Annotated in this window: 34 protein-coding genes and 1 pseudogene; 12 read left to right on the plus strand and 23 right to left on the minus strand. The window is 38.7% G+C overall.

All coding sequences use genetic code 11. The annotated features are described in order from the left end of the window. Nucleotides 1–652: 652 nt before the first annotated feature. Nucleotides 653–3,631 (minus strand): DUF3857 domain-containing transglutaminase family protein, encoded by a 2,979-nt coding sequence (locus GQR39_RS18740; RefSeq protein WP_165736332.1) that lies wholly within the window; start codon nucleotides 3,629–3,631, stop codon nucleotides 653–655. A 296-nt stretch (nucleotides 3,632–3,927) separates the two neighbouring features. Between GQR39_RS18740 and GQR39_RS20350 the strand changes: the two are divergent. Continuing rightward, a pseudogene (locus GQR39_RS20350) lies at nucleotides 3,928–4,079 on the plus strand (two-component system response regulator); the annotation flags it as partial. A 206-nt stretch (nucleotides 4,080–4,285) separates the two neighbouring features. Then, nucleotides 4,286–6,370, plus strand: coding sequence for an elongation factor G (fusA, locus tag GQR39_RS18750; RefSeq protein WP_010554859.1), 2,085 nt, complete (start codon nucleotides 4,286–4,288; stop codon nucleotides 6,368–6,370). A gap of 854 nt (nucleotides 6,371–7,224) precedes the next feature. On the opposite strand, the gene mdoH is transcribed toward fusA, so the two are convergent. The 14 genes from mdoH to GQR39_RS18820 form a co-directional block, all read right to left on the minus strand. Then, complete coding sequence (gene mdoH / locus GQR39_RS18755; protein WP_024593824.1) at nucleotides 7,225–9,186, minus strand: glucans biosynthesis glucosyltransferase MdoH; 1,962 nt, start codon at nucleotides 9,184–9,186, stop codon at nucleotides 7,225–7,227. After that, complete coding sequence (locus GQR39_RS18760; RefSeq protein WP_165736333.1) at nucleotides 9,158–10,777, minus strand: glucan biosynthesis protein G; 1,620 nt, start codon at nucleotides 10,775–10,777, stop codon at nucleotides 9,158–9,160. The genes mdoH and GQR39_RS18760 overlap by 29 nt, the downstream gene beginning before the upstream one ends. 329 nt (nucleotides 10,778–11,106) lie before the next feature. Beyond that, nucleotides 11,107–13,839, minus strand: coding sequence for an ExeM/NucH family extracellular endonuclease (locus GQR39_RS18765; protein ID WP_165736334.1), 2,733 nt, complete (start codon nucleotides 13,837–13,839; stop codon nucleotides 11,107–11,109). Between the two features lie 128 nt (nucleotides 13,840–13,967). After that, nucleotides 13,968–14,978 carry a porphobilinogen synthase gene (gene hemB, locus GQR39_RS18770; protein WP_007579839.1) on the minus strand — a complete coding sequence of 337 codons (1,011 nt, stop codon included), beginning with the start codon at nucleotides 14,976–14,978 and terminating at the stop codon, nucleotides 13,968–13,970. Nucleotides 14,979–14,990: 12 nt separating this feature from the next. Beyond that, nucleotides 14,991–16,844 (minus strand): diguanylate cyclase, encoded by a 1,854-nt coding sequence (locus tag GQR39_RS18775; protein WP_165736335.1) that lies wholly within the window; start codon nucleotides 16,842–16,844, stop codon nucleotides 14,991–14,993. After that, nucleotides 16,844–17,629 (minus strand): TatD family hydrolase, encoded by a 786-nt coding sequence (locus tag GQR39_RS18780; protein ID WP_024593821.1) that lies wholly within the window; start codon nucleotides 17,627–17,629, stop codon nucleotides 16,844–16,846. Before GQR39_RS18780 ends, GQR39_RS18775 begins: the two co-directional genes overlap by 1 nt. Next, nucleotides 17,629–18,144 carry a hypothetical protein gene (locus GQR39_RS18785; RefSeq protein WP_165722835.1) on the minus strand — a complete coding sequence of 172 codons (516 nt, stop codon included), beginning with the start codon at nucleotides 18,142–18,144 and terminating at the stop codon, nucleotides 17,629–17,631. The genes GQR39_RS18780 and GQR39_RS18785 overlap by 1 nt, the downstream gene beginning before the upstream one ends. A gap of 1 nt (nucleotide 18,145) precedes the next feature. Beyond that, nucleotides 18,146–18,886: a twin-arginine translocase subunit TatC gene (gene tatC / locus GQR39_RS18790; protein ID WP_121953986.1), complete on the minus strand. Its 741-nt coding sequence runs from the start codon at nucleotides 18,884–18,886 to the stop codon at nucleotides 18,146–18,148. Nucleotides 18,887–18,934: 48 nt separating this feature from the next. Then, complete coding sequence (gene tatB, locus GQR39_RS18795; protein WP_007579851.1) at nucleotides 18,935–19,267, minus strand: Sec-independent protein translocase protein TatB; 333 nt, start codon at nucleotides 19,265–19,267, stop codon at nucleotides 18,935–18,937. A gap of 5 nt (nucleotides 19,268–19,272) precedes the next feature. Beyond that, nucleotides 19,273–19,521: a Sec-independent protein translocase subunit TatA gene (tatA, locus tag GQR39_RS18800; protein ID WP_007579853.1), complete on the minus strand. Its 249-nt coding sequence runs from the start codon at nucleotides 19,519–19,521 to the stop codon at nucleotides 19,273–19,275. 80 nt (nucleotides 19,522–19,601) lie between these two features. Further along, entirely contained in the window at nucleotides 19,602–21,206 is a 1,605-nt protein-coding gene (gene ubiB, locus GQR39_RS18805; RefSeq protein ID WP_165736336.1) for a ubiquinone biosynthesis regulatory protein kinase UbiB, read from the minus strand. A gap of 9 nt (nucleotides 21,207–21,215) precedes the next feature. After that, nucleotides 21,216–21,899, minus strand: coding sequence for an SCP2 sterol-binding domain-containing protein (locus GQR39_RS18810; protein ID WP_165736337.1), 684 nt, complete (start codon nucleotides 21,897–21,899; stop codon nucleotides 21,216–21,218). Between the two features lie 11 nt (nucleotides 21,900–21,910). Continuing rightward, nucleotides 21,911–22,666, minus strand: a complete 756-nt coding sequence (gene ubiE, locus GQR39_RS18815; RefSeq protein WP_024589468.1) for a bifunctional demethylmenaquinone methyltransferase/2-methoxy-6-polyprenyl-1,4-benzoquinol methylase UbiE — start codon at nucleotides 22,664–22,666, stop codon at nucleotides 21,911–21,913. 83 nt (nucleotides 22,667–22,749) lie between these two features. Further along, nucleotides 22,750–23,736: a GGDEF domain-containing protein gene (locus GQR39_RS18820; RefSeq protein ID WP_007579862.1), complete on the minus strand. Its 987-nt coding sequence runs from the start codon at nucleotides 23,734–23,736 to the stop codon at nucleotides 22,750–22,752. 358 nt (nucleotides 23,737–24,094) lie between these two features. Between GQR39_RS18820 and GQR39_RS18825 the strand changes: the two genes are divergently transcribed. Then, a complete protein-coding gene (locus GQR39_RS18825; protein WP_165736338.1) occupies nucleotides 24,095–25,873 on the plus strand; it encodes a DUF885 domain-containing protein in 1,779 nt (592 codons plus the stop codon). Between the two features lie 112 nt (nucleotides 25,874–25,985). Beyond that, nucleotides 25,986–27,452, plus strand: coding sequence for an FMN-binding glutamate synthase family protein (locus tag GQR39_RS18830; RefSeq protein WP_198551148.1), 1,467 nt, complete (start codon nucleotides 25,986–25,988; stop codon nucleotides 27,450–27,452). A gap of 49 nt (nucleotides 27,453–27,501) precedes the next feature. Here the strand turns inward: GQR39_RS18830 and mtnK are convergent, their stop codons facing one another. After that, nucleotides 27,502–28,719, minus strand: coding sequence for an S-methyl-5-thioribose kinase (mtnK, locus tag GQR39_RS18835; RefSeq protein ID WP_165736339.1), 1,218 nt, complete (start codon nucleotides 28,717–28,719; stop codon nucleotides 27,502–27,504). A 129-nt stretch (nucleotides 28,720–28,848) separates the two neighbouring features. Here mtnK and mtnA point away from each other — a divergent pair, with 129 nt between their 5' ends. Continuing rightward, nucleotides 28,849–29,874: an S-methyl-5-thioribose-1-phosphate isomerase gene (mtnA, locus tag GQR39_RS18840; RefSeq protein ID WP_165736340.1), complete on the plus strand. Its 1,026-nt coding sequence runs from the start codon at nucleotides 28,849–28,851 to the stop codon at nucleotides 29,872–29,874. 63 nt (nucleotides 29,875–29,937) lie between these two features. Here the strand turns inward: mtnA and GQR39_RS18845 are convergent, their stop codons facing one another. The 3 genes from GQR39_RS18845 to GQR39_RS18855 are packed head-to-tail and all read right to left on the minus strand — an operon-like array spanning nucleotide 29,938 to nucleotide 31,789. Beyond that, the gene (locus GQR39_RS18845) at nucleotides 29,938–30,480 is read right to left on the minus strand and encodes an acireductone dioxygenase (RefSeq protein ID WP_165736341.1); all 543 of its coding nucleotides are present in this window, start codon (nucleotides 30,478–30,480) and stop codon (nucleotides 29,938–29,940) included. Next, the gene (gene mtnC / locus GQR39_RS18850; protein ID WP_165736342.1) at nucleotides 30,477–31,163 is read right to left on the minus strand and encodes an acireductone synthase; all 687 of its coding nucleotides are present in this window, start codon (nucleotides 31,161–31,163) and stop codon (nucleotides 30,477–30,479) included. Before mtnC ends, GQR39_RS18845 begins: the two co-directional genes overlap by 4 nt. After that, a complete protein-coding gene (locus GQR39_RS18855; protein ID WP_165736343.1) occupies nucleotides 31,160–31,789 on the minus strand; it encodes a methylthioribulose 1-phosphate dehydratase in 630 nt (209 codons plus the stop codon). The genes mtnC and GQR39_RS18855 overlap by 4 nt, the downstream gene beginning before the upstream one ends. A gap of 108 nt (nucleotides 31,790–31,897) precedes the next feature. Between GQR39_RS18855 and GQR39_RS18860 the strand changes: the two genes are divergently transcribed. The 3 genes from GQR39_RS18860 to GQR39_RS18870 all read left to right on the plus strand — a co-directional run bounded on the left by GQR39_RS18860 (nucleotide 31,898) and on the right by GQR39_RS18870 (nucleotide 35,292). Beyond that, nucleotides 31,898–33,040 (plus strand): methionine aminotransferase, encoded by a 1,143-nt coding sequence (locus GQR39_RS18860; protein ID WP_165736344.1) that lies wholly within the window; start codon nucleotides 31,898–31,900, stop codon nucleotides 33,038–33,040. Beyond that, entirely contained in the window at nucleotides 33,028–33,801 is a 774-nt protein-coding gene (locus GQR39_RS18865) for an amidohydrolase (protein WP_165736345.1), read from the plus strand. Before GQR39_RS18860 ends, GQR39_RS18865 begins: the two co-directional genes overlap by 13 nt. Nucleotides 33,802–33,876: 75 nt before the next feature. Continuing rightward, nucleotides 33,877–35,292: a mannose-1-phosphate guanylyltransferase/mannose-6-phosphate isomerase gene (locus tag GQR39_RS18870; protein WP_165736346.1), complete on the plus strand. Its 1,416-nt coding sequence runs from the start codon at nucleotides 33,877–33,879 to the stop codon at nucleotides 35,290–35,292. A 29-nt stretch (nucleotides 35,293–35,321) separates the two neighbouring features. On the opposite strand, the gene GQR39_RS18875 is transcribed toward GQR39_RS18870, so the two are convergent. From GQR39_RS18875 to GQR39_RS18885, 3 genes are all read right to left on the minus strand, one after another. Beyond that, the gene (locus tag GQR39_RS18875; RefSeq protein WP_165736347.1) at nucleotides 35,322–37,478 is read right to left on the minus strand and encodes a response regulator; all 2,157 of its coding nucleotides are present in this window, start codon (nucleotides 37,476–37,478) and stop codon (nucleotides 35,322–35,324) included. Nucleotides 37,479–37,644: 166 nt separating this feature from the next. Beyond that, nucleotides 37,645–38,301 (minus strand): response regulator transcription factor, encoded by a 657-nt coding sequence (locus tag GQR39_RS18880; protein WP_004334929.1) that lies wholly within the window; start codon nucleotides 38,299–38,301, stop codon nucleotides 37,645–37,647. A 220-nt stretch (nucleotides 38,302–38,521) separates the two neighbouring features. Continuing rightward, nucleotides 38,522–38,890, minus strand: a complete 369-nt coding sequence (locus tag GQR39_RS18885; protein WP_007579887.1) for a histidine triad nucleotide-binding protein — start codon at nucleotides 38,888–38,890, stop codon at nucleotides 38,522–38,524. 92 nt (nucleotides 38,891–38,982) lie between these two features. Between GQR39_RS18885 and GQR39_RS18890 the strand changes: the two genes are divergently transcribed. Beyond that, entirely contained in the window at nucleotides 38,983–39,582 is a 600-nt protein-coding gene (locus GQR39_RS18890) for a DUF2057 domain-containing protein (RefSeq protein ID WP_165736348.1), read from the plus strand. 59 nt (nucleotides 39,583–39,641) lie between these two features. Here GQR39_RS18890 and GQR39_RS18895 read toward each other — a convergent pair whose 3' ends face one another. Beyond that, nucleotides 39,642–41,483 (minus strand): M1 family metallopeptidase, encoded by a 1,842-nt coding sequence (locus GQR39_RS18895; RefSeq protein WP_121955041.1) that lies wholly within the window; start codon nucleotides 41,481–41,483, stop codon nucleotides 39,642–39,644. A 143-nt stretch (nucleotides 41,484–41,626) separates the two neighbouring features. Between GQR39_RS18895 and murB the strand changes: the two genes are divergently transcribed. Genes murB through GQR39_RS18910 form a run of 3 tightly spaced genes read left to right on the plus strand, consistent with a single transcriptional unit; the run spans nucleotide 41,627 to nucleotide 44,333 of the window. Then, nucleotides 41,627–42,637: a UDP-N-acetylmuramate dehydrogenase gene (gene murB / locus GQR39_RS18900; RefSeq protein ID WP_165736349.1), complete on the plus strand. Its 1,011-nt coding sequence runs from the start codon at nucleotides 41,627–41,629 to the stop codon at nucleotides 42,635–42,637. Then, nucleotides 42,634–43,626, plus strand: coding sequence for a bifunctional biotin--[acetyl-CoA-carboxylase] ligase/biotin operon repressor BirA (gene birA / locus GQR39_RS18905; RefSeq protein WP_165736350.1), 993 nt, complete (start codon nucleotides 42,634–42,636; stop codon nucleotides 43,624–43,626). Before murB ends, birA begins: the two co-directional genes overlap by 4 nt. After that, nucleotides 43,623–44,333 (plus strand): type III pantothenate kinase, encoded by a 711-nt coding sequence (locus tag GQR39_RS18910; protein WP_165723033.1) that lies wholly within the window; start codon nucleotides 43,623–43,625, stop codon nucleotides 44,331–44,333. Before birA ends, GQR39_RS18910 begins: the two co-directional genes overlap by 4 nt. The last annotated feature ends 145 nt before the right edge of the window (nucleotides 44,334–44,478 follow it).

The raw sequence follows: 44,478 nt of genomic DNA on the forward strand, positions 1-44,478 counted from the left end.
ACCATTACATCAGGTTATTTAATTAAAGAGATTTAGTTTTACTAAATTACAGACATAAAAAAAGCCCGTAAGGGCTTTTTTAGTTTCATATCTACCGTCACCGATATGAGCAATGTAGCAAGTAAAATAGTAGGGCGGTTACTCATCATCAACATCAAGGGGCGTTGCGGTTCATAACAAGTAACCATAGCTGTTTACGTGCGCCACACGTTGTTTCAGGGTCGAGAAACAAATCAATTCATTCCTTAACAAGTGGTATGCAATCCGTCTTGTTGATATTGATTATCAGTTAGATCTAACTATCTGTCAATACCTAAATGCAAATAATTCTTATTATTGTGGCGCTTGTTTTTTATTCATATATAAATCGGCTAGTTAGCACTGCCATTTCATAAAAATGCTTATCTTGGTTAAACAATTAAGAATAGATGTTTAATGCTTATTGAATAATTTGATATGAATTTTTATTATAAAAGTATTAATCTTTCGAAGTTAAAATAAATTCAAGCTAGGAATGATTTTATCGCCTTCCAAGACAGCGACTGCTTTGATATCAAATAAAATAGTCTCTTATAAAATCTTAACCCCCAAAGATCAACAGCCTTTAATTAGTGGCTAAAAATATTCGTACTTAATTGGATATTTTAAGCCACTAACGCACTTTATTTGCTGTTATACGTAAATTAATCTGCTCCACTAGTACTTTATCCTGCTTGTTTAGACGCCCTACAATGAGCAAGAAATCACTACCGTCAGTTTTTATTACTTTAATGCTTGTGTTATCAAGTTTGGTTTTACCGTAGGTGGTTTCTATTTTTTCTATGTCTTTAAAGTGACTAAGATCCGATTCAAGCCTGCCGTCATCGTTTTTGTAGTAACTAAAAATATAGTTCTCGGTTATTCCGTTACCGTCTTCTCGGTAATCAAATACTGCATCGCTATAAAAATAAAGTATTTCTTCGTTTTCAGGTGTTAGGCGATTACGTTTTAAAAAGTGTACTTGGTAAGACCATAAACTATCGCCTTTTATAATTGCGGCATTGGGTAAAATATTTACTTCTTGAAGTACGCCTAAAAATAATAGAGGTGCAAACGCAAGCGAGATTAAATACTGTCTAATTCGCCAGTACGAGTTGTAATGTAGGGCTTCTTTACTTGTATCGGTTTGTTCAATGTAACTAACTAGAGGCAACCATAAAAATGGCATTATACAAATCACTATGGTTGCGTATTCGTCCATACGATAAGCAAAGACGCTGGCGAGTACCATTAGCCAGAGTGTTAAGGCAGTCCAGTTAGGCATTACTCTATTTTTGTTTAACTGTTGTTGGCTGTGCTCTGCAAGTGCGAGATACAAAGGGTAATACCATAAAAGTGCAAATATACCTCGAGCAATAGGCATAATACTTGAGTTATCGCGCTCTTTAATGGCTTTAAAGTTACGATAACTCCAGTAGTTAACAAATACGCCTAAACTTAAAATACTGTAAATAATAAACTTACTTACAGATACTGCATAAAATGGACTATCTTCAAATTTCACTTTTTTTGCTGACTCTAATCGCCAATCGGCAAAAAAGAATATGAGTACTAAAATATAGCCAGCCAACACATATTTAAGCCAGCTATAACCAAAGCTATCTAGCACATCAGCTGTTGTTTGAGGTGTTTCGGTCGTTTCCGCGTATTTTAGAATAGGGTAATGGGTTGCTGATATTAACTTTTTACGCTGTGCTAAATAATCATCTATTTGAGCGGCTTTAATATGATCTTGTTTTGCGTAATAGTCATAACTCAGTGTTAAAACGTTATCATTAAATTCAGTAGTTGTTTTTAGATTGAAGTAGTCGTTATCAATTTCTTGTTGATCGCTATCAAATCCCCAACCTTTTTCTGCAAAATGTAGTTTTATTGTGGTGTTAATTATATTGGGGTAGCCAAAGTAGAGTGGGTCGGTGCGATTTACCTGCTTTGGTTCGTAAACGCTATTTTGTATTTCATTCGCGTAAAAACTAGCTTCGTAGCCTTCGTCTGTTTTTTCCCAAAATTCACTAATTAAATACGATTCTTTGGTTATTAGTTTACCCTTTTTTTCTTGTTCACTAATAGTCATTGCTTCATTGATTGATAGACCATTTAAAAAGCCTTGGTAATACTCGAAGTAAGATTTAGCAACGCTATTTAGACCACTGCTGGCTATATTGCTTCTTCGGTTAATAGCTTCAAATTCAGCATAAGTGTACTGGGTTTCAAAACGTGATGGCTCAGATACTTTTTCAGCAATAAAAAAGTTATCTTCTACAGATACATTTGTATGTACAGGTTTTTGCGCCATTGAAGTTAAAGTGGTTTCACCTTTATCAATAATTAGGGCATAGCCATAATCAGGCTGTGCTAAATATTCGAGAGTACCTCGTTGGTAGCTAACCGTAGGATCGAGCCAGTAGCGTTTTCCGTTTTGTTTAAGCGTAACAATTACGTGATTAAATACACTTGCAGAAGGTGGAAGTTCTTTTAAACGTTTGGTTTCCTCTGTATCAACTAGCGCAGGGAAGGCCTCTATATCCATCGCTTTTAATAACGAAATAAGCAGTACTGTTTTATCTTTACAATCGCCGTATCGTAGCGAAAGCGTTTCTGAAGCTGACGTTGGTTGATGCGAGTTAGTGCCCATTTCAAGCCCTAAATATCGAACTTCGTCTTGGCTAAAGCGCAGTGCTGCTGCAATTTTGTCTGATGTTTTTGTGTGTTTTGCTTTTATTTCTTCAGCTACATCCAAAATGCTGTTTGGGGTTTCTATGGCTGATTGATAAAGTGGATATGCCCAGTTAACTACCTGACCCCAATCGTCAAACTCAGAAAAGTAAACTTGTGTATATGGGTCGTACCATGTTGGGGTTTGAGAATTTTGCTCGAGTAAGGGTTCTTCAAAAAGAGTTATAGAATAATCTTTGCCATATTTGTTAAGCGTTTCTTGAATATCTGCTGTGCCGTTTATTGTATTAATATGTAAAGGCGTTTGTTTACCCCAAAGTACACGCATATTTTGTTGCACTACAGGTACCGACCAGTTAAGCGTGCGTCTTGTACTAAATTTATTAGCATATATAGGGTTGCTACCTGTCACTGTGTAGCTGTAATCGAGTGTGTCGCCACTGCGCATATCATCAATAATAATATTGAGTGATAAGCTACCATTATAAATACGATCAGCTAATTCAGATTCACCTTGTATAACCGTCATTCTCGCGCTACCAAGCTTATCAATACGCTCATTATTTCTAATAATAGTTAAGCTATTTAGTGTTAGCGACTCATAACTTGGATCAAAATCAAGATTAAGCTGGCTTATATAATCAACACCACTTTGATTTAAAGCTTTCATAACCAAACGCGTATAGCGTTGCTGTTTTTGTCTGCTCGGTATATAGGATTGGTTATCGAGTAACAAATAAAGTGTGCCGTCACGTACTTTGGTTATGTCTGAATGCTTGGGTTGCTCAATAATATGTGTATTAACCCAATTAGCTGGTTTATCTATTTTATATTGCTGCGCAAAAATATTATGAGAGAAAATTAATAAGGTAAGTGCAATTAGCCAAGAGCTGAGTCGAAGGAAGTTCCATTTCATTGTAGGGTCTTATAGTTGTTTTTATAAATACTATTGAAGGAATAATGTACCAAATTTAGGCTTTTTTGACAATGAGATGTTAATTGAATCCATCCACATATTTATATCTATAATTATGATAATGAATAAGTTCAGCTCAATTTAGCTTATTATTTATATGCATAGGTTATAAATACAATGAAAGCATAAAGGTATTTAATTATCTCTAAAAATGGCTTTGCTGTTTGTCTTATTGCTCGGCACACATTTTACTTTGCAAAATACACTATGCTTTTATAAAGCACGCAACCACCGCATTTACCGCTCAGCAAATGGGTGACTTGGTCGGTGTTAGTCGCTCTACAGCACGCCGTTACTCGGAGTATTTGCTTGAATCAGTAAGTTAACAGCGGATCAAAGTTATGGCAGTATTGGCCGCCCTGAACGTTGCTATAAAATAGCGAAGTAACTTTGTGTACCTGATGCTAAAATATTAAATGCTATTTATTTCAGTGCCTTACATTTTTTTTGTTATGTTTGATATTTAATAGATACTGACGATAAAAAAAATATGTTGAATTGATTGCATTTTAAGCGGCTTGTATGGTGATGTTCGCTTTAAGTGATGTTATACTCCTGCGGAATAATTTATCGACTTTATTAAGAGCAAAATTAATGGCAGATTTATCGAAGTACAGAAACATTGGTATTTTCGCGCACGTTGATGCGGGTAAGACCACGACTACTGAGCGTATCCTAAAGCTTACTGGTCAAATCCATAAAACTGGTGAGGTTCATGATGGTGAATCTACTACTGACTTCATGGAACAAGAAGCTGAGCGCGGTATTACTATTCAGTCTGCGGCTGTAAGCTGTTTCTGGAAAGATCACCGTTTTAACGTTATCGATACTCCTGGACACGTTGACTTCACAGTTGAAGTTTACCGTTCACTTAAAGTACTAGATGGCGGCATCGGTGTGTTCTGTGGTTCTGGTGGTGTTGAACCACAATCAGAAACTAACTGGCGTTATGCTAATGATTCAGAAGTTGCACGTATTATCTTCGTAAATAAATTAGACCGTATGGGTGCTGATTTTTACCGTGTAACTGAGCAAGTACGTAAAGTACTTGGCGCAACTCCACTAATCATGACTTTACCAATTGGTATTGAAGATGAGTTTGTTGGTGTTGTAGATGTTTTAACTAAAAAAGCATACGTTTGGGATGACACTGGTCTTCCTGAAAACTACGAAATCACAGACATTCCTGCAGACATGGTAGATAAAACTGACGAGTATTATGAAATGCTTGTTGAAACTGCCCTTGAGCAAGACGATGCACTACTTGAAGCTTACATGGAAGGTGAAGCACCTTCTTTAGAAGACATCAAACGTTGTATCCGTAAAGGTACTCGTGACCTTGCTTTCTTCCCAACATACTGTGGTTCTGCGTTTAAGAACAAAGGTATGCAGCTTATTCTTGACGCTGTTGTTGATTACTTACCATGTCCTACAGAAGTTGATCCTCAACCTCTTATGGATGAAGAAGGTAACGAAAATGGCGAGTTCGCAGTAGTATCTACTGACGAACCTTTCAAAGCGTTAGCATTCAAAATAATGGATGACCGTTTTGGTGCATTAACATTCGTACGTATTTACTCAGGTAAACTAAACAAGGGTGACACTATCCTTAACTCGTTTACTGGTAAAACTGAGCGTGTTGGCCGTATGGTTGAGATGCAAGCAGATGATCGTAACGAATTAACTAGCGCACAAGCTGGTGACATCATTGCTATCGTAGGTATGAAAAACGTGCAAACTGGTCACACTCTATGTGATCCTAAGCACCCAGTAACACTTGAGCCAATGGTATTCCCAACTCCAGTAATCTCGATTGCTGTACAGCCTAAAGATAAAGGCGGTAATGAGAAAATGGGTGTTGCTATCGGTAAAATGGTTGCAGAAGATCCATCTTTCCAAGTTGAGACTGATGAAGATTCAGGCGAGACTATCCTTAAAGGTATGGGTGAGCTTCACTTAGATATCAAAGTAGATATTCTTAAGCGTACTTACGGCGTAGACCTTATTGTTGGTCAACCACAAGTTGCTTACCGTGAAACTATCACTAAAGAAATTGAAGATAGCTACACGCATAAGAAACAATCTGGTGGTTCTGGTCAGTTCGGTAAAATCGACTACCGCATCAAGCCAGGCGAAGTTGCTTCAGGTTTCACGTTTAAATCATCAGTTGTTGGTGGTAACGTACCTAAAGAATTCTGGCCTGCAGTTGAGAAAGGCTTCAAGTCAATGATGGGTACTGGTGTTCTAGCTGGCTTCCCTGTACTTGACGTTGAAATTGAACTTTTCGACGGTGGTTTCCATGCCGTGGATTCATCTGCAATCGCGTTCGAAATCGCTGCTAAAGGCGCTTTCCGTCAATCGATCCCTAAAGCGGGCGCACAACTTCTTGAGCCAATCATGAATGTTGACGTGTTCACTCCAGAAGATCACGTTGGTGACGTAATCGGTGACCTTAACCGTCGTCGTGGCATGATGAAAGACCAAGAAGCTGGTTTAACAGGCAGCCGTATTAAAGCTGACGTACCGTTATCAGAAATGTTCGGTTACATCGGTACACTACGTACAATGACATCTGGTCGTGGTCAGTTCTCTATGGAGTTCTCACACTACGCTGCATGTCCGCAAAACGTTGCTGATACAGTAATCGCTGCAGAAAAAGAGAAAAAAGCTGCTAAGTAATTAGCTCTTTAACTCTTTAAAAAAACCCGCACATGTTGCGGGTTTTTTATTGCCTATAATTTGGTTTTATTTTTTTAGTTGTTTATAACTACTTTTTATTATTAATTAGTCCTATGTTACTAATTAATAAAAAGGTACTAGAGAGCAATTTATTTACCTCAATCACTTAATTGGTTGGTTTATAAGAGGTTAATTGTAAAGTAAATGTAACTGTATGAATTTTAAGAACTTCTATTGATGCATCTATATACGTAATGTAGAATACTAGCACTTTTAGACTAGAGCTCTAAAGTCAGATAAGGAAGTCTCCGCAGCAGAGACGTTTGCTATTAATTCTATATAAGACGTAACAATCATGAAATCTATTAAATTAGCACCAAACTGGTGGCTACAATTTACAAAATGCGTTTTAGCATTCAGCTTAATATTTTTAATTCATATTATATTTTCTGTGAACCTAAAAATTGTTTTTCTCACTGTAATGCCAGCTCTACTGATTATTACTACTTTTAATATTCTTCATCTTCGTTTTTTACATTGTTATAAAGCAGGCATTTGTTATACGCGTTTATGCACAAAGCGTTATATCAATAGCGAGGAAATTAGTTGCGTATCATTTAGTTCGTTTTTTCTTTTCACCATTTTTAAGGTGGAGTTAGATAATGGTAAAACGTTCCATTTTTATAACTGGGAACTTGATGATGAAACGCAATCAGCTATTTCTAAAATGTACTGCAATAAGTTAGCTAACAAAATTGAAAATATTAGCGATAAATGCAATGCTTGATCTTTAATTTAGATAGCAAAAAGGAGCGATTAATCGCTCCTTTTTTGTTTTTGTATTTTATAACGCGCTAATTAAACTTTTTTATAGCCTTAGCTTTTAGCGCTTTCATCTTTAGCCTGCGTGGCTTCTTAAAAGACTGGATAGGCATTGTTACCAACTGCTCTTGTGGTAGTGCCGGTATTGTTTGTGGATAAGCACCTTCCTTTGGTACCGAAATTTCTTTTAGATGTATTTTAAGTGCTTCTAGAGTTGAGTCGTTATCAACTTCACTAGGGCAAATAAATATACCTAACTTTCTTAGTTGTACACCGAGTTTAATGCTACTGGTATAACGGATAATCGGAGCGCCTAATACTAAGCCCAGCAATATAGGTGATAACCACCAAAAGAATACTGGCGTGAAGTAGTAAGCCGTACAACCCCATGCAATAGCCACAATAGTTGAGAATAACGTATAACCAAACGCCTCTTTCCACGGAACCATACGACCTTCGCGCGGTTGTGCATCCCACTTCACTTTTTTACCTAAAAACACACAAAGTACAAAGTAAGCATGAAATACCATCATTAATGGGGCAACAATAATAGCGAATACGGTTTCAATGATTGAACCTAGTATGAGCTTAATTGAACCACCAAAGCGTTTGTTTCTATGTATTAAGGTGACTATTATGCCCATTAGTTTAGGCATTAATAAAATAACAATAGTTAAATACAAGAGTGAATCAATCAGATCGGTTTTAGCTATTTGCCATGTAGGGAATAATTGATAAACACGGTTAAAGTACACATCACTATTTAATGCGCGCGTTACTGCATCAATAGTACTTAGCGCTAGCATTGAGAGCCAAATTAGTGATGAAATATAGGCTGTCGCACCAAGTAAAAAGTGTAGCTTACTCATTAATTTTAATTTGGATGACGATAGTAAACCTAAGTGCTGAATATTACCTTGCACCCAGCGTCTATCGCGTACAGCGTAGTCTAGAATGTTACTTGGTACTTCTTCATAGCTACCTTCAATATCTGATAGCAACAATACATCCCAACCAGCACTGTGAAGTAGTGAAGCTTCTACAAAGTCATGACTTAAAATTTCGCCGCCAAAAGGTGCATTACCTTTTAGTGTTGGCAAGCCACAGCACGTTATAAATGCTTCAACTCTAATGATTGCATTATGACCCCAGTAGTTGGCTTTATCAGTTTGCCAAAAAGCTGAGCCAGTAGCGAGCATTGGGCTATATAGCACTGACGCAAACTGTAAAAAGCGGCCAAAAAAGGTATCTTGACGAACAGGGATCGGAATAGTTTGGATCAGGCCTGCTTGTGGGTTGTTGAGCATACTTGTAGTAAGCTCTAACATACATTTCCCGGTCATTACGCTATCTGCATCAAGCACAATCATATGGTCGTACTGGCTGCCCCAGCGCTCACAAAAGTCGGTTAGGTTACCTACTTTACGGTGTTTGTTATCTTCGCGACGACGATAAAAAACGTTTTTAGCCGTATCACCTAAACGTTCACACAATGCATGCCATGCACTTAGCTCGTTTTTAGCTATTTCTGGGTCTTGCGTGTCGCTTAATAGATAAAAATCGAAGTTTGCAAGTTGACCTGTTTCTTTTAACGATTGCAGACTAACTTCAAAGCCCGCGATAACACGGTGGGTGTCTTCGTTGTAAATAGGCATTACAACGGCGGTTTTTTGGGCGTTAATTGCCTCACTATTGAACTCAATTGGTTTAATACGCTTTAGCGTAAGTGGGTCAATTCGTAATAGCTGTAATACAAAGCCGATTGTCCCACTACAAAATGCCGTTACAATCCAGGCAAAAGTGATTGAGAATAATACTAAAAGAGCATACTCAAGTAATGTCATACCGTTTGAGCTTAAAATCTCAAACATAATAGATATGCCGTAGCCAGATGTGCCAAGCGCTGCAATAGCAAATAGCCAAACTCTTAATGTTTTGAATGGCATTGGAGTGCCCTTACCTTTATTACTTGATGTCATTTGGGTACCAAACATAACTCCATACCTCGCTAATTTCTTTATCACGTAGTTTTAACGATAAACGCATATCAACGGGTTGATCGTCCTGTGGTGCAATTTTAAAGGCTACACGCCATCCTCGTGAATCAGGCAGTTTTTGTACATTCACGTCGGTTACTTCGCCTGTTGTAAGTTGAATGTCGGCATCTAGCTTTAACTGTTCAGAGAGTTGATTTATTTCTGACCCAGTAAAATCAACAGTAAATTGGCGATGGCTTTTTGGTGGAGGGTTGTCCTCACCAGGTAAAGCAGCACTACCGATTCTTGTGCGCAGTACTCTCGCTTGTTCGTGCTGAGTTAAAGCTGCATTAAAGGTCGTCATTTTGTAGCTTAGCTTTAACGAATCACCGGCTTTCATTGGCTTTTCTGGTACCCAGTAACTTACGATATTGTCGTTAGTTTCTGTGTCAGTAGGTATCTCTACAAGCTCTACACGGCCATTTCCCCATTCACCTTGTGGTTCAATCCATAGGCTAGGGCGGTTGTGGTAATGTGCTTCTGTGTCCAGATAGTTATTAAAATCTCGATCTCGTTGAGCTAACCCAAAACCTTTTGGATTATTGTATGAAAACGAAGTTACACTTAGCTGTGAAGGGTTGTTAAGAGGGCGCCATACCCATTTATCATCAGCAGATTGAGTTAATAGGCCATCCGAGTCATGAACTTCAGGGCGATAGTCATCAAAAAATTTGGTACTGTTTTCACCGTGGTAAAACATACTCGTTAATGGAGCTACGCCGAGCTTTTTAATGTCTTTACGTGCAAATATCTGCATATCAACATCAACTAGCATATTAGTTGTAGGGTCAACACTAAACTTGTATGCACCCGATATAGATGGGCTATCTAATAATGCAAAAATGGTAATTTGTGTTTGGTCGGCCTTTGGTTTAACTAACCAAAACTCTTTGAACATTGGAAATTCTTCACCTGAATTTTCTGCAGTATCAATGGCAAGGCCTCTAGCTGATAATCCATAAACTTGCTGAGGGCCAACAACTCTAAAATACGATGCTCCCTGAAATACCATTACTTCGTCTTTATACTCGTTAGTATTTAACGGGTAATGCACACGAAATCCAGCATGGCCTAGTTGAGTATCCGCAACACTTTTAGCTATTTCTTCTTGTAGTGGTGCAGCAGTGCCATCGTATTGGTAAAAGTCAGTACTGAAAGGTAAGCGACTGCGTTTAGAGTCGCTATCAACGGTATTTATTGTCACAGGTGTTTTATATAAAAAACCAGGATGGAATAATTGCAGCTCGTACAGGCCTTCATCTTTCCATACTGCTTTGTCTTTTTTAAATCGAATTGAACGGTAATCTTGATAATCAATATTGTTAAGTGCTTCAAGCTCAATGTTTTTAGGCGCCACGTATTCTTCGCTTGCTAACTTTTTAGCGCGGGCGCTAATTACGTCAAATAAGCTACTTTGTGGGATTGCTACATCAACGGTTGCAGCAATCGCTTGGTTGCTATTGCCCCAAGTCGAAAAAATAATAAGTAGACCCAGTAGTGGTGCTGACTTCTTTTGCCATTTAGGCAGATTTTGGGTTAGTTGTTTCATTCTCATTCCTTTATAAAAACACGACTTATTTTTACGTTTAGGGTAAATATTGATTTTATTTTGTAAGTATCTTCTAAATAACTTAGAGCAAAATTTAAACCTTAATAAAAGTTCATATTTTTCAATAGGTAATATTTATATACATAATTCACTGAGGTTTTTTTGTGTAAAATTCACTCAAATGTATGTAGTTGTTACTGATTAATTACTAGAAGATTCACAGATCGTCTGAACATATTACGGGGGGTTTAATGAAGCTTGTCTGAATTACATTTGTATAAAATAAAAAAGCCGCAAGAGCGGCTTTTAAATGTTTAGATTTAACGTAGTTATTTCTTTTTAAATCGACGCACTATTGATAGTGGTGCTAAAAGAAGTGATAACCATAATAATGAACCTGCATCATTATCATCATCTGAGCGTAAGTTATTTACTTTCACGGCTACTTTTTCAACGTTAGATAAGTTACCCACGCTATCCTGAGCTTGCACTGTTAAAGTAATACGATTTTCAAATTCGTAATCAATCTCTCCAGCAACAATTAGCTGCCCCTGATTGTTAATAGAAACGCTGTCATTATCAGATGTAATAAATTTAACAACTGGTGATTCATCGGCATTTGGATCACTAAAATCGAGTGTGCCGATAATTGTTCCAATTGCGCTGTTTTCATCGACTGCAAAAACTTGATCAGCTTTAATAACTGGCGTTTGCTCTTCAGGTGTTAAAGTGATTTCAGATTTAATATCAATAATTACAGGGTCGTGATCTGATGCGCGGTATGCACTTTCAGAGTACAAACTAGATTGTTGACCTTCGCTTTTAAACTCTACATTGTAATCAAGAGAAATAGGTTCATCTGCGTTGATGTGCCAATCTGTTGCTGCGACAATTTTGCTAAGTAGTGATTGGGTAGCTACTGCATGATCTAAACTACCAGCGCGACCAGAAAAGCTGTAAGAATAACCAAGCGTATCACCATCAATTTCTGCAACTACATTTTTGTAGCCTTTATCAGCAAATGCACGTATAGGATCTTCCATTGCGTAAGCATTCATATCGCCGACTAAAATAGTATCTTCGTCGTCAACACCGGTTGGTTTGCTATCAAGCCAATTTGCGAATGCATTAGCACCTTCTGTGCGTATTTCATTCCAACAGCCTTGTCCATCACCTGAATCTGCATTGTTTCCAGAAGCACTACCACAGCTTTTAGATTTAAGGTGTGACACAGCAACAGTAAATACTTCATCAGTTTCTAATGATTTAAAGCTTTGTGCAATTGGAGCACGGTTACTAAAATCAAATGGAGCCTCAGTCGTAATAGCAGCAGTACCTACTTCTTCTACTTTGTTAGCACGATAGATAAGTGCGGTAGTAATTGCATCGGTACCAATTTGATCTACGTTAAAATCAACAAATGCATAGTTGTTAGCACTATCAGCGTCATTTAATGCATCTACTAAGCTTGCAATTGCACTAAATTCGCCAAAACCATCATTTTCAATTTCCATTAAACCAACAACATCGGCCTGGATAGCGCTAATGGCACTTACAATTTTAGCTTCTTGGCGAGTAAATTCAGCTTCTGAATCTGCACCTCGGGCTGTAGGGAACCCTCCGCCTTGGCCATCACCATTAAAGTAATTAAGTACGTTAAAGCTAGCTACACGTAAATCTGCTTCAGCATTAAGTTCAGGCGCATTTTCACGTGCATTTGTTGCAATAAACGAAGGTGCTACAGTTGGGTGGATTCTGTAAAGGCTAAAGCTATAAGCAAGTGCCCCCGTAACAGTATTAACTGTATCGCCAGTACGTAATGTATTTTCTGCTGATAAGCCTGGAGTTGGGTAGGCTGTAGGGTCTAAGTTTTGTACTGTAGAGCCATCATCTAGTAAAATCTTTTTAAGTAGATTTTCAGTTTCAACTGCATTAGCTGCATCTCCAGGTAATGCAACTTGGGTACCTTGATACAAGCGTTCTGTTGCTAATTCAACTTCACCATATCGACCAAGGCCAAAGTTATTAGTTACTACTAATGGTTGTTCTAATGTAACTAACATACCTTCAAAAGCTTCTAAATCAGTTGTATCAGCTAAAGGTAAAGTGATTTTTGTAGCTGCTGCAGCTAAACCAGTGCCACATATGGCAACTTGGCTAACACTGCCGATTTGTGTTGCATCAAAATATTCTTCTACAGTACCTTGTACACGTACATGGTCGCCTACGTTTACGTCAATATCTGCAAAATAAACAAATACACCTTCAGAGGTGAGAGGATTTGCATCTATGTCAGCAGCAAGTGAGCTAACAAAAAAGCCTTTTAATTGATCATCATCTTGGAAGTCTGCGGTTACAATCCCCTCAAACTCTACTAAAGTATCAACAAGCGGGCTTGCAGAGCTATCGCCTTGTATAGCGTTAATTAGTACTTTTTCTGCGCCACAAACAAGTGGTTCAAGTGGTTCTGGTTCTGGAATTGGTTCAGGTGTTGTTCCACCATTACCTGCATGTGAACCTAAACCATCAAAGTCATCTTGGTCAAACTGTACCCATTCTTCACTCGGGTTAAACTCTGCGTCAGGTGTTGTTCTACCTGCGGTAATACTATCTTTTCTACGAAGTGTTTTATTTTGTGTTTGTACTGCGCCCTCAGACCAAAACGAACCGGGATCTACACCGCGCTGGCCAAAGCTATCGACTACAGTGCTACCTTGCATTAGAACTAACGCATCATCACCATTAAAGTTAGCAACACCATGTTCTAAATCGGCTTTTTCTTTTAGTGCATCATTTGAACTTGAATTAACAACAACAAAGGTACTGTTAGCTGCCAAAGTACCAGACAAATCAAGAGTTGATTGAATTGTAGTTTTGCCATTTACATACAAACTTAGTGAGTACTGATCAAGAGTTAGTGGAGATGACGAGTTATTATAAAGCTCAATTGCTTTATTATTACTGCTTCCCTCTATGTATTCTGAAATGATTAGATCTGCGGAGGCTGGCGCACTGAGACTTGCTATAACAAGTGCGAGTGGTGTTATTTTTGTTTTAAACATTTTTTTATTATTCCCGTGTATTAATCCCAAAATGGGACACCAGTTTAGAGAATAAATATGACGAAAATAATACAAAAATGTAAACGAATGTAAATAAAAGGCGGTTTAATCGCCTTTTTATAAAAACCTTACTTTTTAGCTAGGTATTGTGCGGCTTGCTTAGCAAAATAGGTCAATATTCCATCAGCGCCTGCACGCTTAAATGCAAGTAAAGACTCCATTATAGTAGCTTCCTCACTTAACCAACCGTTATCAATAGCTGCTTTGTGCATTGCATACTCGCCACTTACCTGATATGCGAAAGTAGGTACACCAAACTCGTCTTTAACACGACGTACAATATCTAAATAAGGCATGCCAGGCTTAACCATGACCATATCAGCGCCTTCTTGTAAGTCTAATGCGACTTCACGTATTGCTTCATCAGAGTTTGCTGGGTCCATTTGGTAGGTTTTTTTATCGGCACCTTTTAAGTTTCCAGCAGAACCTATTGCATCTCTGAATGGGCCGTAGTAGCTAGATGCGTACTTAGCTGAGTAGGCCATAATACGGGTATGCACAAACCCATCAGCTTCAAGTGCTTCACGAATTGCAGCAATACGGCCATCCATCATGTCCGAAGGGGCAATTACATCAGCGCCCGCTTCTGCATGCGAGAGTGCTTGTTTAACTAAAATTTCGGTGGTTACGTCGTTTATTACATAGCCTGTGTCATCAATAATGCCGTCTTGACCGTGCGTCGTGAATGGATCAAGTGCACCATCAGTAATTACACCCAACTCAGGAAAGGCTTCTTTTAAAGCGCGAACAGTGCGTTGCACTAAGCCATCGTCATTATATGCTTCTTCGGCAAATAGTGATTTTTTGTCCGCAGGGGTTACCGGAAAAATAGCAACGGCAGGTACGCCAAGCTCAACAAGTTCTTTTGCCTCAAGTAATAGTAAATCTATCGATAGACGTTCAATACCAGGCATTGATTCAATTGCTTCGCGACGATTTTTACCTTCTAGTACAAATACAGGGTAAATTAAATCGTTTACGCTAAGTTGGTTTTCGGCCATTAAGCGGCGAGAAAAGTCGCTGCGGCGCATTCTGCGCATGCGAGTATACGGGAAAAGGTCTAATCCTGATTGGGCCATATTAATATGCTCCTACTGTGGTAATGGAAAAGTGATTACTTGATTACGGCCATGTTGCTTTGCGTAATAAAGTGCTTTGTCGGCGCACTCAGTAAAAATTTGAGGGTTGCTAACATCATCAGCAATGCTGGTGTATACACCAGCGCTAATTGTAAATTGAATATCATTATTGGCAACCGTTACTGTACTGGCTGAGATAGCTGCTCGTATTTTTTCAGCTATGTCTTGTGCACCTTCGCTGGGGGTATTAGGTAATAGCACCACAAACTCTTCACCGCCATAACGAGCAACTTCATCTAGTGGTCGCTTTAAATGATCTTTTATAAGGTCAGATACTGCTTTAATAACTTGATCGCCAATTATGTGTCCGTATGTATCGTTAATGCTTTTGAATCGGTCTATATCAAGCATAACAATACTAAGCGGCGTTTGTTCTCGGCGAGACCGACGAATCTCCATTATTAGCTTTTTATCAAAAAAGCGTCTGTTTTTTATTCCGGTTAAAGCGTCTTCGGTATTGAGTAACTCAAGTGAGCGGTTTTTTTCTTCAAGTTCTCTGAGTGTAACTTGTAATTCAAAGGTGCGTTCGTCGACTTGTGATTCGAGTTCTTGGCGTGTTTTTTCTTGTAACTTTAAGCGCTCTTTAAGTAGCGTATCTTGAGCTGCATTTTCAGCAATCAAGGTTTGCTGAGCAATTACTTCTTCATCACGTTGCAAAATAAATAACTTCATTACACTGTAGCATAGACAAAATATGCAGCTAAAAAAGCATGTAAATACAAATGCTAATGTACTTCTGTCAAAGGCGTATAGCCCTATTACTGCAACAATAAAATAAAGCATTACCACCAAGAAAAAAACTAATACGAGCAGTAGCGCTTTATTAGGTTTAGAAGGTGATAAACGTATGCACATAAGTGTAGTTGCAATATAAAAGCCTAAAACGATTGGGATAGTAGTTAAGCAAAATAGTGTCACTATATGGTTTGGAAATAGCCAAATAAACAATAACGAGACACCTAATGCGTTAACTATCACTTTTTGAACCGTTAGTAAAAAAGAGGGCTTTGGATGGCAAATTTGCTTTTGTAAAGGCAAAAACATTAAAGCAATCAGCATAAGTAATACAGGGATCATAACTTGCTGTAACGCTGGCAAATTAGGGTGAATATATTTTAGGCCAAAGCCACAAATGTAGGCTAATAAACTACCTAATGTGAGGGTCATTAAACCAGCATAAACAAAATAACGTTTACGTGAAAAACTATATAAAACTAAGCAACTCACGCCTAAAGAAAATATAAAACCAATCAATAAGCCATAGAGTAAATTAAGTTTACCTTTATGTGCCAAATAAGCTTCTGGTTGCCACAGCGTTAAAGGGACTCGCAAGCCGGAGCTATTCGTCACTCTCATAATAATAATGGTTTCGCTATTTGCAGGGCTAATTAGTTTAACTAATAAAGATTCACTCTTAATCGCACGTTTATTAAGGGGGTATCCATCGCCAATTTGGGTGTGAGAAATTAATTGCGAGTTATGTAACTGATATACTTGAACGTCGTTTAGCAGAGGGTTGTTTAGTGACAACAGTTGTTCGGTATTATAACTAAGCGTGTTTTTTATTTTAAATTTCATCCATACAGAACGCTGCTCAAGACCTAGGTTAAGAGGTTTACCTGTGTTTTTTTGCCACTGTATACGGCTACTTTGTTGTGCATCTAATAGCGAAGTTGGTTCAAAAGAGTAATGCAGGTTATTAATGTTTTGGGAGTTAAAATCATGTTTTATTATTACAGGGCTTGCGAAAGAGCAAAAAGTGCAAAGAAGCATCAATAGACTTAGTAATGCTTTTGCGCACGCCATTAGCAGCTCTTTAAACCAAAAACATTGTAAAAGTTTTCTGTAGTTTTGCGGGCCACAACTTCTTCATCTATTTGATAAAGTTGCGCAACTGTTTGGCAAATATAAGGAAGCAGAGCCGGTTCATTTTTACGCGATTTAGGTTTTGGCTTAACTGTTCGTGGAATTAAAAATGGTGCATCAGTTTCTATTAATAATCGATCTAGAGGAATGCTAGGCACTAGTTGTTGTAAATCTTTACCACGCCTTTCATCACATACCCAACCCGTTATACCAATATACAGACCTAAATCTAAATATTGCTTTAGAGCTGCTGAGTTACCCGTAAAGCAGTGGAGTACACCGCGAATATTAAACTCTTTTAAAATACTTAGCATGTCGTCACTTGCATCACGTTCATGTAAGTAAACAGGTAAATCTAATTTTTCGGCAAGTGCTAGGTGGCGTCTAAAAACACTACGCTGTACATCGCGAGGCGAAAAGTCACGGTTATAATCAAGGCCGCATTCACCAATCGCTATGACTTGCTTATTGTTTGCAAGTGCAGTTAATTGTGCTTCTAATTCATTCGTCGCCGATTTAGCATCATGTGGGTGGACACCCGCCGTAGAATATTGGAGATGTTTTATCGCAAGTTCAAGTGATTGCTGACTACTCGCAATATCACAACCTATAATAAGCATATTTGTAACACCGGCTTCGCTTGCACGGGTAATTACATCATAATGCTGGTCATCAAATTGATGATTAGTTAAGTTAACTCCAGCATCAATTAACGTATATGACATTACTTAGTACGTTTAACGCGAATAGAGCGGTTTTTACCGTCTTGTTTCAGTAAAAAGGAGTTGAATGCACCACGGCTGATTACAATTGTATCGTTTTCTTTTAAACGCATGCTGTCAGAGCCAATTTGACGCCATTGTTGGCCGTTATCTAGCGAAATAATTAACTCGCCATAAGCTGCTTCTTTCACTGAAGTAACCATAGCTTTAATTTCAGTCTCTTTTTCTACCTGTGATTCTTTGTGCTCTAAGCCAAAATCGTCAGCTTTTGCCTTTGCTTGAATTGGTGCAGCAACTACGACTTGAGGTACATTGTTAGCCGTTGGTGGAGTGAGCGTTTTTGTTATTGTTGGCTTTGTTAGTGATTTACCAGCAATTGTATTGTCATAGCAAAGTAATCGGTTAAAGTCATTTTCAATAAAGCTACATGCCTGTAACGCTTGAGTATTAAATTCAGTTTGCGCAGCAAAAGTAGGCGCACTTAATAAAACCAATAGTGAGAGTAGTTGTTTTTTCATTTTATTCCTCAGATTCTTTTTGTGGTTTGGCGGTATAAAATTTTGCTAAAATTAAACCTAGTTCAAACAAAAGAAGCATCGGAAATGCTAATAATGTTTGTGATAAAACATCAGGCGGTGTTAAAAACATCGCGACTACAAAAACACCCACGACGATATAAGGGCGCTTTTCTTTTAAACTTTTTGTTGTTGTTGCGCCACTCCAGCATAGCAGCATAATAGCTACTGGAATTTCGAAAGCGATACCGAATGCAAAAAATAGTTTTAATACAAACCCTAAATAGCTACTTATGTCGGGCGCAAGGGTCATCATTTCGGGGCCGGTACTTGTAAAAAAGCCTAAAATAATTGGCAGAACTACAAAATAACAAAAAGCTATGCCGCCATAAAATAATATTATACTTGAGGCGAGAATGGGCATGAGCATTTTTTTTTCGTGCTGATATAACCCCGGTGCTATAAAGCCCCAAATTTGATGCAATATCCACGGAATCGACGCAAATAAAGCGACAAATAAAGTAAGTTTGAAAGGTGCAAAAAAGGGGGCTGTTACATCGGTTGCAATCATAGTCGCAGTACTTGGCAAATGCGAAACTAACGGCTGTGCAACAAAGGCGTAAATATCATTCGCAAAATATACTATGGCAATGAAAATAACTAAAATGCTCAATAGTGCTTTTATTAGCCGATCACGTAACTCAATTAAATGCGCTACAAACCCCGATTTTACTTCCTCAGCCATTATTTTTTATACCATGTAGTAAGTTGACCACAAAGTGAGAAATAAATTTCACTTTTTCTCATCAAGTTGTTGGTTATTTGATGTATCAGATTGTGTTTTTTTGTAGCTGTGAGTAACTGATTCAGCCGCTTTTTGTAGCTCTGTTAATGAACTTTGTAGCTCAGGGCTTAAGTCTTTTAGTTCTTGTTGTTCTGCTTTTTTAAGGTTTTCGTGAAGTTCATGAATACGCAGTTCTTCACTTACTTCGGCTTTTACCGAGTTGGCAAGTGATTTAGCGGTTTTAACCCATTTACTCACTGTTCTAATAGCAACAGGTAAGCGCTCAGGACCGAGCACCACTAAGCCAACAATAAAAATAACAACAAGCTCCCACATCCCCATACTAATTAAACCTTATTGCTATCTTTGTTTTTTTCAGTATTGGTTGAGTCGTCAACGGTGCTTTTTTCTGATTGTTGAATTTGCTCTGATTTTTCTTGCTCACTCGCTGTGTCGTCCGACATTGCTTTTTTGAAGCCTTTAACAGCGCCTCCAATATCACCACCCATACCGCGTAGTTTTTTTGTGCCGAAAAGTAAAACTATGATCGCTAAAACAATTAATAATTGCCAAATACTAATACCACCAAAACCCATGGTTTTCTCCAATATATAAAACGGTTAAATGTATATTTTAAATACTAATTATACGCCCAATAGCGCAAATAGCACTCAGTTTATGCGTTGCGCCATGCTGCAATAAAGCTAATAGCGGATAAGGCTATTGCAATGCTTGCAGCTACTAAATCGTGCTGTAAATAACAAAGTGTTGCCATAATCATTGTAGCACTACCAAATAAACTCAATATTAAAGGTTTATGAGATACCTTTTGTTCTTGAGGTTGATGAGCGTGTGGTGCACGCTTTAAATTTTGGTAAATTAGATCAGGTAGTTCAGGCATTTTTTCAGCCCAAAATGGCAAGTTAGCATACATTTGCTTCAGTACTGATAGCGGTCCAACTTGCTGCTTCACCCAATCTTCTAAAAAGGGTTTGGCTGTTTTCCATAAGTCGAGTTGCGGGTAAAGCTGACGCCCTAATCCTTCAACGTATAATAAGGTTTTTTGTAGCAATACTAATTGCGGTTGTACCTGCATGTTAAAACGACGTGCAGTATTAAATAGATTTACGAGCACGTGACCAAATGAAATTTCAGCCAAAGGTTTATTAAATATAGGCTCACAAACTGTGCGAATTGCAAATTCAAATTCTTCAATGCTAGTATCTGGTGGTACCCAACCTGAATCAACGTGTAGCTGTGCAACTAGGCGATAATCACGATTAAAAAAGGCGATAAAGTTTTCAGCTAAATAGCGTTTATCTTCTTTGCTTAACGTACCAACTATACCGCAATCAATACCGATATACATTGGATTTTCAGGATGCTCGCGAGAGACGAATATATTACCAGGGTGCATGTCGGCATGAAAAAAGCTGTCTCTAAACACCTGCGTAAAAAACACTTCTACGCCGCGCTCAGCAAGTAATTTCATATTAGTGTTTTGCGCCAGCAATGCATCCGTATCAGACACTGGTATACCGTAAATACGCTCCATTACCAGCACATTGCTACGGCTGTAATCACTGTAAACTGCAGGTATATATAATGAATCAGAGCCTTCAAAATTGCGTTTTAGTTGAATGCCATTGGCACCTTCTCGCATTAAATCGAGCTCGTCTAGGAGTGTTTTTTTGTATTCTTTAACCACTTCAACGGGGCGTAGACGTTTTGATTCGTTATGGACTTTTGCAAGTACCTTAGCGAGCTTTTCCATTAACGCTAAGTCGGCATTAATTTGCTCGTAAATATTGGGTCTAATAACCTTAATTACTACATCTTGCTCAATGCTTTGCTCATCAATAAGCTTTGCTGTATGTACTTGCGCTATAGATGCTGAGGCCAGTGGAGTTTGTGAAAACTCACTAAATAATTCACTTATGTCGTTAATTTCTAGCGCTTTTTCTATGATTTTTTGTGCAAGTGTGCCTTCAAATGGCTGAACTTGATCTTGTAAAAACGCAAGCTCTAAAGCGATATCATGAGGGAGTAAGTCACGACGAGTTGAGAGCATTTGGCCAAACTTAATCCAAACAGGACCAAGCTCTTGTAGTGCCAAACGTAAGCGTAGCCCTGCAGGTTTTTCTTTGTGCTGATTACGCAGCCAAAACAAACTGCCACGAGCTACTTTACCAAACCAAGGGATCTTATGTTTTGGAATTAGCTCGTCTAACCCATAGCTAAGTAATGTTTTGGTGATGTTATACAAACGTGCAGTCGACACAAAAAATCCTTAGCGGGTGTTTGAAGGTGAAAAAGAGTTTAACAAGGTATTTATACGCTGCTCAACAGCAGCGACTTGGCCTTTGAGTTCTCTATTTTTTTGTTTAAATTGCTCAAGCTCTAATGGGTGAATAGTAATTGCGAGCTCATCTTGGCATAAACTTGTAAGCATTGTACTTATTTTAGTGTTGGTTTTGCTGCTCTTTTGTTTTAGTTTTTTTAAGTGCAGATATAACTGCTGAGCGGGGGTATCGCCAATGTATCTAGAGAGCTGTTCAGGCCAATCAATATCAATGCCTGAAAACGCATTGCTATAAGTTTGCGCAATATTTAAATCGCCTTGTAAGTCGAGCTTATTTTGGCGAATTAACTGGGTAAGCATAGCTGGGTTTTTAAGCGCTAAAAGCGTGTCTATGTCTGCGCTGATCATACAATCTGCGTTTTCATTATTTTGAGCACTGTATAAGTGTAATTGCTCAGCGCTATAAACAAGTTGGATGCTTTGTTGCCAATCTCTTACTTCAACCACTAAGCGCTGATGTTTAACGGCGCTTAGCTTTTGAGATAATTGTGGGTCAAGGCTAAGTGCTTGATTTAGTACACGCTCAATAAGCGAAAGTACAAAATTAGGTAACATAAAAAATTCAGATGGCATTGCATCATTATTATTTTTTGTTATTTTCTCAAGCGCCATAACTGCTAGCCTTAATATTTAAAACCACGGTGCAGCGCAACAATTCCGCCTGTGAGGTTTTGGTATGTTGTTTGCTCAAAGCCTGCATCTTCCATCATCGCTTTTAGCGTGTCTTGATCTGGATGCATACGAATAGATTCAGCTAAATACTTATACGATTCACTGTCGTTAGCAACTAGCTTACCCATTGTAGGCAATAAATTAAATGAGTAAAAATCGTAAGCTTTACTAAGTACGTCATGTTCTGGTTTTGAAAACTCTAAAACAAGTAAACGACCACCTGGCTTTAAAATGCGGTACATAGAGCGTAATGCTTTGTCTTTATCGGTAACGTTACGTAAGCCAAAGGCAATAGTGATCACATCAAAGCTATTATCTGGGAACGGTAGCATTTCTGCATTCATTTGTACGTAGTCGATATTGCCCACTAATCCAAGATTATGCAGTTTTTCACGACCAACTTTAAGCATAGATGAGTTTATATCACCCAAAACAACTTGACCCGTTTCGCCCACTAATTGGCTAAACTTTGCCGTTAAGTCGCCAGTGCCGCCGGCTAAATCGAGTACATGATGGCCTTTACGAACACCTGAGCTTGCAATAGTTTGACGTTTCCATAAACGATGCACCCCAAAAGACATTAAATCATTCATTACATCGTATTTTGCAGCTACTGAGTGAAATACATCAGCAACCATAGAAGCTTTATCGTTCTCGGCTACTGTTTTATAACCAAAATGCGTGGTCTTTTGTTCGGTTTCGTTCATGATTAATCTCTATCGTGACAATAGAGGTTAGTGTACTTTATTGTACACAGTAGGTGCAATTTGAATATGATTTATCAGGTAATTTATTGCCCTGCAGTGTAACTACTTTGACCTAATGAACGTGCTTTAAAAGCCGCATGAGATGCTTTTTTTGCTAACTGATTAAAATCATCTTCTTGTTGATGCTGAGCAATTCCTAGTGATAAGCCAATACTTGGTAGCTTGATACCTGTTTTTGAACTAACAAAGCGTAGCTTTTCGACCCCATTTCGTACTTTTTCGGCAATAACATTAGCTGTATCTGGGTCTATGTCGGCGAGGAGAACAGTAAATTGATCTTTTGCTGTGCGACCAGGTAAGCCACTTTGAAAAACATATTTTTGCACTTGCTTAGCGACTTTACTCAAAATGACTTCACCAATAATATCACCATAATTTTTAGTAAAGTGATCAAGGTTGTCTATTTGAATCGCTATTGCGCAAATAGATTTTTGTTGATTAGTCCACACTTGGGTTTGTTGCGTTAAATAATGGCGCTTATAAAGCCCTGTTTGGCTATCAATAATATGCTGTTTACGAAGTTGAGTTAGCTGCTTTTGTGTTTTTTCGTGTAGTTGTTTGGCTTTGCTTAGTTCTTGCTTAAATTGCTTATGTTGGTTGAGTAATTCGGCGGTTTGATTATGAAGAACTTCAAGCGCTTGACGGCTTTGTTCTATGTTGTTCTCATCTAGCGAATGTACGCATTCGCTCACTTGACCCGCAAAGCGAATTATTTGCTTTTCAGTAGCTTGAGAATTTTGAGAAAGTGAGTTTATAACACCATCAACATTTTGAATCATGTTGACTTGCGCTTTGTGGCCAGTATTTAAAAACTCAGAATGTAGTTGTTCAATTAAAACGCTATCTATATTGTCTTCAACAGCGATAGCACGGTCTAAAGCTTTATTTAGCTTGAGATTAGTTTGACTGGTATAAGCATAAATAACTTGATAATTCAGCGGCGTAGGTGGGAGCGTATAGCGCTCTAAAAAAACACACACTTTGGTCATTTTTTCTTGTGCAATAGCCATGGAATCATGGAACATCATTTTAAATACCAACTAAGTACGCATAAGTGCAAATTTTAAAATATCTCATTCCATGAGGCGGTTATGCGTCCGAGCTTTTTATTATTTTTTTATACAGTAATCATTATCCGAGCTATTTAAAAGCAAAAACGATAGTTAGGGAACTTAAATTTTGCTTTAGCAGCTTAATCGCTGTTTTTCTCATCAATTAGGCTGGTTTTTACTTCATTTAATGTATGTAACGTATTAATACACTTGGTATAAGTAGGGATTATTACTATGAGGTTGGTCTCATTTACTTGCTATTTATTTACCCTACGATAGCTTTATGAAATTAATAACACTGCTAAGTTACATTATAATGAATCATTTTTTAATTAAGCCACTTCGCCAATCTTTATTTGGTATCACGGTTTTGTGCTCATTAAGTGCATGCCAAATGACCATGCAAAATTCAGATCAACAATTTACTAAAGTAGCGCAAAGTATTGTTGATTATAGAGAAAGCATTAACCCTTACGATAGTGTAGGTGGTGTTGAAGGTTATTTATTGCCAAATTTATCCCCTGAATTTTTAGCGCAAGAATATAAAAATAAAACGCGATTACTTGCTGAATTAGACACTATTCATATTGAAAAGCTAAGCGATGAAAATCAAATTAACTTCGATATTATTCGAGCTCAAGTACAAAACAGTGTCGATGAATATGTATTTAATGCGCACTATATGCCGCTCACCTCTGAATATGGGTTTCATTCTGGTTTGTCGTACATAATAAATAGCTCTAAATATAAAAACCCGGAAGATTACCAAGTGTATCTTGCACGATTGGCGCAAGTTCCACGCTTTTTTGAGCAAAACATGTATTGGATGAAAAAAGGACTTGAAACTGGGCTTACTCAACCTAGAGCTGTGTTGGAAGGTTATGAAGATTCAATTAATGCTTACATTGTTGACGATGTAACTACGTCTGAATTTTATAAACCATTTTTAACTAACACAGCTGGTTTAAGTGAAAGTGAATTTAAAGCACTACAACAAAAAGCTAAAAATATTATAAAAGAAGAGGTTATAAAATCTTATAAAGATTATTTAGCGTTTTTTACGCAGCAATATCGACCTGGTGCACGTACAAGTATTGGTATATCAGATACACCTAATGGCGAAGCGTTTTATAAAAATAGAGCTAAGTACTACACCACTACCGATATGACACCTAAAGAGATTCACGAACTTGGCTTAAAAGAAGTTGAGCGAATTCGTAGTGAAATGGAAAACGTAATAGCAGAGGTAGGTTTTAAAGGCACGTTTGCCGAATTTATCCACTTTTTACGCACTGATCCACAATTTTACGCCACAACACCAGAGCAACTTTTAAAAGAAGCATCTTATATTGCTAAAAAAATGGATGCACAACTGCCTAAATTATTTCATACCTTACCGCGCAAACCTTATGGTGTAGCACCTGTACCGGCTAGTATTGCACCTAAATACACAACCGGTCGATATTCAGGCTCTAATCGAGATGATGAAGCAGGGTATTATTGGGTAAATACTTACGCTTTAGATAAGCGCCCTTTGTATGTTTTAGAAGCATTAACACTGCACGAAGCCGTGCCTGGCCATCATTTACAAATATCACTTAATGCAGAGCTTGAAAATCTGCCGAGCTATCGCCGTGATGCTTACCTCTCGGCATTTGGCGAAGGTTGGGGGCTTTACTCTGAGTATTTAGGTTTAGAGGCAGGCTTTTATCAAGACCCATATAGCCGTTTTGGTCGTTTAACGTATGAAATGTGGCGAGCAGCGCGTTTAGTTGTTGATACAGGTATGCATATGTATGGCTGGAGTCGCGAGCGTGCCATGAACTTTATGAGCGAAAATACAGCGCTTTCGTTGCATAACGTTAAAACCGAAACCGATCGTTATATTACATGGCCTGCACAGGCGCTTTCGTACAAAATAGGTGAGCTTACTATTAAGCGTCTACGCATTGAAGCAGAGCAAGCGCTAGGAAAAAGCTTTGATATTCGTGAATTTCATCATCAAATATTACGCCATGGTTCAGTGCCTTTATCGGTACTTGAAACGCAAGTGCGTTTATATATAAAAGCAGAGTTAGCTAAACAACAGAATTAGATATAAGGCAGTTAAAGCCTTGAACAAATAAAAGTGTTATGTCATTTTGGTGGTATAGCACTTTTTTATTTTAAAAACAGTCATCAAGGGGCCTTGGGTGAGTAATTTTATAATGTTTAGTATTGATGTATTTGCAAGTATGTTTATTGTTGTTTTAGGGTTATTGGTTTTAATCGTTGTCGTTTTTTATATTCGAGATGTAACACAAACCAAGCATGCAATTAGACGTAATTACCCTGTTATTGGTCGCTTTCGATATTTTTTTGAACGCCAAGGTGAGTTTTTTAGACAGTACTTTTTTGCTCAAGATAGAGAAGAAATGCCGTTTAACCGCGCTGAGCGTAGTTGGGTTTATCGTGCAGCAAAAGATGTTGACCGTACGGCTGCATTTGGCTCCACGCAAAGCTTAGAAGTAACAGGTACGGTTATGTTTATGAACTGTGCATTTCCTACTTTAGACGAAGAAGCGCTCGACCCGAGTAATGTTACTTTGGGTCCATACTGTAAAACACCTTACACGACCAACTCGTTATTCAATGTATCTGGTATGAGTTTTGGTGCGCTTTCAAAGCCAGCTGTACGAGCCTTATCAAAAGGGGCAAAACTAGCGGGTTGTTGGATGAACACCGGTGAAGGGGGATTAAGTCCTTATCATTTAGAAGGTGGTGCCGATTTAGTGTTTCAGATTGGTACAGCTAAATATGGTGCACGAGACGAGCATGGAAGTTTAAGTACCGAAAAGCTAAAAGAAATAGCGGCTCACGAACAAGTAAAAATGTTTGAACTTAAAATGAGCCAAGGTGCAAAACCAGGTAAAGGCGGTATGTTACCAGGGCGCAAAGTTAACGCCGAAATAGCTAAAATTAGGGGCATACCAGAAGGACAAGATTCTATTAGCCCCAATGGTCATCCTGAAATTAAAAACCCAGCCGATATTCTCGATATGATTGCCACTGTACGTAACGCGACAGGTAAGCCTACAGGCTTTAAAGCGGTAATTGGTGCTTACGGATGGTTAGAAACGTTGTTCGCTGAAATAAACCACCGTGGTATAGAGTCTGCACCTGACTTTATTACCATAGATAGTGCTGATGGTGGTACGGGCGCAGCACCACAACCGCTTATGGATTCAGTGGGTTTACCACTTCGTGAAAGTTTACCGCTTGTAGTTAATATGCTTGAAAAACATGGGCTGCGAGATCGTATTAAAATAATCGCCTCAGGTAAATTAATTGTTCCTTCAAAGGTGGCTTGGGCGTTAGCGCTCGGTGCTGATTTTGTTGTATCGGCTCGAGGGCATATGTTTGCACTGGGCTGTATTCAGGCAATGCAATGTAATAAAGATACCTGTCCGACGGGTATCACTACGCATAACGAGCGTTTGCAACGCGGCTTAAATGTAGCTGATAAAGCGCAACGAGTAGCTAACTATAATAAATACATTCATTACGGAGCTGGGCTAATAGCCCATTCTTGTGGTGTGACTAGTGCACGCGAATTAAAACGTGAACATGTACGTATAGTGCAAGAAAGTGGTTTATCAGAGCCGCTCGATAAAATTTACGAAAACTATAAGTAAGTTTTTAACTAACTAAAAAAGGCGCTAATAGCGCCTTTTTTAATGTTTTTTAATTTAATTGGCTTATTAATAAACTAAAAAATGCTTCTTTGTTGTTGCATGTTTGGGCATTCAAAATAAGTTGCTCGCCTAGTGCTAATGTTTGTTTTTGCACTATAAGACGCGCCTTATCATCACCAATACTATCTATATCGGTTACATGTGCAAGCCCTATGGTGCGCCTAATTAACTCAGCACCACAGTAACCAATGGCGTCTTGTAGAACCCCTTTTATAAAGTATTCACTGTAGCCTGTAACCTTTAGCGAATTATCAGTAGTGTGCTCATTTATAAGCGTAAGCCAATGCTGTTCAAATAAGGTATAGCATTCAACAAGGGTGCTTAATAAGTGGGTTTGGTAATTACGACGAGCCACAAAATCTTCAATATGCCCGTATTGTGCGCAGTAATTTAAAAGTAAATTGCCAATAAAAGAGCCAATATCGAATCCAATAGGACCAAAAAAACCAAACTCAGGATCGATCATCTTTGTATTATTACAATCAACAAAAATACTGCCGCTATGCATATCACCATGAAGTAATGTTTGCGGGTTAGATAAAAAATTAGCTTTTAGTTTTGCTATTTCTAACTTTAATGCGCTGTTTTTGTGTATTGCATCAACTTCGCTTTGTAGTTGCTTTGGGTAGTTATTGCGTTCGTGCTCAATGTACGGATCGCTAAAAAATAAGTCTTCAGTGATTTGGCAAAGCTCAGGGTTAGTAAATTGGCTAACGAGCGCTTTTTTAGTTTGTGCGGTTAAATAAAAATCTGAATTATAAAAACCAGTATGGCTTAAGTAGGTCGCTACGTGCTGCGCTAATTTAGGAAATTGCTCAGCATTATTTTGTGCAGTTCGCAGTATTTGTAAATTACCTAAATCTTCTAAAATAGTCAGTGCTTGCATTTCACTATAATGTAAAACCCTAGCAGTATAAGTTGGGCAAATAGCGCCATGATTAAGCAAAACTTGTGCTTCTATACGAGCTCTATCAAGCGTTAATGGCCACGACTCACCCACGCAACGCGCATAAGGCAGAGCTTGCTTTAAAATAACACTATTGTTTTGCTCATCAGTAATTCTAAATACTAAATTAAGATTGCCATCACCAAACTCATATGCCGATAAGGCTTGTCCGGGAGCAAAAAAATTACATTGTTTAGATTCAATTAATGTCGATACATAATCGATAGCGCGCTGTGCATTAAAAGCAACATAGTTAGTCATGGTTTAAATCTCAAAAATCAGCTTTTAAGCATTCTATACCTTTAAATGTTTAGATGTCTATAAGTCCAACTTGAGAGTTATTCAAAGTGGTGTAAAATAACGTTACGCATTTTTAATACCTTAAGCATTATGCAAAATTTAATCGCAAGCAGTTTAAAATATGAAAACGGGTCGCTTAGTGTGCTCGACCAATATTTACTACCTCACCAGCAGGTATGGCATCAATGCCATGATGTAGAAACCATGAAAGAGCTGATCATTAGTTTAAAAGTACGTGGAGCTCCACTTATTGGTTTAAGCGCGAGCTTGTTAGTGGCGTATTTAGCTGAGCAAGGGGTAGTTAAAGGTGAGCTTGAAAAAGCAATCAATGAGCTAGAAGCCACTCGCCCAACGGCGGTTAATTTAATGCATTGTATGGCGGCATTGCGTAAAGCTTTAACGCAAAGCGATTATGTTGCCGGTATTGTTACCACAGCCGAGCGGTTGTTTATTGAAGATATTGAGCTGTGTGAGCGAATGGCAAGCCGTGGCGCCGAACTTATAAATAGTGGCGACAACATATTAACCCATTGTAATACAGGGGCGCTTGCAACCGCTGGTATTGGTACTGCACTAGGTGTTATCTATAAAGCGCAGCAAAAACATGGCAACGTACATGTGTGGGTTGATGAAACACGACCATTATTACAAGGCGGTCGCTTAACTGCCTTTGAGCTTGAGCGCTGGAAAATACCTTACACTCTAATTTGCGATAATATGGCGGCAAGTTTAATGGCTGCAGGTAAAGTAGATAAAATAGTGGTAGGGGCTGATCGTATTGCTGCCAATGGTGATTTTGCCAATAAAGTGGGCACTTATAATTTAGCCGTACTTGCATATTTTCATAACATTCCATTTTATGTGGTCGCGCCTATTACCACGCTTGATACCAACACCGCTTGTGGTGATGATATAGAAATAGAGCAACGTAATCCTCAAGAAGTGCGCGGGGTTAGCGGTAGCTTTGGCGAGGCTTTATGGGCGCCCACCAATGCTAATGTATATAACCCTGCATTTGATATAACGCCGGCAAAGCTGGTCACTGGATGGGTGTTAGACACCGGTGTTTATAACCAGAGTCAGGTTGAAAATGGCGAACTTATAAAGCTTAAGTAACTTCGCGATATTTTTGGTCCACGTTATGTTTATTAGTGTGGACCAAGGTTTTGAATGACTAACTTACGATAATAGCGGAAATTGCTCTGCAATAGACGAGTCAGTACTTTTTGCTACCCAGCCCTCTGTATTGTTAAATAAGCGAATGGCAGTAAACTCAGGATCGCTTCCCATATCAAACCAATGCGGGGTAAGTTCAGGCACTGAAATTAAATCGCCTTGTTGGCAAAGTACCTGATAAACCTTATTGTCTAAATGTAGGCAAAATAGCCCTTGGCCTTTTACAAAAAAACGTACTTCGTCTTCACTATGAGTATGTTCAAATAAAAACTTTTTGCGCAGCTCTGATGAGGCAGGATTACCTTTAGCTAGAGATATAACGTCTACTGTTTGATAGCCATTTTCAGTTTTTAACCGATCTATATCGTTTTTGTACGCACTAATAATTTGCTCATGGGTGGTGTGCTCATTAATATCTGCATTTGCTTGCCACTGTTCAAAACGTACGTTTACTTTAGCTAGTTGCTTTGCAATATCATCAGCATTTGATGTGCTTACAAGTGCTTTGTTTGCATTGTTGTCGGCATACACTGTTAATTGGCTCATACTAATTGCTCCAATTTAAATTGGCTAAAGTCATTAATATAAGGATGTGTTTTGGTGTTTGCTTGCCCATCACGAATTAAATGTAATGTTTTTATGCCCGCAGCTTGCGCGGCATCAAGCTCGCCGGCTACATCACTTAAAAAGAGTATTTCTGCTGCTTTAAACGGTAACAGATCAACAATAGTGTTATAGGCTGTTTGCTCTTGTTTTGCGCCAACTTTGGTGTCAAAAAAATCAGTAAATAAGCTGCGAATGTCGCCATAATCACTGTATTTAAAAAGTAGCTGCTGCGCTTTTACCGACCCTGACGAGTACACATACAAAGCAGTATCGTTATTGTGCTGTGCTTGTAAAAAATCAAATGCATCTGGGTATAAATGACCTTTAAAATCGCCGTGTTCATACCCTGTTTGCCAAATTAAGCCTTGTAACTGCTTAAGTGGAGTGATTTTTTTATCTTCGTCAATCCAGGTAAGTAAGGTGCTAATGACTTCTTCTATATCGGCGTTTGGCTTTTCTATAAGCGCTTTTACGGCACTGATTTGCTCGGCTACATCGGGCTTGTTAGCATTGGCGCGTACAAAGGTCGGTAACTGTTTTGCCGCGTAAGGAAACAATACCTCTTTAACAAACGAGATGCGGGTTATTGTGCCTTCAATATCGGTTAAAATGGCTTTAATCATTTAGTCACTCCCGCTTGAATACCTATTATTTTTAAGCGCTCTAGCTCGCAGCTAAATAAAAACTCTAAGGCTTCTAGGTGGCGACGAACTTCATCAATATTGCGTCCTACTGCATATAAACCATGACCACGTATAAGTACGCCATGTTCTATAGGTGTATGTAAATGATGGTCACTGACCAGCAGGCTTAATCGGTCAATATCTTGATCGTTATCGAAAATAGGAATGCTCAGCGTTTCTAAATGCGAAGTAAAGCCGCTCAGTGCTTTTTGCATTTCATAGCCTGTTAAATCAAGCTGATGACTTTGGGTAATTTGCGACAGTACGGTGGCGGCTACAGAATGAGTATGTAAAACACACTGTGCATAAGGTATAAGCTGATACAAACTTAGGTGTAATTGTGTTTCTGCCGATGGTTTTACAGCTCCACTTAGGCGCTCGCCTTGGTGGTCTAATTGCAAAAAATGCGCTTGCGTCAGTGAGCCTTTATCGTGCCCACTTGCCGTAACAACAAAGCCAGTGCTAGTACGAGCTGAAAAGTTTCCGCCTGTTGCGGGTACCCAGCCTTTTTGGCTAACCCATTTTCCGGCTTCAATAAGTTGTGAAATAGCGGTATTGTTTTGCATACATTCCTCACTAATGAGCGTAAAGTTAATTGTTTTTAGACGGCTATACTTCTGTTTTAAGCAATGATAGCATCGCTTTAAGCGCAAAACCATCATTAAGGGCTTCACGTGTTTGAAAGTAAATTACCAAATTTAGGCGTTAGTATATTTAGCCAAATGAGCGGGTTGGCTAATGAGTTTTCGGCAATTAATCTCTCTCAAGGCTTTCCTGAGTTTGATGCTCCTGAACTTTTAAAAACGCAGCTAAATTATTATGTTCAGCAGGGCGTCAATCAATATTCACCTTCAAGTGGTGTACCACGATTACAGCAACAAATAGCTAATTTAGCAAAGCGTAAATATGCAGCTGATATAAACGCGGCTGATCAAATTACTGTTACCTCGGGTGCAACAGAGGCATTGTTTGTGGCTATTCAAACAATCGTGCGCCCTAATGATGAAGTAATTGTATTTGACCCTGCATATGACTCCTACCAGCCGGCAATTGAACTTGCTGGTGGAAAGTCGGTACACATTGCTTTAAGTGCGCTAAATTACACTATTGATTGGCAAGTAGTAAGCCAAGCAATTACTAAAAATACCCGTGCCATTATTATTAATACGCCTCATAACCCAAGCGGTAAAATATTACAGCCACAAGATATAAAAGCGCTTAAAGAGTTAGTTGGTACTCACAATTTGTATGTAATAAGCGATGAGGTATATGAGCACATTACGTTTGATCAGCAACCGCATTTAAGCGTATTACGCGATGATGAGTTATTTAGCAAAAGCTTTGTTATATCGAGTTTTGGTAAAACGTTCCACTGTACGGGCTGGAAAATGGGTTACTGTATTGCACCTGCCGATTTAGCTATAGAATTTAGGAAAGTACATCAGTACGTTACGTTTTCAAGCTTTACCCCCGCACAACATGCGCTTGGCGATATGCTAGAGCAGCAAGGCGAGCATATAGATGAGCTAAGTAGGTTTTATCAGCAAAAGCGTGATTTATTAGCGAGTCATTTAAGTAACAGCCGTTTTAAAATTTTACCTAGCCAAGGCACTTACTTTTTATTGTTAGATTACGGCGATGTATCGGATTTAAACGATGTTGAATTTTGCCATTGGTTAGTAGAGCAAGCAGGTGTTGCGGCTATTCCGTTAAGTGTGTTTTATCAAAAGCCACCAACCGATAAAGTAATTCGTTTATGCTTTGCTAAAAACGACAACACTCTGATAGAGGCAGCGCAAATATTATGTCAACTTTAACTATTACAGCATTGCAAAGTTCGCTTCATTGGCTTGATAAAGACGCTAATTTAGCCATGTTTAATAAGCAGCTTGAGGCAATGACTAATCAGCCCGATTTAGTTTTATTACCAGAGACATTTTCGACTGGCTTTGCTATTAATTTAGATTGTGCAGAGCCCGAAAACGGTAAAGTGCTTACTTGGTTAAAGGCACAGGCTCATAAACATAATGCGGTTATTGCCGGTTCGGTACTGGTTGCACAAGGCAATAAAAAAGCCAATCGGTTTTATTGGGTAAAGCCCGATGGTGAGGTGAGCTATTACGACAAACGTCATTTATTTCGCTTAGGCAGTGAGGGCGATTACGTTGTAGCAGGGCAGGCGCGCAAAGTTTTTGAAATTAACGGTTTTAAACTATTACCGCAGGTATGTTACGACCTCCGCTTTCCGGTATTTCAACGTAATAATAACGACTACGATGTAATGATAAACGTAGCAAATTGGCCAGCTGTGCGCCGCCATATTTGGGATACGTTACTTATGGCGCGTGCAATGGAAAACCTATGTTACGTAGTAGGTGTTAATCGCGTGGGGGAAGACGGTAATGGTGTGGCGCACAATGGCGGTACCGCAGTATACGACTTCAAAGGTGATGCGTTAACTAAAACGCAAGATGACGCAGAGCAACTAGTTACTATCACGCTTGAAAAAGCGCCACTGGATGAGTTTAAAGCAGCGTTTCCTGCCTATTTAGATGCAGACTCTTTTACATTAATATAAACACGTTAATTTAGCGCAGAGCCAATAAAGTGTTAAAATAGTCGCTGATATTTTTGTTGGCGGCTAATGTACATTATGAACACTTTAATCACTCCTGTAATTTTAGCAGGTGGCATAGGCTCTCGCTTGTGGCCGCTCTCTCGCCAAGCAATGCCTAAACAATTTTTACCACTGCTTAATGGGAACACGTCATTACTGCAAAGTACATTGGCGCGTGTTTCTGATGGGTTGTTCGATAATGCTATTTTAGTGTGTAACGAACAGCACCGATTTATTGCCGCCGAGCAAGTTGCAAGCTTAGCCCCTAGTGCATTATTACTTGAGCCTAACGGTAAAAATACCGCGCCTGCCATCGCATTAGCGGCGCATTACGCACTACAAAATGGTGTTACTGGTCCGCTACTAGTGATGCCTGCCGATCATCATATTAAAAACTTTGATGTATTAACGGCTAAGCTCCCTGAAGCTGTAAAACTTGCTGAGCAAGGAAAACTAGTGACATTTTCTATTACTCCTACAAAGGCGCATACTGGCTATGGTTATATAAAACAAGGCGCGGCTATTGCTGGAACGGGTTGTTACGATGTTGCACAATTTAAAGAAAAGCCTGACTTAGATACAGCGAATCGTTATTTAACCCAAGGTGGTTATAGTTGGAATAGCGGGATGTTTTTATTTACCCCTGCGGCTTATTTAAAAGAGCTCGAGCGGTTTGCGCCAAAAATAGCAACAAGTGTCGCTGCAGCGGCGCAATTTACCAAAGATTTAGGGTTTACCCGCCCAAGCAACAGTGCGCTTGAACACTGCCCAAGCGATTCAATTGATTACGCCATTTTAGAGCGCAGTAATAACGTAGTTGTTATGCCTGTTGATTTAAAATGGAGTGATGTAGGTAGCTTTTCATCCCTTGATGCGCTTACAAAAAAAGATGAAAACGGTAATAGCTTAAATGCTAATTATATGGCTCAAAAAAGCACTAATAACTTAGTTATTAACGAGGCTGAACACACTATTGCCACGCTTGGAGTAAGCAGTTTAGCAATTATTCATACTCATGATGCCACGTTAATTGCAAACCAAAATGAGCTAGATTCTTTGCCTTTGTTGCTTAAGCAAATTGCTACAACACAGGCTGATAAACTTAACCATCATCAAGTGGTTTTTCGCCCATGGGGGAATTACCGTACTTTGGTTGAAGGCACTGGCTTTAAAGTTAAAAAAATTACTGTTAACAGCGGTGCTAAGCTTTCGACGCAGCGCCATCAGCATCGTGCTGAACATTGGGTTGTGGTTTCGGGTATTGCAGATGTGTGTATTAATGAGCAAGCGTATACGCTAACGCACGACCAATCGTGTTATATCGCCGCAAAACAAATTCATAGCTTGGCTAATAATCAAAAAGAGCCGTTAATTGTCATTGAAGTGCAAACCGGTGCTGTACTTGATGAAAGCGATATAGAGCGATTTGATGATAAATATGGAAGAGGCTAATAATTAGCTATTTTAAAGCTAATTCACTATTACTCTAACTGCCCACGCACAAACTTTAAATATTGCTCTAAGCTGCGTTGCCACAGATCTAGCGCTTCATCAAGCATGTCGTTATGTGGCTTTTTATCGAGTAAACGGCGCTCTATTTTTTTAAGCTCAATGCCGTAGCGGTTAAACCCTAATTGCAGAGCGGTACTTGCTTGGCGATGTAAAAGTTTAATGCATTGCTCTGGTTGTTGGTCAATAAGCTTTTGACAGCGAATTAGCTTGTTACGCGCCGAAAGCACAAACTCATTATAAATCGACGATACTTCATCTTCACTAAATGAGCTGGTGAGTGTTTCGGCCGCTGTTTTGTCATACAAGGTATCAATAAGTTCTACTGCAATACTCGCAGTTTGATTAGATTGAGAGTCGCTAAGTGCTTGGCGAAGCTTTTTATGCTTAATAGGCTTGCCTACAATGTCTTTTATTCCTAATTCTAAATACTCTTTTACTTCGTCAGGGCTAAGGCTTGCAGTAAATGCGAGTACTGGCGTTCGTTGATTTTTATGATCAATGCGTTTTAGACGTTTAAGTACTTCTTGGCCTGTTAAATCAGGTAGGTTCATATCAAGCAAAACAACATCGAAGTGGTGAGCTTGCATGAGCTCTATGGCACTTTTCCCATCTTTTGCGAGCTTAATTTTGTGTTCATCGTCGGCCATAAATTCTATAGCAATTTTTTGATTTAAATCTAAATCTTCAACCAGTAATACATCAAGACCTGTTAAGTAATCTTTAGTTTGATGGCGCTGCTCTACAAGGCTTAATTCACCTAAAGTAAAAGTAACGGTAAAGCTAAATACACTACCAGTACCAAGCTGGCTGGCTATTTCGAGTCGGCTACTGAGCTTTTCAAGCAGGCGGCTAGTAATAGCTAAACCAAGGCCGGTTCCGCCTTTTTCTTTGCCTGCGCTACTTTGTACATAAGGTTCTGTTAAGTAGGCTATCTCATCATTTTCTATACCTGGCCCTGAATCTTTGACACTAATTTTTATAGTGTGCTCAAGTTGTTTTTCTAATACTAAATCAACCTGAATTTTAACGGTTCCGTGGTCTGTAAACTTAATGGCATTACCCACTAAATTAATAATTATTTGCCTAAGTTTTTGCTGGTCGCAGTAATAACAGGCTTGCTCAGGAATATTACATATTAGTTCAAACTTGAGTTGCTTTTGCTCGGCGAGAGGGCTTAGTAATAAACATAAATTATTAAGCCATGTTTTAAACTCTACATCTTCTTCGTAAAGCGCTTCGTCACTTTGATCTAGGCTCGCGTAATCAAGGACCTTATCTACCAATAAGTTAAGTGATTCGGCAGAATTTATAATCGCTTCGCAATAGGCTTTATTGCGGGTATCACTTGTTTGGTTCATAACAAGTTGGGCGCTGCCTAAAATACCGTTTAGCGGGGTGCGAATTTCGTGGCTTATAGTTGATAAAAAGAGCCCGCGTATTTCTAAATCTTTTTGTGCTTTATCGGCTAATTTATTGAGGTGCTGCTCTCTGCGCTCATTACATAATAACGCCATACCTGCAGCATAAAACATGGGTGCAATCACGCCATTTAAAAATAGCAAAGAGCTAAACCAGCCGTTTACTAAAAGATTTTTTTGTTCAATGTTATCCATAAATAACGAGCGGCCAATAAAGCTTAAAGCAACAAGCGTTAAAATGGTTATGTATACAATACTGCCATTAGGATAGGGTTTGCGTGCACACTTAATAAATATAAACAGTAAAAAACAGGCTTCTGCTATGTGTTGTATATCGGATGCAATCACTCTTTCGTGTAAAGATGGGTCAAAAAAGGTGTAATAGCCAAGCATTACAGTGCAAAAAGCGGTCACTGAGCAGAGTAATTTAAAACCAATACCGCGATAATTTAAAAACTGACTAAGTGAAAGGCAGTGCACTATTGATGCGGCAAACATCATGCTACTGGCAGCGCTAATAATTACTAAATTATGTGTATCACCAACAAGAGTAAAGCCAATAACAGAGCCTAATAGCAATATGGGATAAAAAATGTATAGCAGCGTGCCCGATATTTGTTTGTTTGTTCGCCATGTTAAAAAGTTAAGTAAGGTCATTACGACCATGATGGCAATGCTGGCAAAATAAAGAGTGAAAGAGTCGAGCATTAATATTCCAGCAAAGTAGTTTTAAACTAAGGTTATTAAAAGTATACACTTATACCAATTATCAAAACAGATCACTTAGGCAAGCAAATTGGTATTAAATAAGTGTGTAACACATACAAAAACAGACACCTAAGTGTCTGTTTTTAATTTTAAACTAAATATATGATTAACGAATTTCATCAGGGATATTTTGTTGTGCCCAAGATAGGAGCTCAATACGGTTACGACATTTAGTTTTTCTAAATGCGCTATATAAATGTGTTTTAACTGTGTGTGGACTGATACTTAAATCTTCTGCGATTTCTTTATTCTTCGAACCTTTACTCATTAGTGAGATTATTGCTTTTTCTCGCTTAGTAAGTTTAACAGGCTCAATATCGCCTTCGGTTAGTTTATGCAGCGCATCTTTATTAAATTGCAGCATACGATTTAATGCATTACACATAATATCGCGACGGTACCAAAGTTGATCTTCAAGTAGTAAGCGAATACCTTTCATTAATACATCGGCGTTATCTGTTGTGTAAAATACGCCACGAATACCGCTTAACAATGCACGATTAGCAAGTTCAGGGTTTTCGTCTAAATTAAATAATATGATATCGCATTTAATACGTAGGTTTACTAGTTGTTCTTTTAGTTTTCCCCATGCATCCTTGCTTGATGTTTCAATAAACAAAAGTCGAGTCCCTTCAGGTATGTCTAAAATATTAGTACCTGTGGTTACGTCAAGGCCTTGCGTTTTTAACAAAGGTTCTAAAACGTTAATACCAATAGTGTTAATTGGCTCTTGATCTAATAACAAAAAGGCTGAACTGCTCATGTTTTTTATACTCTTTTATAAAGCTGACTGACTAAGTTTACCACGACTTCCACACCTTTTGTATTAGAAAATCGCTGATGTACTCAATAACAAATACGATATTACGATTATTTAAACACAAAATGTTGCAAATAAGTAACTATTTATTCTTTATAACTATGAAAAATCATAACATTTGTAACTAATTAATTGAGTGGAACAATTTAATGAAAACTTTTAATTATTTTACTTTTTTTACATTTTGATAAGGTGGCCAGCCCATTTCTTTACCGCCAAGCATGTGTAAATGTATGTGATAAACAGTTTGCCCACCATGTTCGTTACAGTTCATAACTACGCGGTATCCGTCCTCAGCAAAATTATGTTGCTTAGCTAATTTAGCTGCAACTACGTATAAGTTGCCTACTAAATGTGAGTTTTCAGGATTTATATCATTTATAGTAGCAATTGCTTTTTTTGGGATAATTAACACATGAAATGGCGCTTGTGGGTTTATATCTTTAAATGCGAGAGTGTTTTCATCTTCGTAAATAATATCTGCTGGAATTTCACGATTAATGATTTTGGTAAAAATAGTTTCTTGGCTCATAGTGTGTTCCTAATTAAGTGTTGTGAATTTTAAGCTCACTAATGACAAACTTTCAAAGCAGTGTCAAACTGAAATCAAATAAAGGAGTTAATATGCTTAAACCAATTTTAATAAGTAGTGCAGTTGCATTACTACTTAGTTTTTCGGCTAATGCTGAGAATATTCACTTTCCAGAAGAATTTGTACCACTGCAAGTGGGCGATAAAATGCTAGAAAGCTCTTTGTTTAGTCGTATTGATGATGTAGAGTTTGCCCCCGGAACTTATCAGCTTAGGCTAAAGTACACCGATTTATATGAAGATGATTACGACACGCATGAAGTTGTGGAGTCGGAACCATTTTGGGTAAGTGTAACTGTTGAAGCAGGTAAAGATTATACCTTAGTGTTTAATCGTGCTGAAAATGCAGTATCTGCAAAAGTGTTTGCAGAAGCCCCTCAAGTGAGTTTAAAAGCAAAAAGTAGCGCTGTTGCTAAGCCTTTAAGTGTTATTTCTAACACGCAACTAGCAAGCAATAAACCGGTAATGCAAAATACATTGCCAGCAGGACCTTCACGTCCTAGTCAGCCAATAAAGCCGATAGCACCAATTACAGGTAAAGGCATGCCAAGTGCGCCGCAAATGCTTGATTTTTGGTGGCAACAAGCCACAACTGCAGAGCGTAAAGCTTTTTTAGAAAAAGTAACAAAGTAAAATAACAGAAAAACAAAAAGGGCCAAATTTGGCCCTTTTTAGTTTCTAGTTAACGCTATTTATTCAAATAATGCGTCAATAGTACCTTGCGCAAGAGGGTGATACCCAGGGCGTGCTTTTAAGTACACGCTTTGTGCCCAGTCTTTTTTACCGTTAGTGATAAGTGATTTATATAACGGCACAATTAACTTACGACGGCCAATACCTGATAAGTGCTTATTAAGCGCAGGATAAATTGGTTGATAACCATTACCTACTGCTAGCATAAACCAAGCAAACGCACGTTCAGCGTTAGTTGATTGCGTTAGGTTAAATTCACTATCAAGCTCGCTCATTTTCTCTATGCTTAAATCGCGTGGTAAGTTATTTAAAAAGTGTAGCCACTCATGCACAGACCAATCAGTCGTTGGTAGTTGAGCTGCTGTTGTGTCGCCTTTCAACCATGCTGCTGTTGCAGTATCTACTTTATCAAATGCATCAGAAGTAGGGTTTGGCGCATCACTTGGTAAGCCAGGCTCAAAAATCCATTCGTTTACTTTGTCCATACTTACAACACCAGGGTACTTCTCAATTAAGTTAGCTTTTAAGTAAGTAACAAATTGCGCGGTAGTAAGTGATTTAAATGAAAACTCTTTAAAGTACGCTTTTACGAACGGGTCAAACTTATCGCGGCCATATTTGTTTTCTAGATAGATTAAAAATAACTGACCTTTAGTGTAAGGCACTGAGCTAAACGCATCGTCTGGGTCGCGGCCATTAAGTTTTAAATTAAGGCGTGTATCTGGTGCATCAATTGTTTTAATTTGTGCGCGTAAAGACGCTGAATCAAGTGCTTGTTCCATAACCGCACGGTCACGACCAAATACTTCTTCCATAATGCGGTTTTCAACGTACGAGGTAAAACCTTCGTTTAACCATAAATCTTCCCACGTTGCGTTAGTTACTAAGTTACCTGACCAAGAATGAGCAAGCTCATGGGCAATAAGGTTAACTAAGCTTTTATCACCAGCAACAACCGTTGGAGTTATAAACGATAAGCGTGGATTTTCCATGCCACCAAACGGAAAACTTGGCGGTAGCATTAATAAGTCGTAGCGACCCCATGCATATTCGCCGTACATAGCGTTTGTTTTATCGATCATGGCTTGGGTGTCGTCAAATTCAGCAACTGAGGCATCTAAAATTGTAGGCTCAGCAAATATGCCAGTTTGGTGCGACATTGCTTTAAATTCTAAGTTACCTGCGCCAATAGCAATTAGGTAAGGTGAAATTGCTTGTGGCATATCAAAAATGTAGTCGCCATCTTTATAAAGCGCATCTTTGTTGTCGGCACTCATTACAGCACGTATATCTTTTGGTGTATGAATTCGTGCAGAGTAAGTTACACGCATTGCGGGTGTATCTTGCACTGGGATCCAACTACGTGCATGAATTGCTTGCGATTGGCTGTACATAAATGGATGCGTTTTACTTGCCGTTTGCTCTGGTGTTAACCATTGCAGGCCAGATGCTTCTGGACGACTGTTGTAGTAAATACGAACTACTTCAGCTTGGTTTTTAAACACAATAGTAAGCTTTGAACCTTTAACGTCATCTCGCTTAGCTAAATCAAAAGTCGCTTTTTTCCAGTTACCACTTTGGTCTTTGTACATTACTTTATCAATGTCTAAGTCGCGGGTATCAAGTACGAGAGTTCTACTTTTGCTGTTGTTCCACTGAAGAGTATGCTCCACAAAACCTTCTAACTGCTTGTCGGCAAAGTCGACATCTAAATCAAGGTTTAAGTGAGTAGTAACAACATCATCAAGGTTAGCATACGAGTTTTGGTCAATCGCATTAGCCATTGCTTGCGAACACATACCCGCCATAGCGAGGCTTAAAAAAAGAGGTTTAATTTTCATCATTACTCTGAACACAAATAAAAAAGTGCTGGTTTTATATCACGATTGACACGGTGGGTTGAGTGATTTTTACAATCTAGTGCCACATTTGCGACGATGAGGTAAACTATTGCGATTAGTTACCGGTATTTTTAGAGAGCTTTGTGGCGCATTCATTACACTCCTTACATACATTCGCATTAAACAGCCAATGCCAAAATTTTGTTGAAATTACTCAGCTTGAGCAACTTAAAACGCAAAGTTTTAGTGCACCGTTTTGTTTGCTAGGCGAGGGCAGTAATACCGTATTTTTAAATGACTACATGGGTACGGTTATAAAAATAGCCTCAAAAGGTATTAAAATTACCGAGCGTGAGAGCGACACACTAATAAGTATTGCTGCAGGCGAAAACTGGCATCAACTAGTCAGTTATTTATTAGAGAAAAATATACCCGGGCTTGAAAATCTAGCACTTATACCGGGCACTGTTGGCGCATCACCGGTACAAAATATTGGTGCTTATGGCGTTGAGATAGCTAAATTTGTTGAGTTGGTAGAGTACTTTGATATAACCACTAAAACTATGCATTCACTAAATAACGAGCAATGTGAATTTGCTTACAGAGACTCAATATTTAAAAATGCTCTCAAAAATAAAGCGGTGATCACGCAAGTGCATTTAGCGCTCCCAAAAAAATGGCAACCAGTATTAAGTTATGGCCCTTTGCAACAGCTAGATATTATTACTCCGCAAGCAGTATTCGATCAAGTAATAGAAACTCGCAATAGCAAATTACCTAACCCATATACACTTGCCAATGCGGGTAGCTTCTTTAAAAACCCAATAATAACCAACCAGCAGTTAGCTGAGCTATTAAAAGAATTTGCAGATTTACCTCATTACGAATATGGGCAAAGTCATCACAAGGTCGCAGCAGGTTGGTTAATCGATCAAAGTGGTTTAAAAGGGCACCGCGAGGCAGGTATAGAAGTGCATCAACAACAAGCACTAGTACTTGTTAATCACGGAAATAGTGAAGGTATCGACTTAATAAAAATGATTAAACACATTCAGCAAGTTGTTTATACGCGTTACAGCATTATGCTAGAACACGAAGTACGTTTAATAGATGCGCGCAGCGAATGCCATATTAACGCGGAGCCTGAGCAATGAAAGCACCTGATGGAAACAAACTCGCTATTTTAAATGCACTCAACCAAGGGGGCTTTGTATCTGGCCAAGCCTTGGGTGAAAAGCTAGGAATTAGCCGAGCTGCGGTGAGTAAACATATCAAAACGTTACAAGAAATGGGCTTGGACATTTTTAAAGTGACTGGCAAAGGCTATTGCTTAAATAACCAAGTGAGCCTTTTAAATAAAACGCAAATTGATCAGCACTACAAAGCGCTAGGTGCTAATACTGCCGATGTAGAAGTGCACCCTATTATTGATTCGACCAACAGCGAGCTTATGCGCCGTATACAGGCTAAAACAGCGCCTGAGTCTGGCACTGTTATTGTTGCTGAAATGCAGCAAGCAGGGCGTGGCCGACGCGGCCGTGTTTGGCAATCCCCATTTGGCGCTAATCTGTATTACAGTTACTTTTGGCGTTTAGATGACGGGCTTCAAGCTGCAATGGGTGTATCAATTGCGGTAGGCCTTGCTGTTTATGATGTAATTAAAGCGTTATACCAAATTGACGTAGAGCTTAAATGGCCTAACGATATTTATATAAATAAACAAAAACTTGCAGGTGTATTGGTTGAATTAGATGGGCAACCGCAAGGACCTTGTCAGTTAGTGATTGGTATAGGTATTAATTTACAAATGCCTGAGAGTTTTAGCCAACATATAGACCAAGCGTGGACCGACTTAAATCAACATACTCAAAAGCTTGATAAAAACCAGCTAGTGGCGTCACTTACTTATCATTTAGAGCAGCGTTTAGTGCAGTATCGTCAAACTGGCTTACAAGATATGTATGAGCAATGGAATTCGCTTAATGCGTTTGCTGGCGATTATGTTGAGGTAAATACAGGGCACCGAAGCTGGCGTGGAATATGCGAAGGTATTGACCCACAAGGTGGAATACGAATTCGCCAAGATGGTGAAGTAAAAAGTTATTACGGTGGTGAAGTCTCCCTCAGAAAGGCGCAAGTATGAGATTACTGATCGACGTAGGAAATACATCACTAAAAGCTGTGCTGTGGCATAACGAGCAAGCACAACCAGCAGATATAAATAACCTACCTTGGTTGCAAATAACCGAAGTGATTTATGCGTGCGTAGGGCGCAGTGATTTACTAAACGATATTCTCGCGCAAGCGGCTAGCAATAATATTACTTGCTTTGAGGCCAAGGTAACCAAAACGCTTGGAGATCTTGTATGTGCTTACGAGCATGTGGGTAACTTAGGCATAGACAGGTGGCTTGCGCTTATTGCAGGCTTTACGTTATATCCAAACACAGCATGTATTGTTGTTGATGCGGGTACTGCGACAACAATTGATGTGCTCAATAGTGAAGGCCTACATTTAGGTGGCTGGATTTTACCCGGGCTTGATTTAATGACCTCATCGCTTACACAAAACACCCAACGTGTTTTTGATGACGGTAAAACACCGTTTACTAATGAATTGGGTAAAAACACGCCAAATGGTTTAAAAAACGGTGCCTTAGTGGCAACCATCGGGGCAATTGAGCAAGCTAAGCTGAATTTAACGGCTCAAAAAACAGAACAAGCAACACAAATTATTTTTGCTGGTGGCTATGGCTCACTATTGCAGCAGCAATTTGCAGGAAGTATTTTTGATTCATTGCTCGTAATGAAGGGATTGAATTATTGGTACGAATTAACCGAAACAGTATAAAAAAGTGCAAAAAACGTGTTTTCGCGTGAATATTGAGCATTTAAACTAAAAATTTACACTTTTTTTAATTTTATTGTTGCATCCCAATAAACCTTACTCTAATATCTCGCCCCGTACTAAAGCAGTGCCGACTTAGCTCAGCTGG

Origin of the sequence: Pseudoalteromonas sp. C8, assembly GCF_011378685.1 — a bacterium.
GTDB classification, from domain to species: Bacteria; Pseudomonadota; Gammaproteobacteria; order Enterobacterales; family Alteromonadaceae; genus Pseudoalteromonas; species Pseudoalteromonas arctica.

What these genes read in the sequence shown, in the direction of transcription:
- GQR39_RS18740 (WP_165736332.1), bottom strand. Translation starts at nt 3,631, where the DNA reads ATGAAATGGAACTTCCTTCGACTCAGCTCTTGGCTAATTGCACTTACC.
- fusA (WP_010554859.1), top strand. Translation starts at nt 4,286, where the DNA reads ATGGCAGATTTATCGAAGTACAGAAACATTGGTATTTTCGCGCACGTT.
- mdoH (WP_024593824.1), bottom strand. Translation starts at nt 9,186, where the DNA reads ATGTTTGGTACCCAAATGACATCAAGTAATAAAGGTAAGGGCACTCCA.
- GQR39_RS18760 (WP_165736333.1), bottom strand. Translation starts at nt 10,777, where the DNA reads ATGAAACAACTAACCCAAAATCTGCCTAAATGGCAAAAGAAGTCAGCA.
- GQR39_RS18765 (WP_165736334.1), bottom strand. Translation starts at nt 13,839, where the DNA reads ATGTTTAAAACAAAAATAACACCACTCGCACTTGTTATAGCAAGTCTC.
- hemB (WP_007579839.1), bottom strand. Translation starts at nt 14,978, where the DNA reads ATGGCCCAATCAGGATTAGACCTTTTCCCGTATACTCGCATGCGCAGA.
- GQR39_RS18775 (WP_165736335.1), bottom strand. Translation starts at nt 16,844, where the DNA reads ATGGCGTGCGCAAAAGCATTACTAAGTCTATTGATGCTTCTTTGCACT.
- GQR39_RS18780 (WP_024593821.1), bottom strand. Translation starts at nt 17,629, where the DNA reads ATGTCATATACGTTAATTGATGCTGGAGTTAACTTAACTAATCATCAA.
- GQR39_RS18785 (WP_165722835.1), bottom strand. Translation starts at nt 18,144, where the DNA reads ATGAAAAAACAACTACTCTCACTATTGGTTTTATTAAGTGCGCCTACT.
- tatC (WP_121953986.1), bottom strand. Translation starts at nt 18,886, where the DNA reads ATGGCTGAGGAAGTAAAATCGGGGTTTGTAGCGCATTTAATTGAGTTA.
- tatB (WP_007579851.1), bottom strand. Translation starts at nt 19,267, where the DNA reads ATGGGGATGTGGGAGCTTGTTGTTATTTTTATTGTTGGCTTAGTGGTG.
- tatA (WP_007579853.1), bottom strand. Translation starts at nt 19,521, where the DNA reads ATGGGTTTTGGTGGTATTAGTATTTGGCAATTATTAATTGTTTTAGCG.
- GQR39_RS18810 (WP_165736337.1), bottom strand. Translation starts at nt 21,899, where the DNA reads ATGGCGCTTGAGAAAATAACAAAAAATAATAATGATGCAATGCCATCT.
- ubiE (WP_024589468.1), bottom strand. Translation starts at nt 22,666, where the DNA reads ATGAACGAAACCGAACAAAAGACCACGCATTTTGGTTATAAAACAGTA.
- GQR39_RS18820 (WP_007579862.1), bottom strand. Translation starts at nt 23,736, where the DNA reads ATGGCTATTGCACAAGAAAAAATGACCAAAGTGTGTGTTTTTTTAGAG.
- GQR39_RS18825 (WP_165736338.1), top strand. Translation starts at nt 24,095, where the DNA reads ATGAATCATTTTTTAATTAAGCCACTTCGCCAATCTTTATTTGGTATC.
- GQR39_RS18830 (WP_198551148.1), top strand. Translation starts at nt 25,986, where the DNA reads ATGTTTAGTATTGATGTATTTGCAAGTATGTTTATTGTTGTTTTAGGG.
- mtnK (WP_165736339.1), bottom strand. Translation starts at nt 28,719, where the DNA reads ATGACTAACTATGTTGCTTTTAATGCACAGCGCGCTATCGATTATGTA.
- mtnA (WP_165736340.1), top strand. Translation starts at nt 28,849, where the DNA reads ATGCAAAATTTAATCGCAAGCAGTTTAAAATATGAAAACGGGTCGCTT.
- GQR39_RS18845 (WP_165736341.1), bottom strand. Translation starts at nt 30,480, where the DNA reads ATGAGCCAATTAACAGTGTATGCCGACAACAATGCAAACAAAGCACTT.
- mtnC (WP_165736342.1), bottom strand. Translation starts at nt 31,163, where the DNA reads ATGATTAAAGCCATTTTAACCGATATTGAAGGCACAATAACCCGCATC.
- GQR39_RS18855 (WP_165736343.1), bottom strand. Translation starts at nt 31,789, where the DNA reads ATGCAAAACAATACCGCTATTTCACAACTTATTGAAGCCGGAAAATGG.
- GQR39_RS18865 (WP_165736345.1), top strand. Translation starts at nt 33,028, where the DNA reads ATGTCAACTTTAACTATTACAGCATTGCAAAGTTCGCTTCATTGGCTT.
- GQR39_RS18870 (WP_165736346.1), top strand. Translation starts at nt 33,877, where the DNA reads ATGAACACTTTAATCACTCCTGTAATTTTAGCAGGTGGCATAGGCTCT.
- GQR39_RS18875 (WP_165736347.1), bottom strand. Translation starts at nt 37,478, where the DNA reads ATGCTCGACTCTTTCACTCTTTATTTTGCCAGCATTGCCATCATGGTC.
- GQR39_RS18880 (WP_004334929.1), bottom strand. Translation starts at nt 38,301, where the DNA reads ATGAGCAGTTCAGCCTTTTTGTTATTAGATCAAGAGCCAATTAACACT.
- GQR39_RS18885 (WP_007579887.1), bottom strand. Translation starts at nt 38,890, where the DNA reads ATGAGCCAAGAAACTATTTTTACCAAAATCATTAATCGTGAAATTCCA.
- GQR39_RS18890 (WP_165736348.1), top strand. Translation starts at nt 38,983, where the DNA reads ATGCTTAAACCAATTTTAATAAGTAGTGCAGTTGCATTACTACTTAGT.
- GQR39_RS18895 (WP_121955041.1), bottom strand. Translation starts at nt 41,483, where the DNA reads ATGAAAATTAAACCTCTTTTTTTAAGCCTCGCTATGGCGGGTATGTGT.
- birA (WP_165736350.1), top strand. Translation starts at nt 42,634, where the DNA reads ATGAAAGCACCTGATGGAAACAAACTCGCTATTTTAAATGCACTCAAC.
- GQR39_RS18910 (WP_165723033.1), top strand. Translation starts at nt 43,623, where the DNA reads ATGAGATTACTGATCGACGTAGGAAATACATCACTAAAAGCTGTGCTG.